This is a genomic window from Rhizobium terrae, from assembly GCF_003425685.1.
Classification (GTDB): domain Bacteria; phylum Pseudomonadota; class Alphaproteobacteria; order Rhizobiales; family Rhizobiaceae; genus Neorhizobium; species Neorhizobium terrae.
Window position 1 is genome coordinate 1 of record NZ_QJKM01000027.1, and the last position, 48,612, is coordinate 48,612.

The 48,612-nt window shown below is 63.0% G+C and carries 50 protein-coding genes, 1 tRNA gene and 1 pseudogene; 28 read left to right on the forward strand and 24 right to left on the reverse strand.

The window, feature by feature from the left end:
- Window positions 1–507 precede the first annotated feature (507 nt).
- Together DMO26_RS30655 and ubiG are read left to right on the forward strand one after the other, a co-directional pair.
- Entirely contained in the window at window positions 508–894 is a 387-nt protein-coding gene (locus DMO26_RS30655) for a hypothetical protein (RefSeq protein ID WP_117196104.1), read from the forward strand.
- A gap of 52 nt (window positions 895–946) precedes the next feature.
- Window positions 947–1,693 (forward strand): bifunctional 2-polyprenyl-6-hydroxyphenol methylase/3-demethylubiquinol 3-O-methyltransferase UbiG, encoded by a 747-nt coding sequence (gene ubiG / locus DMO26_RS30660; RefSeq protein WP_117196152.1) that lies wholly within the window; start codon window positions 947–949, stop codon window positions 1,691–1,693.
- A gap of 208 nt (window positions 1,694–1,901) precedes the next feature.
- Here the strand turns inward: ubiG and DMO26_RS30670 are convergent, their stop codons facing one another.
- From DMO26_RS30670 to DMO26_RS30685, 4 genes are read right to left on the reverse strand one after another with little or no spacing between them, the layout of a single operon-like run.
- Complete coding sequence (locus DMO26_RS30670) at window positions 1,902–2,330, reverse strand: DUF1178 family protein (protein WP_117196106.1); 429 nt, start codon at window positions 2,328–2,330, stop codon at window positions 1,902–1,904.
- Complete coding sequence (locus tag DMO26_RS30675) at window positions 2,327–3,181, reverse strand: carbon-nitrogen hydrolase family protein (protein ID WP_117196107.1); 855 nt, start codon at window positions 3,179–3,181, stop codon at window positions 2,327–2,329. Before DMO26_RS30675 ends, DMO26_RS30670 begins: the two co-directional genes overlap by 4 nt.
- A gap of 10 nt (window positions 3,182–3,191) precedes the next feature.
- Entirely contained in the window at window positions 3,192–3,449 is a 258-nt protein-coding gene (gene grxC, locus DMO26_RS30680) for a glutaredoxin 3 (protein WP_117196108.1), read from the reverse strand.
- A gap of 58 nt (window positions 3,450–3,507) precedes the next feature.
- Window positions 3,508–4,284, reverse strand: a complete 777-nt coding sequence (locus DMO26_RS30685; protein WP_117196109.1) for a ComF family protein — start codon at window positions 4,282–4,284, stop codon at window positions 3,508–3,510.
- A 58-nt stretch (window positions 4,285–4,342) separates the two neighbouring features.
- Between DMO26_RS30685 and DMO26_RS30690 the strand changes: the two genes are divergently transcribed.
- A complete protein-coding gene (locus tag DMO26_RS30690; RefSeq protein ID WP_117196110.1) occupies window positions 4,343–5,242 on the forward strand; it encodes a methyltransferase domain-containing protein in 900 nt (299 codons plus the stop codon).
- On the opposite strand, the gene DMO26_RS30695 is transcribed toward DMO26_RS30690, so the two are convergent.
- The 6 genes and pseudogenes from DMO26_RS30695 to DMO26_RS30720 all read right to left on the reverse strand — a co-directional run bounded on the left by DMO26_RS30695 (window position 5,234) and on the right by DMO26_RS30720 (window position 9,548).
- Window positions 5,234–5,407 carry a Flp family type IVb pilin gene (locus DMO26_RS30695; RefSeq protein ID WP_117196111.1) on the reverse strand — a complete coding sequence of 58 codons (174 nt, stop codon included), beginning with the start codon at window positions 5,405–5,407 and terminating at the stop codon, window positions 5,234–5,236. The genes DMO26_RS30690 and DMO26_RS30695 overlap by 9 nt on opposite strands.
- A gap of 63 nt (window positions 5,408–5,470) precedes the next feature.
- Window positions 5,471–5,791 (reverse strand): hypothetical protein, encoded by a 321-nt coding sequence (locus DMO26_RS30700; protein ID WP_117196112.1) that lies wholly within the window; start codon window positions 5,789–5,791, stop codon window positions 5,471–5,473.
- A gap of 119 nt (window positions 5,792–5,910) precedes the next feature.
- The gene (gene mutT, locus DMO26_RS30705) at window positions 5,911–6,324 is read right to left on the reverse strand and encodes an 8-oxo-dGTP diphosphatase MutT (RefSeq protein WP_117196113.1); all 414 of its coding nucleotides are present in this window, start codon (window positions 6,322–6,324) and stop codon (window positions 5,911–5,913) included.
- A 12-nt stretch (window positions 6,325–6,336) separates the two neighbouring features.
- Window positions 6,337–7,151, reverse strand: a pseudogene (locus DMO26_RS30710) (GNAT family N-acetyltransferase).
- The gene (gene argJ / locus DMO26_RS30715) at window positions 7,120–8,361 is read right to left on the reverse strand and encodes a bifunctional glutamate N-acetyltransferase/amino-acid acetyltransferase ArgJ (protein WP_117196115.1); all 1,242 of its coding nucleotides are present in this window, start codon (window positions 8,359–8,361) and stop codon (window positions 7,120–7,122) included. The pseudogene DMO26_RS30710 and the gene argJ overlap by 32 nt, the downstream one beginning before the upstream one ends.
- 308 nt (window positions 8,362–8,669) lie before the next feature.
- The gene (locus tag DMO26_RS30720; RefSeq protein ID WP_117196116.1) at window positions 8,670–9,548 is read right to left on the reverse strand and encodes a peptidylprolyl isomerase; all 879 of its coding nucleotides are present in this window, start codon (window positions 9,546–9,548) and stop codon (window positions 8,670–8,672) included.
- Between the two features lie 249 nt (window positions 9,549–9,797).
- Here DMO26_RS30720 and secA point away from each other — a divergent pair, with 249 nt between their 5' ends.
- On the forward strand, window positions 9,798–12,509 hold the full coding sequence (secA, locus tag DMO26_RS30725; protein ID WP_117196117.1) for a preprotein translocase subunit SecA: 2,712 nt from the start codon (window positions 9,798–9,800) through the stop codon (window positions 12,507–12,509).
- A gap of 69 nt (window positions 12,510–12,578) precedes the next feature.
- Here the strand turns inward: secA and DMO26_RS30730 are convergent, their stop codons facing one another.
- Window positions 12,579–13,484, reverse strand: coding sequence for a LysR family transcriptional regulator (locus tag DMO26_RS30730; protein ID WP_117196118.1), 906 nt, complete (start codon window positions 13,482–13,484; stop codon window positions 12,579–12,581).
- Window positions 13,485–13,613: 129 nt separating this feature from the next.
- On the opposite strand from DMO26_RS30730, the gene DMO26_RS30735 reads away from it, so the two are divergent.
- From DMO26_RS30735 to DMO26_RS30745, 3 genes are all read left to right on the forward strand, one after another.
- Entirely contained in the window at window positions 13,614–15,071 is a 1,458-nt protein-coding gene (locus tag DMO26_RS30735; protein ID WP_117196119.1) for an MFS transporter, read from the forward strand.
- A gap of 120 nt (window positions 15,072–15,191) precedes the next feature.
- Window positions 15,192–16,613, forward strand: a complete 1,422-nt coding sequence (locus DMO26_RS30740; protein ID WP_319025422.1) for a lipopolysaccharide biosynthesis protein — start codon at window positions 15,192–15,194, stop codon at window positions 16,611–16,613.
- A 1-nt stretch (window position 16,614) separates the two neighbouring features.
- Window positions 16,615–17,892, forward strand: coding sequence for a GNAT family N-acetyltransferase (locus DMO26_RS30745; protein ID WP_117196121.1), 1,278 nt, complete (start codon window positions 16,615–16,617; stop codon window positions 17,890–17,892).
- 44 nt (window positions 17,893–17,936) lie between these two features.
- Here the strand turns inward: DMO26_RS30745 and DMO26_RS30750 are convergent, their stop codons facing one another.
- On the reverse strand, window positions 17,937–19,571 hold the full coding sequence (locus DMO26_RS30750) for an AMP-binding protein (RefSeq protein ID WP_117196122.1): 1,635 nt from the start codon (window positions 19,569–19,571) through the stop codon (window positions 17,937–17,939).
- Between the two features lie 291 nt (window positions 19,572–19,862).
- Here DMO26_RS30750 and DMO26_RS30755 point away from each other — a divergent pair.
- A tRNA-Leu gene (locus tag DMO26_RS30755) sits at window positions 19,863–19,947 on the forward strand.
- Window positions 19,948–19,985: 38 nt separating this feature from the next.
- On the opposite strand, the gene DMO26_RS30760 is transcribed toward DMO26_RS30755, so the two are convergent.
- Window positions 19,986–20,720, reverse strand: coding sequence for a glycosyltransferase family 2 protein (locus DMO26_RS30760; protein ID WP_226951477.1), 735 nt, complete (start codon window positions 20,718–20,720; stop codon window positions 19,986–19,988).
- A 318-nt stretch (window positions 20,721–21,038) separates the two neighbouring features.
- On the opposite strand from DMO26_RS30760, the gene DMO26_RS30765 reads away from it, so the two are divergent.
- Window positions 21,039–21,554 (forward strand): disulfide bond formation protein B, encoded by a 516-nt coding sequence (locus DMO26_RS30765; protein ID WP_117196123.1) that lies wholly within the window; start codon window positions 21,039–21,041, stop codon window positions 21,552–21,554.
- Window positions 21,555–21,587: 33 nt separating this feature from the next.
- On the opposite strand, the gene DMO26_RS30770 is transcribed toward DMO26_RS30765, so the two are convergent.
- Both DMO26_RS30770 and DMO26_RS30775 read right to left on the reverse strand, forming a co-directional pair.
- The gene (locus DMO26_RS30770; protein ID WP_117196124.1) at window positions 21,588–22,145 is read right to left on the reverse strand and encodes an HNH endonuclease; all 558 of its coding nucleotides are present in this window, start codon (window positions 22,143–22,145) and stop codon (window positions 21,588–21,590) included.
- A gap of 101 nt (window positions 22,146–22,246) precedes the next feature.
- The gene (locus tag DMO26_RS30775) at window positions 22,247–22,888 is read right to left on the reverse strand and encodes a DNA-3-methyladenine glycosylase family protein (RefSeq protein ID WP_117196125.1); all 642 of its coding nucleotides are present in this window, start codon (window positions 22,886–22,888) and stop codon (window positions 22,247–22,249) included.
- Between the two features lie 218 nt (window positions 22,889–23,106).
- On the opposite strand from DMO26_RS30775, the gene gluQRS reads away from it, so the two are divergent.
- Complete coding sequence (gluQRS, locus tag DMO26_RS30780; protein WP_117196126.1) at window positions 23,107–23,988, forward strand: tRNA glutamyl-Q(34) synthetase GluQRS; 882 nt, start codon at window positions 23,107–23,109, stop codon at window positions 23,986–23,988.
- Here the strand turns inward: gluQRS and DMO26_RS30785 are convergent.
- Complete coding sequence (locus tag DMO26_RS30785) at window positions 23,917–24,885, reverse strand: YihY/virulence factor BrkB family protein (RefSeq protein ID WP_226951478.1); 969 nt, start codon at window positions 24,883–24,885, stop codon at window positions 23,917–23,919. The two genes, gluQRS and DMO26_RS30785, sit on opposite strands and share 72 nt — an antisense overlap.
- A 69-nt stretch (window positions 24,886–24,954) precedes the next feature.
- On the opposite strand from DMO26_RS30785, the gene DMO26_RS30790 reads away from it, so the two are divergent.
- From DMO26_RS30790 to DMO26_RS30820, 7 genes are all read left to right on the forward strand, one after another.
- Entirely contained in the window at window positions 24,955–25,788 is an 834-nt protein-coding gene (locus DMO26_RS30790) for an SDR family oxidoreductase (protein ID WP_117196128.1), read from the forward strand.
- Between the two features lie 17 nt (window positions 25,789–25,805).
- Complete coding sequence (locus DMO26_RS30795; protein WP_117196129.1) at window positions 25,806–26,009, forward strand: twin transmembrane helix small protein; 204 nt, start codon at window positions 25,806–25,808, stop codon at window positions 26,007–26,009.
- Between the two features lie 15 nt (window positions 26,010–26,024).
- Complete coding sequence (locus DMO26_RS30800) at window positions 26,025–26,597, forward strand: cob(I)yrinic acid a,c-diamide adenosyltransferase (protein ID WP_117196130.1); 573 nt, start codon at window positions 26,025–26,027, stop codon at window positions 26,595–26,597.
- 25 nt (window positions 26,598–26,622) lie between these two features.
- Window positions 26,623–27,369, forward strand: coding sequence for a rhomboid family intramembrane serine protease (locus tag DMO26_RS30805; protein ID WP_117196131.1), 747 nt, complete (start codon window positions 26,623–26,625; stop codon window positions 27,367–27,369).
- Window positions 27,370–27,509: 140 nt separating this feature from the next.
- On the forward strand, window positions 27,510–28,256 hold the full coding sequence (locus DMO26_RS30810) for an electron transfer flavoprotein subunit beta/FixA family protein (protein ID WP_117196132.1): 747 nt from the start codon (window positions 27,510–27,512) through the stop codon (window positions 28,254–28,256).
- A gap of 27 nt (window positions 28,257–28,283) precedes the next feature.
- Window positions 28,284–29,225 carry an electron transfer flavoprotein subunit alpha/FixB family protein gene (locus DMO26_RS30815; RefSeq protein ID WP_117196133.1) on the forward strand — a complete coding sequence of 314 codons (942 nt, stop codon included), beginning with the start codon at window positions 28,284–28,286 and terminating at the stop codon, window positions 29,223–29,225.
- Between the two features lie 161 nt (window positions 29,226–29,386).
- On the forward strand, window positions 29,387–30,268 hold the full coding sequence (locus DMO26_RS30820; protein ID WP_117196134.1) for a 3-hydroxybutyryl-CoA dehydrogenase: 882 nt from the start codon (window positions 29,387–29,389) through the stop codon (window positions 30,266–30,268).
- A gap of 332 nt (window positions 30,269–30,600) precedes the next feature.
- On the opposite strand, the gene tlpA is transcribed toward DMO26_RS30820, so the two are convergent.
- Window positions 30,601–31,281 (reverse strand): thiol:disulfide interchange protein TlpA, encoded by a 681-nt coding sequence (gene tlpA, locus DMO26_RS30825; protein ID WP_117196135.1) that lies wholly within the window; start codon window positions 31,279–31,281, stop codon window positions 30,601–30,603.
- Window positions 31,282–31,319: 38 nt separating this feature from the next.
- Between tlpA and argH the strand changes: the two genes are divergently transcribed.
- The 4 genes from argH (at window position 31,320) to DMO26_RS30845 (ending at window position 37,114) form a co-directional block, all read left to right on the forward strand.
- Window positions 31,320–32,723: an argininosuccinate lyase gene (argH, locus tag DMO26_RS30830; protein WP_117196136.1), complete on the forward strand. Its 1,404-nt coding sequence runs from the start codon at window positions 31,320–31,322 to the stop codon at window positions 32,721–32,723.
- 86 nt (window positions 32,724–32,809) lie between these two features.
- Window positions 32,810–33,016: an LPS translocon maturation chaperone LptM gene (lptM, locus tag DMO26_RS30835; protein ID WP_117196137.1), complete on the forward strand. Its 207-nt coding sequence runs from the start codon at window positions 32,810–32,812 to the stop codon at window positions 33,014–33,016.
- A gap of 15 nt (window positions 33,017–33,031) precedes the next feature.
- Window positions 33,032–34,300, forward strand: coding sequence for a diaminopimelate decarboxylase (gene lysA / locus DMO26_RS30840; RefSeq protein WP_117196138.1), 1,269 nt, complete (start codon window positions 33,032–33,034; stop codon window positions 34,298–34,300).
- Window positions 34,301–34,435: 135 nt separating this feature from the next.
- Window positions 34,436–37,114, forward strand: coding sequence for a TIGR02302 family protein (locus DMO26_RS30845; RefSeq protein ID WP_117196139.1), 2,679 nt, complete (start codon window positions 34,436–34,438; stop codon window positions 37,112–37,114).
- 117 nt (window positions 37,115–37,231) lie between these two features.
- Here the strand turns inward: DMO26_RS30845 and DMO26_RS30850 are convergent, their stop codons facing one another.
- The 3 genes from DMO26_RS30850 to DMO26_RS30860 all read right to left on the reverse strand — a co-directional run bounded on the left by DMO26_RS30850 (window position 37,232) and on the right by DMO26_RS30860 (window position 38,987).
- On the reverse strand, window positions 37,232–37,609 hold the full coding sequence (locus tag DMO26_RS30850; RefSeq protein ID WP_117196140.1) for a response regulator: 378 nt from the start codon (window positions 37,607–37,609) through the stop codon (window positions 37,232–37,234).
- Between the two features lie 115 nt (window positions 37,610–37,724).
- Window positions 37,725–38,267 carry a hypoxanthine phosphoribosyltransferase gene (hpt, locus tag DMO26_RS30855; RefSeq protein ID WP_117196141.1) on the reverse strand — a complete coding sequence of 181 codons (543 nt, stop codon included), beginning with the start codon at window positions 38,265–38,267 and terminating at the stop codon, window positions 37,725–37,727.
- 63 nt (window positions 38,268–38,330) lie between these two features.
- Complete coding sequence (locus DMO26_RS30860; RefSeq protein WP_117196142.1) at window positions 38,331–38,987, reverse strand: hypothetical protein; 657 nt, start codon at window positions 38,985–38,987, stop codon at window positions 38,331–38,333.
- Between the two features lie 206 nt (window positions 38,988–39,193).
- On the opposite strand from DMO26_RS30860, the gene ftsE reads away from it, so the two are divergent.
- The 4 genes from ftsE to DMO26_RS30880 all read left to right on the forward strand — a co-directional run bounded on the left by ftsE (window position 39,194) and on the right by DMO26_RS30880 (window position 42,590).
- A complete protein-coding gene (gene ftsE, locus DMO26_RS30865) occupies window positions 39,194–39,853 on the forward strand; it encodes a cell division ATP-binding protein FtsE (RefSeq protein ID WP_117196143.1) in 660 nt (219 codons plus the stop codon).
- Window positions 39,854–39,959: 106 nt separating this feature from the next.
- Window positions 39,960–40,910, forward strand: a complete 951-nt coding sequence (locus DMO26_RS30870; protein WP_117196154.1) for a cell division protein FtsX — start codon at window positions 39,960–39,962, stop codon at window positions 40,908–40,910.
- A gap of 64 nt (window positions 40,911–40,974) precedes the next feature.
- Window positions 40,975–41,706: a YdcF family protein gene (locus tag DMO26_RS30875; RefSeq protein WP_117196144.1), complete on the forward strand. Its 732-nt coding sequence runs from the start codon at window positions 40,975–40,977 to the stop codon at window positions 41,704–41,706.
- Between the two features lie 92 nt (window positions 41,707–41,798).
- A complete protein-coding gene (locus tag DMO26_RS30880; protein ID WP_117196145.1) occupies window positions 41,799–42,590 on the forward strand; it encodes a lysophospholipid acyltransferase family protein in 792 nt (263 codons plus the stop codon).
- An 87-nt stretch (window positions 42,591–42,677) separates the two neighbouring features.
- Here the strand turns inward: DMO26_RS30880 and DMO26_RS30885 are convergent, their stop codons facing one another.
- Window positions 42,678–43,211 carry a gamma-glutamylcyclotransferase gene (locus DMO26_RS30885; RefSeq protein ID WP_117196155.1) on the reverse strand — a complete coding sequence of 178 codons (534 nt, stop codon included), beginning with the start codon at window positions 43,209–43,211 and terminating at the stop codon, window positions 42,678–42,680.
- 38 nt (window positions 43,212–43,249) lie between these two features.
- Here DMO26_RS30885 and DMO26_RS30890 point away from each other — a divergent pair, with 38 nt between their 5' ends.
- Window positions 43,250–44,254, forward strand: coding sequence for a DUF2125 domain-containing protein (locus tag DMO26_RS30890; protein WP_117196146.1), 1,005 nt, complete (start codon window positions 43,250–43,252; stop codon window positions 44,252–44,254).
- Between the two features lie 6 nt (window positions 44,255–44,260).
- On the opposite strand, the gene DMO26_RS30895 is transcribed toward DMO26_RS30890, so the two are convergent.
- The 3 genes from DMO26_RS30895 to DMO26_RS30905 all read right to left on the reverse strand — a co-directional run bounded on the left by DMO26_RS30895 (window position 44,261) and on the right by DMO26_RS30905 (window position 47,219).
- The gene (locus tag DMO26_RS30895; RefSeq protein ID WP_117196147.1) at window positions 44,261–45,190 is read right to left on the reverse strand and encodes a prephenate/arogenate dehydrogenase family protein; all 930 of its coding nucleotides are present in this window, start codon (window positions 45,188–45,190) and stop codon (window positions 44,261–44,263) included.
- On the reverse strand, window positions 45,187–46,296 hold the full coding sequence (hisC, locus tag DMO26_RS30900; protein WP_117196148.1) for a histidinol-phosphate transaminase: 1,110 nt from the start codon (window positions 46,294–46,296) through the stop codon (window positions 45,187–45,189). The genes DMO26_RS30895 and hisC overlap by 4 nt, the downstream gene beginning before the upstream one ends.
- A gap of 182 nt (window positions 46,297–46,478) precedes the next feature.
- Window positions 46,479–47,219: a class I SAM-dependent methyltransferase gene (locus tag DMO26_RS30905; RefSeq protein WP_117196149.1), complete on the reverse strand. Its 741-nt coding sequence runs from the start codon at window positions 47,217–47,219 to the stop codon at window positions 46,479–46,481.
- A gap of 80 nt (window positions 47,220–47,299) precedes the next feature.
- On the opposite strand from DMO26_RS30905, the gene gloB reads away from it, so the two are divergent.
- Together gloB and DMO26_RS30915 are read left to right on the forward strand one after the other, a co-directional pair.
- On the forward strand, window positions 47,300–48,070 hold the full coding sequence (gene gloB / locus DMO26_RS30910) for a hydroxyacylglutathione hydrolase (protein ID WP_117196150.1): 771 nt from the start codon (window positions 47,300–47,302) through the stop codon (window positions 48,068–48,070).
- Window positions 48,071–48,490 carry a cupin domain-containing protein gene (locus DMO26_RS30915; RefSeq protein ID WP_117196151.1) on the forward strand — a complete coding sequence of 140 codons (420 nt, stop codon included), beginning with the start codon at window positions 48,071–48,073 and terminating at the stop codon, window positions 48,488–48,490. It begins immediately after the preceding gene.
- Window positions 48,491–48,612: the final 122 nt, after the last annotated feature.

Sequence of the window (48,612 nt, forward strand, 5' to 3'; positions counted from 1 at the left end):
CCCTGCATCCCTCTCGACAATGCAGGATTCACCGAAATCTCAATCGTCATCTATTGCTCCTCTCAAAACAGAGGGGTCACTTCTTTATGCCGTCCGGGGGTCAATTGTGCATGTCGCCCGACATGCATAACCGGCGAGGTGGGGCCGGTGATCCGGCAGGCCGTCCTTATGCAAACGGACTGCCGGGGGCTGCGCAGAAAATGGTCTCCCTCCCGCCTTTAAGGCGGGGCGTGCGTGTGTCGCACACAACCCGGCATGGCATCCGCAAGGACGTAAGCCCATGCCGCCGCAGAGGGACCGGAGTTGCGCGGATAAACACACCGAACGGGGCACGTCGCGTGTCACTGTTAAAATTTCATTCGAGGCACACGACGTGTCCCGGCCGAAACTGAAACCCGCTCACAGCACCAAGGGAGGACTCTGCCGTCCTCCGCCGCGGGTGAGCAAGAGAGACCCGAAGGATCGCCACGGGATGAGTATATCGTGAGACAGGACAAGGAGACGCAAATGCATGGACCGGACTTCGACGATTACGAAAAGCTTCGCGCCGAGCAGCATGAGGAGCTTTGCCGCCTCACCTCATCCCTCGCCCCCGTGATACACGGTCTCTGCCGTTTGCGCGCATGCCGTCGCAAAGGCACCTGCAGCGGCCCCATGGTGCCGTCACCGCATCAGGCGCTCAAGGTGCGCGCCCATCAGGAGATCGGCCTGAGCGGGCGGGCCTGCGCCGATCTTCCGCTCTGCATCGCCAACCAGGCACCCGACTATTACGAGGTCTACCGGACGGCGATGGAGGACGTCCGGGAGCTTCGGGATGAGCATCCGGCCGGGGACCTGCACGCCCTCTTCCGCCGTATTGCGGCAATGCGGCGCTCCGAGCACAACCTCTCTTGACTTCTCCCGCCTCCCGTCCGACTTCAGTCGGTGAAAACGAAGGATGAAGACCATGACCGAAGCCAGCCGTACGACGATTGATCAGAGCGAAGTCGACCGGTTCTCCGCCATGGCCGCCGAGTGGTGGGATCCGACCGGCAAGTTCAGGCCGCTCCACAAGTTCAATCCTGTGCGGCTCACCTATCTCCGCGACCGTATCTGCGAGAATTTCGGCCGTGAGCCGAAGGGCCATCTGCCGCTTTCCGGCCTGCGCATTCTCGATATCGGTTGCGGCGGCGGCCTTCTGTCGGAACCCATCGCCCGTATGGGCGCCACCGTCGTCGGCGCCGATCCTTCGGAAAAGAACATCGGCATCGCCTCCACGCACGCGGCCGAGACCGGCACTTCGGTCGATTACCGCGCCGTCACGGCCGAACAGCTCGCCGAAGCCGGCGAGACCTTCGACGTGGTGCTCAACATGGAAGTCGTGGAACATGTCGCGGACGTGGATTTCTTCATCTCCACCTGCGCGAAAATGGTCCGGCCCGGCGGTCTGATGTTCGTCGCCACCATCAATCGCACCTTCAAGGCCGGCGCGCTTGCCATCTTCGCCGCCGAAAACATCCTGCGCTGGCTGCCGCGCGGCACCCACCAATATGAAAAACTGGTCCGCCCGGAAGAGCTGGAAAAGCCGATTGCCGCATCGGGCATGGAAATCATCCACCGCACCGGCGTCTTCTTCAATCCCCTCCAGGACCGCTGGAACCTCTCCCCCGATATGGACGTCAACTACATGCTGCTCGCCAAGCGGGAGGGGTGAGAAACTTCACGGCCTTCCGATTTCATTCCGGCTGCGGACAAGCAAATCCAGCAAAGTGGGAACCGGTTTTGTGTCCGGAATTGCGTGGCCGCCGAGCGGTGTCCGTTGCTCGAACCCCTGCTGCATGTCAAAAAACGAAAGGCCGGAGCGATCTTCAACCTCTCCGACCTTATCGGGTTCTTTGAAATACCACTCTTCGTAAGCGCGATCAGTTCGCATCCTCGGGCAGCACCGGCATCGGCGCCACCTCGATGCCCTCTTCCAGAAGGTCGCGCACCTCGCCGAGGCTCGCCTGGCCGACGATGCCGCGTGCATCCGCTTCGCCGTAATGGATCTTGCGCGCCTCTTCCGGGAACTTCTCGCCGACATCCTCGGCGCTCGCCTTGATCTCGGCGATCGCCTGCCTGATCTTGGCGATCGCTTCCTGCCGGGCGATGTCCATGACCATCGCCTGTTTCTCCTCCTTTTTGCGGGCGGTCGAAACGGAGGGCGCCATCAGGCTCTTGGAAATGGAAGACGAGCTGCAGACGGGGCAGGTCAGGAAACCGCTTGCCACCTGGGTGTCGAAATCGGCGCTCGCGGAAAACCAGCCCTCGAACGTGTGGGCGTTTTCGCAAGAAAGGGAATATTTGATCAAGCTGCAACACCTCCCGCCACATCGGACACGGTCTCGAGCGTGAACTCGCGGGAATTCTTGAGGTTCGGGATTTTTCCGCGCGCGGCCTTCACCGCCGCAATGTCGATCTCGGCCAGCACGATCGCTTCGCCCGTGCCGCCGGCCGAATTGAGCACCTTGCCCCAGGGATCGACGATCATCGAATGGCCGAAGGTCTCGCGGCCGTCCTCGTGCACGCCGGCCTGGGCGGCGGCGATCAGGAAGGTGCCGTTCTCGATGGCGCGGGCCCTGAGCAGGATTTCCCAGTGCGCCTCGCCCGTCTGGCGGGTGAATGCGGCGGGCACGGTCAGGATCTCGGCGCCGGCAAGCGCCTCGCTCCGGAAAAGCTGCGGAAACCGCACGTCATAGCAGATCGCGAAACCGAGCTTGCCGAACGGCAGATCCGCCACCCGGGCCTCACCGCCCGGCTCGTAGGCGGAGCTTTCGCGCCAGCTTTCGCCATTGTCCAGATCGACATCGAACATATGGATCTTGTCATAGGTGGTGACCAGCCGGCCGCCGGGCGCAAAAAGGAAGGCCCGGTTGGCGATCTTGCCGTCGGGTCTCGCGATCGCCGTCGAGCCGATATGCAGGTGGATGCCGAGTTCGCTGGCAAGGCCGCGGGCGGTCGAAACGATGACGTCGCCGGCCTCGTCGCGCAACACCTCGCGCGCCGCCTTGCGGTCGCGCTGCAGCATGCCCGTCATTTCCGGCGTCTGGATATAGGTCGCGCCCTGAGCGGCGGCCTCGCGGACGAGCCGGGCCATATCGGCGGCGTTCTTCTCCGGGTTGATGCCGGAACACATCTGGATCGCTGCAATCTTGATCGTCATCGTGAAAACCTCAATTGGCCAGCATCGGGTCCAGCTTGCCGGCCCGGTCCAGCGCATGCAGGTCGTCGCAGCCGCCCACATGGGTGCCGTCGATGAAGATCTGCGGGAAGGTCGAGCGGCCGTTCGCCTTGGCGATCATCTCCTCGCGCAGTTCCCTGGAATAGGTGGCGTCATGCTCGATATACTGGACGCCCTTGGTGTCCAGCAAAGCCTTGGCGCGGGCGCAGTAGCCGCAATATTCGCGGGTATAGATTGTCACGTCTGCCATGATCGTCTCCGGCGCAGCCAGGCGGGAAAAAGGCCACGCGAAAAATTGTCATCTTCCGTCATATAGGCCCGGAAACCGCCATTGCAAAGGTCAAAACCGTGACGTCGGCGGCGCCTGCCTTCTTCAGCGCGCGGGTCGCGGAAGAAACGGTCGCCCCGGTCGTATAGACGTCGTCGACCAGCACCAGGCGCTTGCCGAAAACATCCGCTTCATGGCCCGGCGCGATCGCGAAAGCGGCCCGGACATTCTCCTCGCGCGCATTGGCCGAAAGCCCCACCTGACGGCTGGTCCGTTTGACGCGGATGAGTGTCGACGGCAGGAAGGGCCGGCCGGAGGCCTGCGAAAGGTGCCGCCCGAGTTCCGCCGCCTGGTTGAATTTCCGCGAGGCGAAGCGGAAGCGGTGGAGCGGCACCGGCAGGATGCCGTCGCAATCCGCCACATGGCTTTCCGCCGCGCGCAGCATCCAGCCGGCCATCATCGGCGCAAGGTCGGTCCGGTCCCGGTATTTCAGCGAATGGACGAGATTGCGCGCCGCCCCTTCGAAGATCGCCGCCGATCTCAACCGGTCGAAGACGGGCGGGTTGGCGATCGCCTCCGCCGACAGCATGCCCGCGCCCGGATCGTAGGAGAACGGCAGGCCGAGGACCTCGCAATAGGGCCGTTCGATGAAACGCATCTCCCGCCAGCAGGAAGGGCAGAGGCCGCGGTGCCCGCCGGTGCGCACGCCGCAGCCCGGACAGATCGGCGGATAGAAAAGATCGCCGAACGCCTTCGTCCACGCTGCGGCAAACGATGTTACAAACTGGAGGGTACTGGCACGAGGCTCGGCGGTCATGGGTTGACAATACAGGACGGAAGGCGCCTTTGCGACCGGCAGAATGGATGGGAAAACGATGGAAATTCTCTTCGACGAACAGCTGATCGCGGCACGGCGGAAAAGGGCGCTGGCGGCAGGCGACGAGAAGGCCGCCTTTCTGCTGGAGATCGCCGCCCGCGAGCTTGCCGACCGTCTGGCCGTCGTGGAACGCCAATTCGAGACGGCGGTCGAACTGCATGGCGGAACGGGCATCACCGCCCGCGAGGCGCTCGCCACCGGCAAGGTCGATATCATGCGCCGCGTCGAGACCGATCCCGCCTTTGCCCGCACCGGTGAACCCGTCGAGACCGCCACGCTGGAAGACGTTCCTCTGGAGCCGGCCTCCGTCAACCTGGTGCTCTCCCCGCTCGCGCTGCATCTCGTCAACGACACGCCGGGCGCGCTGGTACGCATCCGCCGCGCCCTGAAACCGGACGGGCTTTTCCTCGCCGCGATTCCCGGCGCCGGCACGCTTGCCGAACTGCGCGACGTTCTTCTCTCCGCCGAGGCGGAACTCATCGGCGGCGCCAGCCCGCGCGTCATTCCCTTCGCCGATGTCCGCGACGTCGGCGCCCTGCTCCAGCGCGCGGGCTTCGCGCTGCCGGTCATCGATGCCGAGACTTACACGGTGCGTTACGACTCGCTGTTTCCGCTGATGCGGGATCTTCGCGCCATGGGCATGACCAATCCGCTGACCGGCCGCAGCCGGATACCGGTGACACGGCAATTTTTCGTGAGGGCGGCGGAGATCTATGCGGAGCGTTATTCGGACCCGGACGGCCGCATCCGTGCTACCTTTTCGATCATCTACGTCTCGGGCTGGGCGCCGCACGAAAGCCAGCAGCAGCCGTTGAAGCCGGGCTCGGCGAAGATGCGGCTGGCGGATGCATTGCGCGTTGGCACCGGAACGGCAGACAAACCCGGAAAATCAGGGTGACGGGTTGTCGATCTTGGTACCGATAAAGCCGAACATGTCGTTCAGCGCTCCGGTGAACTGACCAAACCCGGCGATCATCGCCAGCGACAGGACCGCCACGATCAACCCGTATTCGACGGCCGTCGCCCCGCGTTCGTCGCGAAGGAATGAGCGGAGAAAGCGCATGGCGTGCCCTTTGTTTCTGACGAATGGTATGCAACTGCCATAAGGATATCGCATAACCGTTAATCAGCAGTCATCACCCGAGCCGTAGCCTTGGACGATGCAGACCTCGCCCGGCGTTTCCTGCAGCACGCTGCGGCGGATCGTATAATGCTTGACGCCCTTTTCGGCGGGCTTGATCGAGCCGGTGGTGATCAGGTCGAAATCTTCCTGGACATTGGCGAGGCGCCGCTGGTCGTCGCGGCCGGCCAGCATCGGGGTCACGATCAGCGAAAGCGCGATGGCGGCGGTGCCGAACAGCAGCGCGATATTGAGCGCGCCGGTCCTGCCGGAGCCGTATCCCGTCCGCTGCCGGACCGGAACGGTTTTCCAGAATTCGTCGTCCATGCCTCGATAGCCCCATAACGCAGTCACTTGGATAGGGCCGGAGAGTGCCACAACCGGCTAAACGATTTCTTAATGCCAGATAAATTCGATTGTTCTAATTTTATCGGTCCGAGCCGGAATCACAAGAGATCCTGGAGGATCGGGATCAGCGGCTCGTCGGCGGGAGGCATCGGGTAGTCGCGCAGCGCCATCGGCCTGACCCACTTGATCGCCTGGCCTTCACGGCCCGTCGGAATACCCTCGAAACGCCGGCAGACATAAAGCGGCATCAGGAGGTGGAACGTCTCGTAGGTGTGGCTGGCGAAGGTGAGCGGCGCAAGGCAGGGGATCTTCGTGGTAATGCCGAGCTCTTCCTCGAGTTCGCGCACCAGCGTTTCCTCAGGCGTCTCGCCGGGTTCCACCTTGCCGCCGGGAAACTCCCAGAGGCCGGCCAGCGACTTACCTTCCGGACGCTGCGCCAGAAGGATGCGGCCGTCGCTGTCGATCAGCGCACAGGCGGCGACCAGCAGGAGTTTGCGGGGCGTGTCGCTCATGCTCGGCCGTCCTTATCCTTCCTGGCGCCAATATCGGTATTCGTAAGCCTTGCGGAAACCGAACCGCCGATAGAGCCCCAATGCCGGAACATTGTCGGAAACCACCTGCAGCCAGGCCGATCGCGCGCCGCTGATCCGCGCCCAGCGCAGGGCCGCAGTCAGGATCTCCGTGCCGATACCGGTCCGGCGCAGCCTTTCGGCCACAGCGAAAGACATGATGCCGGCAAGATCGTTGTCCTGCACGCAAAGCGCCGTGGCGACGGGACCGGCCTGCGGGCTCTCCTTGATGAAGAAGCCGGATGTCGGCCTGATGGAGCTCAGGATTTCCGCGAGCGCCGGTTTCAGCGCAGGGTCCTCGCCGTCGATCGCAAGGCTCGCATCGGCGAAACGGCCGATGTCGTGGCTCGGCAGGTAGTCGAGCGTATCGGGCAGTTCGAGTTCGGTGAGATCGACAGTCAGGACATCGACGGTTTCGAAAGGCCACCATCCGGTCTGATCCAGGTGCTCAATGAGCGCGGCCGGCGCAAGCGGCGTCTCGCGGATGACCAGGCGGCGGCCGTAATCGTCGAAACGCTTGCGTGCCTTGTCGATCCGCATACCCATGTCCCGATGGTCGGACGGATCGAGCGGCACGATGCAGTTCAGCCGCTTGGAAGGATGACCGCCGGTCAGCCGCACCTGCCAGCTTCCGTCATAAACGACGGAAGCGGCCGGCCAGGCACGAAAACCCACGGCTTCAAGCCGCCGGACAAGCGGAAGATCGTTTCCGGAAGACAAGGCCTGCACCAACTCCGATCAGCTCCGGTAATCGCCGTTGATGGCGACATATTCCTTCGTGAGGTCGCAGGTCCAGACGGTTGCCTTGCCTTGGCCGAGGCCGAGATCGACCCTCACCGGGATATCCTGCTTCTTCATCACGTTCGATGCGGCTTCTTCCGAATAGCCCGGATCGCGCTCGCCATTGACCGCGACCCGCACGTCGCCGAACCAGATCGCTAGGCGGTCGCGGTCTGCAGCTTCGCCTGCCTTGCCGACCGCCATCACGATACGGCCCCAGTTGGCGTCCTCGCCGGCGGCTGCTGTCTTGACGAGCGGCGAATTGGCGATCGACAGCGCGATCGTCTTGGCCGCGGCATCGCTTTCGGCGCCAGTCACGGTGATTTCGAGCATCTTGGTGGCGCCTTCGCCGTCCCGGGCGACCTGGATCGCCAAGTTTTTGAGAAGATCGTTCAGCGCGGCGCGGAAGCCGGCAAGCGCCGGATCGTCGGCATTGTCGATACGTTTCTGGCCATCCACGGCGGCGGCCCCGGTCGCAAACAGCATCAGCGTGTCGGAGGTCGAGGTGTCGCTGTCGACGGTCATCGAATTGAAGCTCGGCTCGACGCCGGCGGACAACAGGCTCTGCAGCACGGCAGGCGCGATATCCGCATCGGTGACCACGAAGGAGAGCATGGTCGCCATGTCGGGTGCGATCATGCCGGCGCCCTTGGCAATGCCGTTGATCGTCACCTTGACGCCGCCGATCTCGGCGGTGCGGGTCGCAACCTTGGGATAGGTGTCGGTCGTCATGATCGCCTTGGCCGCTTCCTGCCAGAAATCGCCAGTGGCGGTCCTGTTCATGTCGGCGAGCACGCCGGCGAACTTCGTCGCGTCGAGCGGTTCGCCGATGACGCCGGTCGAAGCCAGGTAGACTTGCGTTTCCTCGCAACCGACCGCTTCGGCCGCCGATTTCGCGGTCAGCGAGGTCGCAGCCTTGCCCTTGAGGCCGGTAAAGGCGTTTGCATTGCCGGAATTGACGACGACGGCCCGCGCAATCCCGTGCGGCAGATTGGCACGGCAGAAATCGACCGGCGCCGAGGGGCACTTGGAGCGCGTAAAGACGCCTGCGACCGCCGCCGGCTTGTCGAAAACCATGAGCAGCACATCGGTGCGGTTCTTGTACTTGATCCCGGCGGCGGCCGTCGCCATGCGCACGCCGCGCAGCGACGGCATCTCGGGATAGGACTTCGGAGCGAGCGGCGAAACGGAAGCGGACATCGTCAAATACCTGCCGGGAAATGAGAAAGACCGGACCTATCCGGCCGTTGATTTGCTGATTGCTTGTGATTGGATCCTCGGGTCAAGCCCAAGGACGACGAAGGAGAGGGTGTCCCGCCGGCGCCTCAAGATAGGCCCGGCGATTTCAACGGTAGCGATTGGCGCATGCCGGCCCCCACACATTCGTCATCCTCGGGCTTGACCGAAGATCCAATCACAAACGGACCTACTGCCCCTCACCTGCTGCTCCGGCGTTCCAGGTTCGAACCCGGGTGAAGGATCTGCAGATGAGGGAGTATTTACTGCAATTACTGCTGGGCCGGAACCGGGGCGTCGCCGCCGTCCTGCATCTTGCTGACGTCGTCGTAACCCTTCTTGAGCGCCGGATCGACGATATCGATCTTCTGCTCGGCCTTGGCCTTGGTGATCAGCGCCACGTACTTGTCGCGCATGACGAGCTGCTTGACCTGGTCCTGGACCTGTTCGAAAGCCGGGGGCGGGGTGTCGCGCTTGTCTTCGAGCTTGATGACGTGGAAGCCGAACTGCGACTTGACCGGGGTCTTGGTATAGGCGCCCTTCTGCAGGCCGAAAGCGGCTTCCTCGAACTCCGGAACCATCTGGCCGTGGCCGAACCAGCCGAGGTCTCCACCTTCGTCCTTGTTCGAGTCCTGCGATTTTTCCTTGGCAAGCGCCGCGAAATCGCCACCCTTGTCGAGGGCCGTGATGATCGCCTTCGCCTCGTCCTCGGTCTTCACCAGGATATGGCGGGCATGCACTTCTTCCTGCTTCGGAAGGGACGCGATTTCCTTGTCGTAGCGGGCCTTCACTTCCGCATCGCTCGTCGCGTCGATGACATGCTTGCGGAAATAGGCGTTGTGCAGCTCGCGGTCGCCGATATAGGCCATGCGCTTCTTGAAGTCGTCGGTGTCCTTGACGCCTTCCTTGACCGCGCCGGCGGCAAGCAGCTTCACGTCGATCGCGCCGGAAAGGGCGGCAACCTTCTTCTGCTCGTCGGGCAGCTGGGCAAGCTGCGGGTCGAGGTTCTGGACGGCGATATCGAGCTCGGACTGGCGGATTTCCAGGCTGCCGACCTTGGCAACGACCGGATCGTCGGCGGCGAAGGCGGGAGCCTGTGTGAGGATCGCTGCGGCAAGAGCGGCCGTTACGAGGAATTTATGGCGCAACATCGATTTACCTTTCGATAGGGGCACCGGTCCCGGAATGCCTGATTCCGGCCGGAAATCCTTCACAAACACCGGATTGTGGCCATTCTGTATCGGCCATTACCGTTGACATCATTCGACCCCCCTCTTATCTGTCACGCAACCTTGCGTCCAGCAGAGTTTCCGGGCGTGGCGGGTCATTTTGTCGTCATCGGACAGACCGGCGCCCACGCCCGCGAGCCCTTGGAATTGTATTCAGAAAGGACCATTCATATGGTCAGCCTTGGCGGCATTGCCCGCAAATTGTTCGGTTCGGCAAACGATCGCCGCGTGCGTGGCTACCGACCGTCCATAGACGCCATCAATGCGATCGAGGAGAAGACCAAGGCTCTCTCCGATGCCCAGCTTGCCGCCCAGACGGCGGAATTCAAGAAGCTGCTTGCCGAGGGCAAGACGCTCGACGACATCCTGGTGCCGGCCTTCGCCGTGGTTCGCGAAGCCTCCCGCCGCGTTCTCGGCATGCGCCCCTTCGACGTGCAGCTCACCGGCGGCATGATCCTTCACGACGGCGCCATCGCCGAAATGAAGACCGGCGAAGGCAAGACGCTGGTCGCCACACTTCCCGTCTACCTGAATGCGCTCGCCGGCAAGGGCGTGCATGTGGTGACCGTCAACGACTACCTCGCCCAGCGCGACGCCACCACGATGGGCCGTCTCTACGGCTTCCTCGGCTTGACCACGGGCGTCATCATCCATGGTCTCGACGACGACCAGCGCCGCGCCGCCTATGCCTGCGACATCACCTACGCCACCAACAACGAGCTCGGCTTCGACTACCTGCGCGACAACATGAAGTACGAGCGCGCCCAGATGGTGCAGCGCGGACACAATTACGCGATCGTCGACGAAGTGGACTCGATCCTCGTCGACGAGGCGCGCACGCCGCTGATCATCTCCGGCCCGCTCGACGACCGCTCCGAGCTCTACAACACGATCGATGCCTTCATTCCCCAGCTTTCCGCCGAAGACTACGAGATCGACGAGAAACAGCGTTCCGCAAACTTCTCCGAAGTCGGCACCGAGAAGCTCGAAAACCTGCTGCGCGCCGCAGGCCTGCTGAAGGGCGAATCCCTCTACGACGTCGAGAACGTCGCGATCGTCCACCACATCAACAACGCGCTGAAAGCTCACAAGCTCTTCACCCGCGACAAGGACTATATCGTCCGCAACGGCGAGATCGTCATCATCGACGAGTTCACCGGCCGCATGATGCCCGGCCGCCGTTATTCGGAAGGCCAGCACCAGGCGCTCGAAGCCAAGGAGAAGGTACAGATCCAGCCGGAGAACCAGACGCTCTCCTCGATCACCTTCCAGAATTATTTCCGCATGTACGCAAAACTTGCCGGCATGACCGGCACGGCTGCTACGGAAGCGGAGGAATTCGGCAACATCTACAAGCTCGAAGTGGTCGAAGTGCCGACCAACCTGCCGATCCAGCGCATCGACGAGGACGACGAGGTCTACCGGACCTTCGACGAGAAGTTCAAGGCGATCATCGAAGAGATCAAACAGGCTCACGAGCGCGGCCAGCCGGTTCTCGTCGGCACCACCTCGATCGAGAAATCGGAGCTTCTGGCAAATCTTTTGCGCCAGTCTGGGTTCGACAAGTTTCAGGTGCTCAACGCCCGCTACCATGAGCAGGAAGCCTATATCGTCTCCCAGGCGGGTGTACCCGGCGCCGTGACGATCGCCACCAACATGGCAGGCCGCGGCACCGACATCCAGCTCGGCGGCAATGTGGAGATGCGTCTCGAGCGTGAACTCGAAGGCATCGAGGACGAGGCGGAGCGCCACTCCCGGGAAGCTGCGATCCGCGAAGAGATCAAGCAGCTCAAGGAAAAGGCGCTCGCCGCCGGCGGTCTTTACGTCATCGCCACCGAACGCCACGAAAGCCGCCGTATCGACAACCAACTGCGCGGCCGTTCCGGACGTCAGGGCGACCCGGGCAGGTCGAAATTCTACCTGTCGCTTCAGGACGACCTGATGCGCATCTTCGGCTCCGACCGCATGGACGGCATGCTGCAGAAGCTCGGCCTGAAGGAAGGCGAGGCGATCGTCCATCCCTGGATCAACAAGGCGCTCGAACGCGCCCAGAAGAAGGTCGAAGCCCGCAACTTCGACATCCGCAAGAACCTTCTGAAATACGACGATGTCACCAACGACCAGCGCAAGGTGATCTTCGAGCAGCGCATCGAGATGATGGATGCCGAGGACCTTTCGGACGTCGTCGAGGAGATGCGCAACGAGGTGATCGAGGTTCTCGTCACCAAGCATATTCCCGAACGGGCCTATGCGGAACAGTGGAATGCGGCGGGCCTTCGCGAAGACGTCGGCCGCCTGCTCAATCTCGACCTGCCGGTCGAGGACTGGGTGAAGGAAGAGGGCATCGGTGAGACCGATATCCGCGAACGCATCACGGCAGCTGCGGACAAGGCCGCCAGCGATCGCCGCGAACGTTTCGGCGTCGAGATCATGAACTATGTGGAGCGCTCCGTGCTGCTCCAGACGCTCGACCACCTCTGGCGCGAGCACATCGTCAACCTCGACCACCTGCGCTCCGTCATTGGCTTCCGCGGCTACGCCCAGCGTGACCCGCTGCAGGAATACAAGGCCGAGGCCTTTGAGCTCTTCCAGGCGCTGCTCGCCAACCTCCGCGAGGCCGTCACCGCCCAGCTGATGCGCGTCGAGCTGGTGCAAAACCCCGAACCGCCGCAGCCGCCCGCCGTTTATGACGAACAGCATGTCGATCCGATGACCGGCCTCAACGAAGTGAATGGCTTCGACAGCGAGAACTTCGTCGCCGCACCCGAGGATCGCCGTCCGGAAGATCCGTCCACCTGGGGCAAGGTCGGCCGCAACGAGGCCTGCCCCTGCGGCTCGGGCAAGAAATACAAGCACTGCCACGGCGCCTTCGAACAGGTCTGAGCCTGGCGCTGACTGAATGAACAAAACGCCGTGGGTCGATCGATTCCGCGGCGTTTCATTTCGGCCGCGTCACGCGGCTCCCGAAGACTGAACGCAGACATCCCGTACGCAGCCCCGCAGCCAGCGATGCGCCGGATCCGCTTCCATGCGCGGGTGCCAGAACAGCGACACCGTAATCTCCGGCATCGAAACGGGAAGGGCGAAACCGGCCATCCCGGCACGCAGCGCCCGGGTCTGCCGTTCCGGCACGCTGGCGATCAGGTCGGACGAGCGGGCAAGCGCCAGCGCCGCCGAGAAACCACTGACGATGACCGCGATCTCGCGCTCCAGCCCCGACCGGGCCAGCGCCTCGTCGATCGGCCCCTTGTCGAGGCCCCGCCGTGAAACGAGGATATGGCGGCCGGCCGCATAACGGGCCGGCGTCACCTCGCCTTCGCAAAGCGCGTGCCCTGTCCGCACGACACCGACGAAGCGGTCGCGGAACAGGGCCTGCATCCTGAGTTCCGGCCCCGCGCCCGCGCCGGCGACGCCAAGCTCCAGATCGACCGTCCCGTCGCGAAGCGGCGTGTTTTCCTTGTCGAGCTTCTGCACGAAGCGCAGCCGAACGCCGGGCGCCTCGTCGAAGACCCGGGAAAGCAGCGCATTGCCGAAATTTTCCACGAAGCCGTCGCTGGCCCTGATCGTGAACGTCCGGGAGAGCTGCCGGAGATCGATCCCTTCCGCCGGCCGCAGGGCCGCTTCGGCATCCCTGACGAGCATACCGACCTGCTCGCGAAGCTCCAGCGCCCGTGGCGTCGGGACGAGGCCGCGGCCTGCGCGCACCAGCAGGGGATCGCCCGTCGTCTCGCGCAGCCTCGCCAGCGCACGGCTCATGGCTGATGGGCTGAGCCGCAATCGCCTGGCGGCCCGCGCCACGCTGCCTTCGGAAAGCAGGACGTCGAGGGTGACGAGAAGATTGAGATCGGGTCGGGACATGGAGCGAGCATAGCACGCGCACCGCCGCGATGACATGGCGTTCAATGCATCAATTGAATGCAAATGCTGCGCCTTCCGCCATTCCATGTCGCGTGGTCAGTTATCCGGAAACAACTTCGGAGGCCTTCGATGGCAACGGTACGGCAGCAGGATCAAAGCGGGAGTTCAGATATCGGCACGAAAAAGGCCCCGGCCGATGGAGCCACGCGCTCGACCCGCGGAGCGCTCGCCGCCCTGTCCCTCTCCATACTGCTTTCCTCGCTCGGCACCAGCATCGCCAATGTCGGCCTGCCGGCACTCGCGGAAGCCTTCGGCGCGTCATTCCAGGAGGTCCAATGGATCGTGCTCGCCTATCTGCTCGCGATCACCACGCTGATCGTCAGCATGGGACGGCTGGGGGACATGTTCGGCCGCAGGCGGCTTCTGCTCGCCGGCCTTTGGCTGTTCACGGCAGCCTCCGTCATCAGCGGCTTCGCCCCGACGCTGATGATGCTCGTCGTCGCCCGCGGCGTACAGGGGCTCGGCGCCGCCATCATGATGGCGCTTGCCATGGCCCTGATCGGTGAAACCGTTCCGAGGGACAGGACAGGCGGCGCCATGGGATTGCTCGGCACGATGTCGGCGGTCGGCACCGCGCTTGGCCCCTCGCTCGGCGGCCTGCTCATCTCCGGCTTCGGCTGGAGGGCGATATTCCTGGTCAACGTGCCGCTCGGTCTTCTGGCTCTGCTGTTCGTCCGCCGCCACCTGCCTGCCGACGATACGGCGCAAGACAGGAAAAACGCTGGATTCGACCTGATCGGCACCCTGCTGCTTGCCTCGACGCTTGCCGCTTATGCGCTGGCCATGACCCTTGGACGCGGCGGCTTCGGGCCGCTGAACATGGTTCTCCTGGGGTTGGCCGGATTGGGCGCCACCGTCTTTACTGTGGCGGAAGCCCGGATCGCCTCCCCGCTGATCCGCCTGTCAACGATCAGGCAACCTTTCCTCGGCGGGAGCCTTGCCATGGGACTGCTGGTTTCGACGGTGATGATGGCGACGCTGGTGGTCGGCCCCTTCTACCTCTCCCGTGCGCTTGGCCTCAATGCGGCAATGGCCGGCCTCCTGCTGTCGGTCGGGCCGGTCATCTCCATGCTGAGCGGCATTCCGGCCGGGAGGATCATCGACCGATTGGGTGCGCCATCCATGGTCGCCGCCGGCCTACTCGCCATGACGACCGGGTGCGTCGCGCTCTCCTTCCTTCCTGCTGTGCTCGGCATCGGCGGTTACGTCGCGGCGATTGCCATCCTGACACCTGGCTATCAGCTGTTCCAGGCCGCCAACAACACCGCCGTCATGCTGGATGTTTCCCCGGAACAGCGCGGCGCGGTCTCCGGCATGATCAATCTCTCGCGCAATCTGGGCCTGGTCACGGGCGCATCGGTCATGGGTGCCGTGTTTGCGAGCGCCACCGGCACGACGGATATGCTGGCCGCCTCGGCGCAGGCCGTCGGTGCGGGAATGCGCACAACCTTCCTCGTCGCGGCCGGATTGACCGGGCTTGCCCTCGTCATCGCGCTCGCAAGCCGCCGCGCTGCGGATCGCTCCTGACGATGACGGACCTCGGAATGATCGGCAATCGTGAAGGCTTCGGGAGGGGGACGAACCCTTTCTTAACCCTGACGTGGCAACACTTGTCGCCATTGTCCCCGTCGGCTTTACGAGTATTGCGTGCCCATCATGGCGGTCATCGAAACAGCGGAAAGACTGCTTCCGCCTGGTCTGAGGACCCGGCTTGCTCCGCTTACGCGCAAACTCCGGTCGGTCCTCACCGATGACGACGAGACCGCCCGAGCCCAGCGCCGAGCCCTCATCGCCTTCGTCATCCGGGTTCTGAGTGCGGCGATCGCCTTCGTGTCGCAGATCGTGCTCGCCCGGCTGATGGGAGAGTTCGAATACGGCATCTTCGCCTTCGTCTGGGTCCTGGTGGTGCTTGCCGGCAATCTCTCCTGCCTTGGTTTCCATACATCCGTCATCCGCTTCCTGCACCAGCACAAGGCGCGGGGCGAGACAGCCTCCGTGCGCGGCCTCAATCTCGCCGTCCGCCTGATCGCCGTCCTCTCGGCAAGCGCGGTGGCTGGCATCGGTTTCCTGTTCCTGTATCTCTTCGGCGAGACGATCGAACCCTATTATCTCGTGCCGATTGCGCTTGCCTTGTTTACCATGCCGATGATCGCACTCGGCGACGTGCTCGACGGCACCGCCCGCTCGAACGGCTGGACGATCGTCGCGTTGAGCCCGACCTATCTCATCCGCCCGACGCTGATCCTCGTCTTCATGCTCGCGGCGCTGTGGTTCGGTGCTGCGCATACCGCCGTCACCGCCATGCAGGCAGCACTTGCCGCAACCTATGTGACGACGCTCTCGCAGCTTCTCCGGCTGACGCTGCGGCTGCGCAAGCTTTACGGCCCAGGCCCGAGACAGTTTGAAATCGGCTCCTGGTTCCGCGTTTCGCTGCCGCTCTTCCTGGTCGACGGCATCGGCTTCCTGCTGACCAACGCGGATGTCGTCGTCGTCGGCCTCTACCTGCCGCCCGATCAGGTCGGCATCTATTATGCCGCGGCAAAGACGATCGTGCTCGTGCAGTTCGTCTATTTTTCGATCAAGGCCGCCGCCGGCCCGCGCTTCTCGGCGATCATGGCGGAGGAGGACATGACGTCGCTCGCAGCCTTTGCCGGCCAGACCGCCCGCTGGAGCTTCTGGCCCTCGCTTGCCGTGGGACTTTGCGCGCTCGCCGCCGGCGAACTCTTGCTGTCGCTGTTCGGCAGCGCCTTCACCGCCGGCTATTGGCTGATGGCGATCCTGTTTTCCGGCATCCTGGCGAAATCGCTGGTCGGACCGGGTGAGGTGCTGCTGTCGATGGCCGGCCGCCAGAACCTCTGCGTCCTGCTCTATGCCGTGACGCTGTCGGCCAGCATCGGCCTCAACATGGCGCTCATCCCCCGCTTCGGGTTGACGGGTGCCGCCATGGCGACGGCATTCGCGATGATGATCGAGGCGATCCTCCTGCATATCGCCGTCCGCCGCACGCTCGGCATCGTGCTCTTCGCCTTTGCCGATCCGCTGCCCTCCGCTCCTTCAAAGGCTTCCTGACATGGCACAACCTCCGATCAGCGGCGAATTCGAAGGCAGTGGCGGCGGTCGTTTTCCGTTGACGCAACCGTTCCGCGCCGCGCGTCCCGATGCCGATACGCGCCTTTCCATAGGCCGTCCGGGCCGCGAGCTCTGCCTCTATCCGGCGGCCTTCGGCTACGACCTGCAGGAAGAACTGGAATTCCTTTCCAACCGTGCGATGGAGCCGAACATCTTCTTCTCCGCAAGGCTGCTGGCGCCCGCCATGCCGCGCGTCGAGGACAAGCAGGTGCGTCTCGCCCTCATCCGCGACGAGCAGGGGGAGCGCAGCCGCATGCGCCTCTTGATGCCTTTCACGGTGGAAAAGCCGGGCTTCTCCATGGGTGCCTCGATCATCCGCACCTGGGCCAATCCCTTCGGCCCGCTCGGCACACCGCTCGTGGATGCGGAAGACGCGGCGGAAACGATCGACAACCTGCTCGAAGCCCTGACGGCCCGCGAAGCTCGCCTTCCTTCCGTGCTGGTGATGCCCGACGTGCGGCTGAACGGTCCCTTCGCGCAGCTCGCCAAGGCGGTGGCGATCGGCCGCAACCTGCCGGTTTCGGTGACCGATCCGTATCTGCGGCCGATGCTGGAAAGCTCCGCCGACGGCGACACCTATCTGAAACACGCGATCTCGCCCCATCATTTCCGCGAGATGCGCCGCCTCTGGCGCAATCTTTCCGCACGGGGCGGGCTTTCGTATTCCGTCGCCCGCCAACCGGAAGAGGTCCGGCTGCGTATGGAGGAATTCCTGGCGCTGGAAGCCAAGGGCTGGAAGGGCCGCCGCCGCTCGGCGCTGATCAACGACCGTTACCGCTCGGCCTTCGCCCGCGAAGCGATCACCAATCTCGCCGAAGTCGACGCAGTACGCATCCATACCGTCGATTTCGAGGGCCGCGCCATCGCCTCCCTCGTCGTCTTCCTCATGGCCGGCGAGGCCTATACCTGGAAAACCGCCTATGACGAGGGTTTTTCCAAATATTCTCCCGGTAAGCTTCTGATGATGAAGCTGACCGACTGGCATCTGGAAGACGCCAACATCGTACGCACCGACAGCTGCGCGGTGCCGGACCACCCGATCATGAGCCGGTTCTGGGAAGAGCGCGAGGAAATGGGCACGCTGGTGATCGGGCTTGCCCAGAACGGCGACCGCGACGTGCGCCAGGTCGCCGCCCAGCTTCACCTCTACCGCAATACCCGCAACATGGCCCGCATCCTTCGGGAAAAGATCCTGTCGATCGCCGGCCGGTCCGAATAGTCCCCTCCCGCGCAATCTCTGCCGGAAGCCGCAGCACGCCTGCTCTATTCGGCCGCTGCCCTTTCCCTCAGCAGCCGGCGGATCACCTTGCCGGTGGTGGTCAGCGGGATATCGTCGACGAAGGCGATCTCGCGCGGATATTCGTGCATCGAAAGCCGCGTCTTGACCCAGTCGCGGATCTCCGCCGCAAGATCGTCGCTCGGACGATAGCCCGGAGCCAAGGCGATATAGGCCTTGACGATCTCGGTGCGCACCGGATCCGGCTTGCCGACCGCCGCCGCCAGCCGCACCGCCGGATGGCCGGTCAGACAGTCCTCGATCTCGCTCGGCCCGATACGGTATCCGGAAGAGGTGATGATGTCATCGTCCCGGCCGATGAACTCTACATAACCTTCGCTGTCCTGCCGGCCGAGGTCCCCGGTGACCAGCCAGTCGCCGACGAACTTGTTCGCTGTCGCCGCCGCATCGTTCCAGTAACCGAGGAACATCACCGGATCGGGCCTGCGGATCGCAATCTGCCCCATTCTGCCGGCCGGCAGCTCGATGCCCTTTTCGTCGATGATCGCCACATGGTGGCCGGGCACCGCGCGGCCGATCGCTCCGCCTTTGGAAACATCAAGATTGGCCGCCGACCCCAGGACGAAATTGCATTCCGTCTGGCCGAAAAGCTCGTTCACCGTCAGCCCCAGCGCAGACTTCGCCCAATCATAGGTTTCCCGGCCTAGGGCCTCTCCCGCCGAGGTGACCGTGCGCAGCTTGAGATCGTATTTCTCACGCGGATTGGCGACCGAACGCATGAGTCGAAGCGCGGTCGGCGGGATGAAGGCGTTGCGCACGTCCATCTCGGCCATGATGCGAAAGGCCATGTCCGCATCGAATTTCTGAGCCGGCGAAGAGACGACCGGGATGCCGAGCATCAAAGCCGGCATCAATACGTTGAGCAGGCCGCCGGCCCACGCCCAGTCGGAAGGGGTCCAGATGCGATCGCCTGCCTGGGGTGCGAATTCGTGACCCAACTGGAAGCCGGGAATATGACCGGCGAGCACCCGATGACCGTGCAGCGCCGCCTTGGGTGGTCCGGTCGTGCCGGAGGTGAAGATCATCAACGCCGGGTCGTCGGGGCCGGTACCCGTCACCTCGAAGAGGGGCGGATGAGCCGAGACCAGTTCATCGAACGAGAGGCATTCTTCTCCGGTGGCCACACTGCCCGTGACGATCACATGCCTGAGGTCTGGCAGCTTTTCCGAAAGGCCGTCGAGCCGCGTGAGCCCGAAGGCATTGGTGACGATCGCCGCCGCGCCGGACGCCTTCAGGCGGTATTCGAGCGCCTCGGCGCCGAAAAGCAGCGCCAGCGGCAGGGCGATGCCGCCCATCTTGTAGATCGCCACATGCGCGATCACCGTCTCGAAACTCTGCGGCAGGAGAAGCCCGATGCGATCGCCTGGTTTCAGGCCGAGCGACACGAAGGCGTTTGCAAGAGAGGCCGAACGGGCAGCAAGCCCGCCATAGGTCAGCACAAGATGATGGCCGTCCAGGCTGAAATGCTGGAGGCAGACGCGTTCCGGATGCTGCGCCGCCCAGGCATCGCTGACCACCTCGCCCATGTTGAACCGTTCGGGGATTTCCCAGACGAAATCACGATAGAGGTCCTCGTAGGAGGCGCCGGCGGACAGTTTCATGGGCAACGGATCTCATTTTGCTGCACCAGCTAACATCTTCGAAGTTTGAAATACAAGGGGGACAGCCGCGAGGACTTCACAGGCTGAAATGCGCTGCTTCCCCGGAAATGGATTTCAGGAAGACGTTCGGCCGGCGCGGGCACGGTCATCCGCAAGATGCGGCAGGGGTGGACGAGAAACTCCCTCGCCGCAGCTCGAAGCAAGCCTGCACAACGCGGAGCCCTGGAGCAGCCACTTCAGTCTTGCAAGCCGATGCGACGCCGTGATAGAGCCCTTGGCCATACCACCCGTGCCCCGTTGGCGGAATTGGTAGACGCGCCTGACTCAAAATCAGGTTCCGAAAGGAGTGCTGGTTCGATTCCGGCACGGGGCACCATCGCGCTTCCCGATGCCAGTGAGGCTTAGTGAGGCTTATCAGCCCTTTTCCCAGACCGAGGTCGAATTGCGGATGTTCTTCTGGATGCCGCGCTCGCTGCGCCAGTCGCGGCCGATATCGGCGATGACCGGTTTGTTTTCGGGCGAAAAGATATAGTTCCGCCTGGTCGCCACATAGGCCTGCAACAGCGGATTGACGCCGGAATAGAACTGCTTTTCCGGGTCCTTCGTCACATCCATCAGTTCCGCGGCGCGACGGGCGAAATCGCCCCGCAGGATCGAGGGGGACGTGGTGAAATAGGGCGTCTTCCTGGGGGTTGGAATTCTGATGCCGAGAAGCTTGAAATATTCGCGCTTCTGGTGGAGGTGACCCTCCTTGCGGACATCCCAGTTCTTCTCCGCCGTGTGGAACGAGACCTGCGAGACGGCCGGGTCGCCGAAAGGTGCGAACGCTTCCATGCCGATCTCCGTCAGGGCGATCCAGTCGTCTTCCAGATGGACGACGAACTCGGCGGTCGTCGCCGACCACAGCCGCTGCACGGCCGCAGTGAAACCGGGCGTCTCCGGTTCGAAGACCACGCCGTGCGGGAACGTGTTCCTGAAGAGGGCGATGCAGGCTGCATGATCGCTCTCGTCCCCGAAGATCGGGTCGAGGTTCAGGTAGACGGTGGCGATCTCGAAATTGTTCAGCATGCGCTGCGAGAGACTGTTCAGGGTCGGCGACAGGAGATCGGGGCGCCTGGAGGCAACGATGCAGACATCGGTTTTCGGCATTCAATGGATCTCGCGCGTCTTTGGGCGGGTTGCCGTCATGCATCTTCTCCTCGCCCGTGGTGCGTGGCCGCAGCGCAGAAGAAACCGGCCGACCGGATCTGCTGCATAACCGCCTTGATATCCCCCTTCAATAGGCGAAACCAGACCCCTCCGGTATTTCGGCAGCCGGGGGTGGATCGCGCTTTCGGCAGGCACGCCGCAAATCCTCCGCAAACTCACGAAAAAGTGCCGCAATGGCGACGGTTCGTCTCAGGCGTGGTGATTTACAGCGCCGTGGCATCTGCTCTAAGTGAGCCAGGCATCAATCAGGAGAGGCGCATGGCGCTGACAGCTTCCACCCCCCGTTCCCGCGTCGGTTTCGGTTACGCCGTTCTCGTCACCCTCGGCATGGCGGCGACCGTGGGCGGGGCGCTCGCGTTCCAGCACATCGGCGGCTACATTCCCTGCGCGCTCTGCCTTCTGCAGCGCGATCCCTATTATTACGGCATTCCGGTCGGCATCTTGGCGATCATCGCGTCGGCTTTCGGCCTGCCGGCATGGGTGACCCGCGCGCTGCTCGTCGTCATCGGCGTGATGATGCTGGTCGGCGCCGGCATGGGCGTCTATCACTCCGGCGTCGAATGGCATTTTTGGGAAGGTCCTTCGAGCTGCGGCGGCGCCTCCAGCGTGACCACCAATGCCGGCAATCTGCTCGCCGACCTCAACACGGTCCATGGCCCCTCCTGCACGGAAGCCGCACTTCGCGTTCTTGGCCTTTCGTTTGCGGGCTGGAACGTCATCGCCAGCGTGATTCTGGCGGCCATCGCCTTCACAGGTGCTAAAAAGGCCGCGTGACGCGACCTCCGTTACCCCAATGGCTGCAGTCCGTCAGGGCTGCAGTTCCGTATCCCAGTAGAGATAGTCCATCCAGCTTTCGTGCAGATAGTTCGGCGGGAACAGCCGGCCGTTGTTGTGCAGGTCCTGCACCGTCGGCTGGTAGGGCTTCTGGTGCGGGAACATGCCGGCCTGCTTCGGCAGCTTGCTGCCCTTCCTGAGATTGCAGGGCGAACAGGCAGCCACGACATTCTCCCAGGTCGTCTCGCCGCCATGGGCGCGCGGGATGACGTGGTCGAAGGTGAGGTCGTCGTGTTCACCGCAATACTGGCATTCGAACTTGTCGCGCAGGAAGACGTTGAACCGCGTGAAGGCGGGGTTGCGGGTCGGCTGCACGTAGGTCTTGAGGCTGACGACGCTCGGCAGTCTCATCGAAAAGCTTGGCGAGCAGACCGAGTGATCGTATTCCGCGATAATGTTCACTCGGTCGAGGAAGACCGCCTTGATCGCGTCCTGCCAGGACCATAACGACAAGGGATAATAACTCAGCGGCCGGTAGTCAGCGTTCAGAACGAGCGCCGGCAGGGCCTGCGGGGAGACTGCAATCGTCAAGTGACGCTCCTACCCGATTCGGCATCTGTACTTTCTATATTAGGTCCGTTGTTACAGGATTGTGAAGCCCAATAAATGCAGTGGGATACTTGGGGTGGGGCCTAGACCAGAGGTGTGACGTTCCGGCGCATTTTCGCAGCATAATAAGCCCAGAAAAGCCGCGCCGCGACCGAACGCCACGGCTTCCAGATTTCCGCCATCCCCGCCAGGTTTTTTGCCGACGGGCGGGATTCCATGGCGAAAGCGTGGCCGACGGCGGCCTGCAGCGCCACGTCGCCCGCGGGAAAGACATCCGCATGGCCGCCGCAGAACATCAGGTAGACTTGCGCCGTCCATGGGCCGATACCGGGCAGCGCCGTCATCGCCTTGATCGCCTCGGCCGTTTCGAGTTCACCGAGGGACGACAGGTCGAAACGACCTTCCGAAATTGCTGTGGAAAGATTGAGGAGGGTCGCCGCCTTGGCGCGAGACAGGCCGAATGTCGCCACCACGGCCGGATCGAGGGCCACATAGGCGGCGGCGGTGACGGGGCCTGCCGCGGTGATTCGCTTCCAGATCGCCTCCGCGCTCGCCCGCGATACCATCTGCGAAACGATGATCGAGGCAAGGCCGGCAAAGCCAGGTTCGTTCAACCGAAGGGGCACGGGGCCGGATGCCTCGACGACCGCGGCAAGCCGAGGGTCGAGACGGATCAGCGCCTCAAGCCCTGCCTCGATGTCCGATTGATTGCGGATGATGGTCATGTGATTTCCGCCTGTAAGAGGCAATTGCATGCCCGTGTTCGGATCCTCGGGTCAAGCGTAGACGATGACAACGGAGAACTCCGCCGGAGAACTTGGCCATAGATACGCAAAAAACCTTCTGGCCTGCGACGACGGTTGCTATTTGCGTCAACAAGCCGCACACACTCGCCATCCTCGGATTTGCCCCGGGGACCCGGACAGACACAAGCACGATGTGAATGCTCACCATCCAGGTCGATAACCCGGTCTATCGTTTTGCACCAAGCCCGAACGGCTTCCTGCATCTTGGCCATGCCCTGTCCGCGCTTCTCAACCATGACATGGCGACCACGGACCACGGGCGTTTCCTGCTGCGGATCGAAGATATCGACCTTGCCCGCTGCACGCCGGAATTCGAGGCCGCGATCTATCGCGATCTCGCCTGGCTGGGGCTGGACTGGGAAAGGCCGGTGCGGCGACAGTCGGAACATTTCGACGCCTACCGTGCCGCACTGGATCGCCTGACCGACATGGATCTCGTCTATCCGGCCTTTCTGACCCGAAGTGACGTGAAGGCCAGGGTTGCGGCAAAGGAAGCGGAAGGGAAGCTCTGGCCGCGCGACCCGGACGGCTCGCCGCTCTATCCGGAGGACGATCGCCACCGCAGCAAGGCCGAGCGACAATCGCTGATCGGAAGTGGTGTCAAGCATGCTTTCAGGCTCGACATGGCGAAGGCGCTACGCCTGCTCGGCCGCCCCTTGAGCTGGACGGAAACCGGCGACGGACGACGCGGTGACATTCCCGCCGATCCCTCGGCCTGGGGGGATGTGATCCTCTCCCGCTCGGACGCGCCGTCGAGCTACCACCTGTCCGTCGTGGTCGACGATGCCATGCAGGGGATTACCCGTGTGGTGCGCGGGCTCGACCTTTTCGAGGCGACCGCCGTGCACCGCCTGCTGCAGGAGCTTCTGGACCTGCCGGAGCCGGTCTATCACCACCACCGCCTCATTCTCGGGCCGGACGGCAGGAAGCTTTCGAAAAGCGAGGGATCAACGGGGCTCGCGGCGCTTCGCAACCAGGGGCTCGACCCTACCGATGTCCGCCGCCTGGTCGGCCTTTGAGAGGGCCTCGCTGCCTCTGCGGCGCCGGGAAAATACCGAATAGATCCGGTACTTCATCAGCGCAGCGTTGAACTCTGCGCCGAGCATGAAGATCACGCCCACCATGTAGAGGAAGATCAGCACGACCATGATCGACGCCAGCCCGGCATAGGTGGCGGTATAGTTGGCGAAGGTCGAAAGGTAGGCGGCAAAACCGAGCCCGAAACACGTCCAGACGACGATCGTCAGGACGACGCCCGGTATGATGTCGATCAGCCGGCGCCGGCCGGCCGGCAACCATTTGTGGGACGCAAGGAGACCGATCAGCAGCAACAGCGCCGTGCCGTAAAGACCCCAGTTGACTGCCGTGGTCAGATCGCTGATCAACCAAGGGAAATAGAAGCGGGTCTCGGCGAAGCGCAGCGCCACCGGGACGGCAAGCAGCAGGATGCTGATCACCGCCAAGATCACGGTGATAATGATGACATAACCGAGGCTGGCAAGACGCGTGACGTACCAGGGCCGGGTCTCGGTGACGCGATAGGCGCGGTTGAGTGAGATGCGCAGCGCCTCGACCCCGTTCGAGGCGAAATAGGCAGCCGCCAGGACCGAAATCGTCAGCAGCCCGCCACGCGGGATTTCCAGAACCCTCTGGATCTCGGAAGCGATCGGCTCGGCAATGTCGGCGGGCCAGGCATCGAATAGCAGATGCACGGCCGTCTGCGAAAACCCGCCGGCACCGAGGAACCCCGCCAGCGCCGTGCCGAAGATCAGGAAGGGGAACAATGCCAGAAGGCCGGAAAGCGCGACATGGCTCGCCATCGCCCAGCCGTCATCGTCGGAAAAGTGCCAGTAGGCATCCCACAGCACGTTAAAGGCGAGCTTGTACCACCGGAAGGGGCGGTTTTTTTCCGACAAGGGCAACTCCGTTGTGACTTGCGGCGAAATATGGGAGGAACCCATGCTGTTGTACAGGGATCAGATCAAATGGATGACAAAAGAACGATCATCGTGACCGGCTGCTCATCCGGCATCGGCGCCCATTGCGCGCGGTCACTGAAGGCGGACGGCTGGCGGGTTTTCGCGACGGTGCGGAAGGAAGCCGATCTTGCGCCGCTCGAGGCCGACGGCATCGAGGCACTGCTGATGGATTACACCCGGCCGGAGACGATCGCCGCACTGGTAGAAACCGTCCTGTCGCGCACCGGCGGCCGGCTCGACGCCCTTTTCAACAACGGCGCCTACGGGCAGGCCGGCGCAGTGGAAGACCTGCCCACCGATGTCCTGCGCGAACAGTTCGAGACCAATCTCTTCGGCTGGCATGATCTGACGCGGCGGCTGATCCCCGTCATGCGGGCGCAAGGCCATGGCCGCATCGTCAACTGTTCATCGATATTGGGCATCCTGCCCTATCGCTATCGTGGCGCCTATACGGCATCCAAATATGCGCTGGAAGGACTGACGGTCACCATGCGGATGGAGCTCGAAGGCAGCGGGATCGGCGTAAGCCTCATCGAGCCGGGGCCGATCACCTCCCGCTTCACCGCCAATGCCCTCGTCAAGATCCATCAGCACATCGACCTTCAGGGTTCGGTGCATGCCAGACAATACGAGCGGCAACTGAAACGGCTCGACGGGCGAGGCCAGATCAGCCGCCACAAACTCGGCCCGGAAGCGGTTTATGATGTCTTGACGCATGCCTTGACCGCGCCTCGTCCCAGGCCACATTATCTGGTAACGAAGCCCGCCAAGCAGGGCGCTTTCCTGAAAAGAATACTCCCGGCCGCGCTCTTCTATAAGCTGATGCGCCGGCTGGATTGAAAGGCAGCAATCAGACCATGTCCAGTTTCACAACCGTCCTTGCCCTGATCGTCATGGGGCTCGTGGTGCTCGTCCTGATCCGCGGGCTGTTCAACATGATGAAGGGCACCGACGCCAACAAATCCAACAAGCTGATGCAATTGCGTATCCTCTTGCAGGCAATTGCAATCGTCCTCATCATGCTGACACTCTGGATTACGGGCGGCGGTCGCCCGACCTGATTCTGATGATGGCGGATGGTAAAGCTCAACAAGATCTATACGCGGACCGGCGATAACGGCACCACGGGACTGGCCTCCGGTCCCCGCCGCGACAAGCATGATCTGCGGGTCGCGGCCTACGGCACGGTCGACGAGACCAATTCGGCCGTCGGGCTTGCCCGCCTCCACACCTCCGGCATGCGCGAGTTGGACGACATGCTCTTTCGTATCCAGAACGATCTCTTCGATCTCGGCGCCGACCTTTCGACACCCGATACCGGCGAGAAGCTCGAATACGAACCGCTGCGCATCGTCGAGGCGCAGGCGACGCGGCTGGAAACCGAGATCGACGCGCTGAACGCGCATCTCGATCCGCTCCGGTCCTTCGTATTGCCAGGCGGTTCACCCGCCTCCGCCTACCTGCATCTCGCCCGTACCGTATCGCGCCGCGCCGAACGGCTGATCGTCGAGCTCTCGCGCCGCGAAACCGTCGGCCCGGCGGCGCTGAAATACATCAACCGGCTTTCCGACTTCCTGTTCGTGGCGGCGCGCTTCGCCAATGACGGCGGCAGGGCCGATATCCTCTGGATTCCGGGCAAAAATCGCTGACCGACAGCGGGAGAGGCTGAAATACATGTTCATCCCGCTGCACGACGCCAACGATCTCAAGTTCATCCGCGTCCAGTACGTGACCTTCGGCCTGATCGCCGTCAATGTGCTGGTCTGGCTGTTTTCGGCCGTGGCGCCGCCGGACGTGGTCGAGCGGGCTTCGCTCGGTTTCGGCTTCATTCCCGCCGTGATCTTCGACTACGCGGTGCTCGATCCTTCGCTGGTGATCGTGCCGGACGATGTGACCTTCATCACCTATGCCTTCCTGCACATGGATTTCTGGCATCTTGCTTCCAACATGCTGTTTCTGTGGGTATTCGGAGACAACGTCGAGGACGCGCTGGGGCATGTAAGGTTCCTGGCTTTCTATCTCATCTGCGCCGTCGCGGGCGCCGCACTGCACGGGCTCGTCGCGCCCTCGGCGGAAGGCCCGTTGATCGGGGCATCCGGGGCGATCAGCGGCGTGGTGGCCGCCTATTTCCTGCTGCATCCGCGGGTGCGGGTCTGGGTTCTGGTCCTCTTCCGCATTCCGCTGCCGCTGCCGGCTTTCATTCCGCTGGCGCTCTGGCTCATCCAGCAGTTCGCCATGCTGGCACTCGACCTCGATGGCATGGTTTCTTGGGGGGCTCATGTCGGCGGCATCATTGCCGGCGCCGTCCTAGTCGTCTTCATGCGGCGCAGGGACGTCCCGCTCTTCGACAGGAAGATCATGACGCCGAAAGCGGTCGAACGGAAGCCGGACATGACGCAGACGGCTGCGGCAACTGAATAGCACTATGAGAAAACGACAAGCTGAGCCGGGTAAATCCACGTTGTAATCGGGCGAAAAATGCGTATCCATGTCGCCCACTGACAAACGAGGAGCCGGCAAATGTCGCAATTTGCCGTGGATAGAAGTCAAGGAAGGACCCCATGAAGATCCTGGTGCCAGTCAAGCGAGTGGTCGACTACAACGTGAAGATCCGTGTGAAGCCGGATGGCTCGGGCGTCGAACTTGCCAATGTAAAGATGTCGATGAACCCGTTCGACGAGATTTCCGTCGAAGAGGCGCTGCGTCTGAAGGAGGCCGGCAAGGCCGAGGAAGTGGTGGTCGTGTCGATCGGCCCTGCCAAGGCGGAAGAAACGCTGCGTACGGCGCTTGCCATGGGGGCCGACCGGGCGATCCTGGTCGAAACGGACGACGTCGTCGAACCGCTTGCGGTGGCCAAGATCCTGAAGGGCGTCGTGGACGCCGAGCAGCCGGGCCTGATCATCGTCGGCAAGCAGGCGATCGATGACGATTCGAACCAGACCGGCCAGATGCTGGCGGCGCTGCTGGGTTCGGCCCAGGCGACCTTCGCCTCCAAGATCGAACTTGCGGAAGGTTCCGCCAAGGTGACCCGCGAAGTGGACGGCGGACTGCAGACGATCGACGTCAAGCTTCCGGCTGTAGTCACCACCGACCTCCGCCTCAACGAGCCGCGCTACGCCTCGCTGCCGAACATCATGAAGGCGAAGAAGAAGCCGCTCGACAAGAAGACGCCGGGTGATTTCGGCGTCGATACCGCACCGCGCCTCAAGGTGCTGAAGACAGAAGAGCCGGGCGGCCGAAAGGCCGGCATCAAGGTCAAGACGGTCGAGGAACTGGTCGCCAGCCTCAAAACCGCCGGCGTGCTTTGATCCGGAAGAGATAGGGAGATTACGGATATGGCCATTCTTCTTCTGGCAGAACACGACAATGCGAGCCTCAACGACCAGACCGCCAAGGCACTGAGCGCCGCCACCCAGATCGCCAAGGACCTGGGAAGCGACGTGCATGTGCTGGTTGCCGGCTCCGGTGCACAGGCCGCCGCCGATGCGGCCGCCAAGCTTGCGGGCGTCTCGAAGGTCCTGCTCGCCGACGATGCAGGGCTCGCCAACAACCTGGCCGAGCCGCTCGCGGCGCTGATCGTTTCGCTGGCCGGCTCCTATGACGTGATCATCGCGCCTGCCACGGCATCGGCAAAGAACGTCATGCCGCGCGTCGCGGCGCTCCTCGACGTCATGCAGGTATCGGAAATCATCGAAGTGATCTCCGCCGACACGTTCAAGCGGCCGATCTATGCAGGCAACGCCATCCAGACGGTGCAGTCGGCCGACGCCAAGAAGGTGATCACGGTTCGCACGGCATCCTTCCCCGCGGCCGGCGAAGGCGGTTCCGCCTCCGTCGAAAACGTCTCCGCTGCCGCCAACCCAGGTGTTTCGAGCTTCGTTTCCGACGCGCTGTCCTCGTCGGAGCGTCCGGAACTGACCTCCGCGAAGATCATCATCTCCGGCGGCCGCGCCCTCGGTTCCTCGGAGAAGTTCCAGGAAGTGATCCTGCCGGTGGCCGACAAGCTGGGTGCTGCCGTCGGCGCCTCCCGCGCTGCGGTAGACGCGGGTTATGCCCCGAACGACTGGCAGGTCGGCCAGACCGGCAAGGTCGTCGCCCCGGACCTCTATATCGCGGCCGGCATTTCCGGCGCCATCCAGCACCTTGCCGGCATGAAGGACTCGAAGGTCATCGTCGCGATCAACAAGGACGAGGAGGCTCCGATCTTCCAGGTCGCCGATTACGGCATCGTCGGCGATCTGTTCGAAATCCTGCCGCAACTCGAAAAGGCTCTTTGACCTTTTGTTCATTTCGCAACCGCGAAAAGTGCTGGCAAAACGGCAAGTAGCGGAATAACAATCTGCCGGGCTGCATACATGCAGTCCGGCATTTTCATAAAATGGGCGCACGCTGGGGATAGCGTCGACGCCCTCGGGGTCAAAGCCCAGGGAGCGAAACGATGAGTTCGGTCATAAAGAATATCGGCGTCATTGGAGCAGGCCAGATGGGCTGCGGCATTGCACATGTCTCGGCTCTCGCTGGCTACAAGGTGCAGATGTACGATGTTTCAAAGGACCGGATCGAAGCCGCGCTCGCCACCATCAACGGCAATCTCGCCCGCCAGGTTTCCAACGGCAAGCTCTCCGACGAAGAGCGGCAGGCAGCCCTTTCGCTGATTTCCGGCTCCGCCGACCTGAACGACTTCGCGCCCATGGACATGGTGGTCGAAGCGGCAACCGAGGACGAAAGCGTCAAGCGCAAGATCTACGCCCAGGTCTGTCCGATCCTGAAAGCCGAGGCGCTGCTCGCCACCAATACCTCTTCGCTCTCGATCACCCGGCTTGCCTCCGCCACCGACCGGCCGGAAAAGTTCATGGGCATACATTTCATGAACCCCGTGCCGGTGATGAAACTGGTGGAACTGGTGCGGGGCATCGCAACGGATGAGCCGACCTTCAAGACCGCCAAGGACTACGTCGCGTCGCTCGACAAGACTGCCACCGTCGCCGAGGATTTCCCGGCCTTCATCGTCAACCGCATCCTGCTGCCGATGATCAACGAGGCGATCTACACGCTTTACGAAGGTGTCGGCTCGGTCGAGGCGATCGACACGGCGATGAAACTCGGCGCCAACCACCCGATGGGCCCGCTGCAGCTTGCCGATTTCATTGGCCTCGATACCTGCCTGTCGATCATGCAGGTGTTGCATGACGGCCTGGCGGACTCGAAATACCGCCCCTGCCCGCTTCTGGTGAAATACGTCGAAGCCGGCTGGCTCGGCCGCAAATCCGGCCGTGGGTTCTATGACTACCGCGGCGAGACGCCGGTTCCGACGCGGTAAGCGGAAGCTGCTTCGGCCTTGCCTTGTCAGAAAAGGCGTTCAAGGCTATATTGAGGGAGTGAGAGGCGAGCCTTCGCCCGCCCCTCCGGTTTATTTTTTGGAATGTGACCCGCACGCGTGCCTGCCAGCTCGTGCGGGTTTTCCGTAAGATAAACGTGATGCTAAATGGCATGAGCCACATAGTTCACTCTCCAGTTGGATGGCGAGGCCTTCGCCGGGTCGGAGGGCCTATCTCCTCCGATGCGCCTGACAGGGGCGTGTCTGCTTTGGCCATCACAACCATAGGCAGCATAGTGTAGAAATTTACGTCACTTCAATTGGAAAATTGCAGGCTACGATCCCCTCGCCGCCGTGATCAGTGCTTTCGCGTCAGGGCTATCCCAGGCGGCCGGACCGTTCATCGCCGAGATCAGGCAGCCTTTCTTGTCCATCACCAGCGTCACCGGCAAGCCGAATGCGAGGCCTTCCTTTTTCAGCGCGTTGAAGACGCCCATCGAACTGTCTCGGTAATATCCGAGCGCGTCGACGCCATATTCGGCGAGGAAGGCCTTCGGTTTTTCGTCACTGCCGGTGTCGATGTTGACGGCCACGACCTCGAAGTCCCGGCCGCCCATTTCCTTTTGCAGCGCGTTCAATGCCGGCATCTCCTCGCGGCAGGGGCCGCACCAGGTGGCCCAGAGGTTGAGGAGCACCGTCTTGCCGGAGAAATCGGCGGTCTTCAGATCCTTGCCATCCGGTCCCTTGAAGGCGAGAACGAGCGGCCGCGGCGGCTGCGCCGCGACCATGGCGGCGACCTGGCCCCTGGAAAATTGCGAGACCGACTTCGCCGTTTGGACCGCGCCTTCGCAGGCGCCGGAAGATGCGGCCAGCAGACCGTCCACGCTCCCACTCGGGCCATTGCCAGACCCCGTATTCCTCACGTATACCGCCACGGCGCCGGCGAGAACTCCCGCGACGGCGGCGATCACGATCAATCTGGCGGACGGAAGGCCGAAGGGTCTTTTGGTCGTCATCAATCACTCACCGTGAATCACTCTAGGACTTTTGCATCATGGCCGACGGCACGAAGGACGCGACATCCTCAAACCAGATGTGGGGCGGGCGCTTCGCCTCGGGGCCGGATGCGATCATGGAGGAGATAAATGCCTCGATCGGTTTCGACAAGAAGCTCTATGCCCAGGATATCCGCGGCTCAATAGCGCATGCGACCATGCTGGCTGAAAAAGGCATCATTTCGCGCGAAGATAAAGACAAGATCGTGCAAGGCCTGAACACGATCATGTCAGAGATCGAAAGCGGAGAATTCGAGTTCTCCCGCAAGCTCGAAGACATCCACATGAACGTCGAGGCACGGCTTGGCGTCCTGATCGGTCCCGCCGCCGGGCGCCTGCACACCGCCCGTTCCCGCAACGACCAGGTTGCGCTCGATTTCCGCCTCTGGGTAAAGGAAGAGCTCGCCAAGACCGAGCGCATGCTGACCGACCTGATCGCCGCCTTCCTCGACCGCGCGGAAGAGCATGCGGAAACGGTCATGCCCGGTTTCACCCATCTGCAGACCGCCCAGCCGGTCACCTTCGGGCACCATTGCATGGCCTATGTGGAAATGTTCGGCCGCGACCGCGCCCGTGTGCGCCATGCAATCGACCATCTCGACGAAAGCCCGATCGGTGCTGCCGCCCTTGCCGGCACGCCCTATCCGATCGATCGCCACATGACGGCCAAGGCGCTTGGCTTTCGCGAGCCGACCCGCAACTCGATCGACACCGTCTCCGACCGCGACTTCGCGCTGGAATTCCTCTCCGTCGCGGCGATCTGCGCCGTCCACCTGTCGCGGCTTGCGGAAGAGATCGTCATCTGGTCGACGCCGCAATTCGGTTTCGTCCGCCTCTCGGATGCCTTCTCGACGGGCTCCTCGATCATGCCGCAGAAGAAGAACCCGGATGCCGCCGAGCTGGTGCGTGCCAAGACCGGCCGCATCAACGGCTCGCTGGTGGCGCTGCTCACCGTCATGAAGGGCCTGCCGCTCGCCTATTCCAAGGATATGCAGGAAGACAAGGAGCAGGTCTTTGACGCAGCCGAAAACCTGGAACTGGCGATCGCCGCCATGACCGGCATGATGCGCGACATGACCATCCGCGCCGACAGGATGCGCGCCGCCGCCGGCGCCGGCTTCTCGACCGCGACCGACCTCGCCGACTGGCTGGTCCGCGAAGTGGGCCTGCCCTTCCGCGAAGCCCATCACGTCACCGGCCGCGCCGTGGCTTTGGCCGAAGAGAAGGGCTGCGACCTTTCCGAACTGACTCTGGAAGAGCTGCAGGAAATCAACCCTGCGATCACCGACAAGGTGTTCAAGGTGCTCTCCGTCGATGCTTCCGTCGCCAGCCGCCAGAGTTTTGGCGGCACGGCGCCGTCCGAGGTGAAGAAACAGATCGCCTGGTGGCGGGCCCGCAATTAAGGGAGATCGCCCCCCGGAATAGTGACTGCACAAGTGCGCGGAACTTCGCTATGACAGTTCGCGAGCCGTGCCGGAGAAGGAAAAGCATGTCGAAGTCGCTGATGAATATCGCCCGCATCGCCCTGGTCGTAAGCCTTGCAGGCGTCGTCGTTGCGGGCTGCGGCCGCAAGGGCGATCTCGATCGTCCGAGCACGCCGGTGGAGCAGCAGAACATCCGCAAGAGCACCAAGCCGGGCGAGCGAAAAGCCGAGCCGGTTGCCGAGCGCCCTTTCCTTCTCGATCCGCTTCTGTAATCCCCGAGTTTTGTCGTGAACCATTTTCATTATATCGACGGCGTGCTGCACGCCGAAAGCGTGCCAATCCCGGAAATCGCCAGGTCCGTCGGCACGCCCTTCTACGTCTATTCGACTGCCACGTTGGAGCGCCATTACAAGGTCTTCTCGCAGGCTTTTGCCGATGTGGACGCCATGGTCTGCTACGCCATGAAGGCGAATTCCAACCAGGCGGTGCTGAGGACGCTCGGCCGGCTGGGCGCCGGCGTCGACGTCGTTTCCGGCGGCGAGTTGCGCCGTGCGCTGGCGGCAGGCATTCCGGCTAATCGCATCATGTTTTCCGGAGTCGGCAAGACGGTGCAGGAGATGGATCTGGCGCTTTCCGCCGGCATCTACTGTTTTAACGTCGAGTCCGAGCCGGAACTGGAGGTCCTGAACCTGCACGCCGTCAAGATGGCGAAGAAGGCGCATGTCTCCTTCCGCATCAATCCGGATGTCGATGCAGGCACGCATGCCAAGATTTCCACCGGCAAGAAGGAAAACAAGTTCGGCATCGCCTATGAGCGCGCCCGCGCGGTCTATGCCCATGCCGCTACGCTTCCGGGCATCGAGGTGACCGGCATCGACATGCATATCGGCAGCCAGATCACCGAATTGCAGCCGTTTGAAAACGCCTTCCGGCTGCTGCGTGAACTGGTCGATACGTTGCGTTCCGATGGCCACAAGATCGACCACGTCGACATCGGCGGCGGCCTCGGCATCCCATATAAGGACGACAACAATCCGCCGCCGCTTCCCGATGCCTATGCGGAAACGGTGAAGCGCCAGCTGCGGTCGCTGAACTGCAGGATCGTCACCGAGCCCGGCCGTCTGATCGTCGGCAATGCCGGCATCCTGGTGACGGAAGTCATCTATGTGAAGGATGGCGGCGAAAAGAGCTTCGTGATCGTCGACGGCGCGATGAACGATCTGATCCGTCCGACGCTCTACGAGGCCTATCACATGATCCGGCCGGTCGTGGTGCCGCCCGTCGATTCGCCGCGCATCAGGGGCGACGTCGTCGGCCCGGTCTGCGAGACGGGCGACTATCTGGCGCTCGACCGCGAGATGGCGGAGCCCAGGCCCGGCGACCTGATCGCCGTCGCATCGGCAGGCGCTTATGGCGCCGTCCAGGCCGGGACATACAATACCCGCCTGCTGGTTCCCGAGGTTCTGGTCAAAGGCAGCGAGTTCCATGTCGTGCGTCCGCGCGGCACCTATGAGGAGCTTATCGCGCTCGATTCCGTTCCCGCCTGGCTTGCGTGAGGCTTTAACGTCGCGTTCACTTTTGCGGGAAACTGCCTAAAATATGGGGGCGAAATGCCCCCTGCCCTCGTCTTCGCCACAAACACTGCTATCTTGGAAGCTTGATTTGCGCCGCCACGACTGGAGACGGACCGCATGAGCTTCATCCGCAAAGGTGCCTTTGAGTCGCATCCTGTGCTTGCGCGCCGTGTCGCGCTGAAACGCTCCTTCGCACGGATCGTCCTGTTTTTCGAGCGTATCCTGCCGCTGCTCCTGCTGCCGCTCGGCATCGCGGCGCTGTTCCTCTCCGTCGCCTGGTTCGGCATTTTCCGCATCGCGCCGGATTGGGTACGCTGGGTTCTGGTCGGCGGTTTCGCCTTCGCCTTCGTCTATTCGCTCCTGCCGTTTACCCGGCTGCGCTGGCCGGCGGCCGCCGAGGCCGACCGGCTTCTGGAAGTCCGCAACAATCTGCCCCACCAACCGGTCGGTGTGCAGGAGGACGAACCTGCCTTCGAGACACCCTTTTCCCGTGCGCTCTGGAAGGAACACCAGATCCGCATGGCCGAGCGCATCGCGGCCCTCGATGCCGGCCTGCCGCAGCCGGATATCGCAAGGCACGACCGTTTCGCACTCCGCGCCGTCCCCGCGCTTGTCTTCATCGTGGCGCTCGGCTACTCGTTCTCGAACGGTGGCGGCTCGCCGGCCGATGCTTTCCGCGAAGCGCCGCCCGCGCCGAGCGTCAATCCGGACCTGCGCATCGACGCCTGGCTGACGCCGCCTTCCTACACTGGCAGGGCGCCGGTCTTTCTGACGGGCAGAGAGGCGATGCCGGCAAGCGTCCACGCGGTCTCCGTTCCGCAGAATTCCGCCCTTACCGTGCGTGTCACGGGCGGCGAGGGCGGCGAAACGGTCGTCTTCACGCCCAAAGCCGATGGCCAGGCGATTACGCTGATGACCGAAGAGGCGAAGAAGGCAGCCGAAGCGGCGGCAACCCAGCCGCAGCAGAAGGCTGGCCAGCAGCCCGCCCCACCGCAGCAGGCGAACCAGCCTCTGCCGCCGCGCACCTATGCGCTGAATGTCGGTGAAAGCGGCAGCCTGACCACCAACGGACAGACCTGGACCTTCGAGATCATCCCCGATCGTCCGCCGGAGATTGGCTTCGACGGCCAGCCGCGTCCTTCCGTCAACGGGGCGCTGGAGATCGGCTTTACCGGCAAGGACGATTACGGCATCCGCGAGGCCCATGCCCTGATCGAGCCGGTCGGCCAACAGGATCCGCAGGCGACGCCGCTCTATCCGCTGCCGGAGTATCGGTTGGACCTCCCGCGCCAGAAGGGCAACGAGGTCAAGGGCGTGACGAGCCGCAACCTCGTCGAGCATCCGCTGGCCGGCAAGCGGGTCAGGATCACGCTCGTCGCCAAGGATGGCGCCGGACAGACCGGACGCAGCCCGCCGCACGAAATGGTGCTGCCCTCACGCGGCTTTTCCGAGCCACTGGCCGCCGCCGTTGCCGAAGAACGGCAGGTCTTTGCGCTCGATACCCGCCAGATGCCCCGCGCCATCGCGCTCAACGAAGCCTTGGCGCTCAGGCCGGACGAGACCATTCCGAACCTCAGCCATTTCCTGCTGATCCGTTCGGCTCTCGGCCGGATGCAACTGGCCCGCACGGACGAACAGCTCAAGAACACGGCCGATTATCTCTGGGAAATCGCCCTCGGCATCGAGGACGGCGACCTTTCGCAGGCCGAGAAACGGCTGCGGGATGCCCAGCGCAATTTGGCCGAGGCGCTCCGCAACAATGCCTCCGATCAGGAGATCGCCAAGCTGATGAAGGAACTGCGTGAGGCCATGCAGGAGTTCATGAACGAACTGGCCCAACGGATGCAGAACGCGCCGCAGGCGCAGAACAACATGCAGGCGCAGAACGTCATCCGCCAGCGCGATCTGCAGAACATGATGGACCAGATCGAAAACCTCGCCCGCTCCGGCAATCGCGATGCGGCCCAGCAGATGCTCAACGAACTGCAGCGGATGATGAACAATCTGCAGGCCGGCAGGCCGCAGCGCGGCCAGCAGAGCCAGCAGCAGAACAGCCAGATGCGCCAGCAGATCGACAGGCTCGGCGAGATCATGCAGGAACAGCAGCGGCTGATGGACCAGACGTTCAAGCTCGACCAGGCTCTGCGCGACCGCATGCAGCGCGGCGACCCGAACCAGCGGCAGCAGGGGCAGCAAGGCGAACAACAGCAAGGTCAGCAACAGCAGCAGGGTCAGCAAGGGCAGCAGAATACCGACCAGATGACCGCCGAACAGCTTCGCGAAGCGCTGAAGAACCTGCGCGCCCAGCAGGAAGGGCTCGGCAAGAAACTGGAAGAGCTGCAGAAGGGCCTCAAGGAGCTCGGCATGCAGCCCAGCGAAGGGTTCGGCAAGGCGCAGAACGAGATGGGCAATGCCGGCAAGGCGCTCGGCGAAGGCCAGGGCGAACAGGCCGTACAGGGCCAGGGCAATGCGCTCAACGCGCTGCGTCAGGGCGCCCAGAACATGATGCAGCAGATGATGCAGGCCATGCAGCAGGGCCAGGGCCAACAGCAAGGCCAGGGACGCGATGGCCAGGGCGAGAACATGACCTCGCAGGGAGGCCAGAACGGCCGCGATCCTCTCGGCCGTCCGCGCGCGACATCCGGCCCGGATTTCGGCGATCAGGTGAAGGTGCCCGACGAGATCGACGTGCAGCGCGCCCGCGAAATCCTGGAAGCGATCCGCGAAAAGCTCGGCAACGCGCTGTCGGGCGAGGCCGAGCGGCGGTACCTGGAGCGGCTGCTGGAGATCAGGTAGAAGGCTGGAAGCCGGCTTGGACGCCCGCCGCAATGCGTTTTGCCGCCGAATCCAGGCTTTCGGGTATTGTGGCTTGACCCGAGCATCCAGACAAGGCCAGGGGAAGCCTGAAGGCCCTTACGCCGCCCGCGGGCTACCTGCCGACAACGCCGCAGCCACCGCGCGCCGGATATCCGGCAGGGCGAAGGGTTTTTGCACCACGTCGACGATCTTGGCCGAAAGGTCGTCGGCGCGCTCGCGCTGTTCGGCATAACCGGTCATCAGCAGGATCTTGAGGTCCGGAAACCTGGCGGATGCCTTGTGCACCAGTTCGATCCCATCCATGACGGGCATGCGGATATCCGAAAGCAGCAGGTCGAAAGGCCCCTGGTTCAGCTTTTCAAGACCTTCAGCGCCATCGCCGGCCTCATGGGTCTCATGACCATCGAGACGAAGCGCCCGCGCCACGAACATGCGAAGCGAATCCTCGTCCTCGGTAATCAGGATCTTTGCCATAGCGATCATCGCTCCCCGTCTTGTTTCATATCGGGAGCAAATCATCAGAGTTTCGTTGTCGAGGAGTAAATGGCGCCCTCTGCAGGGCAACCATGGTTAACGTCTCGTGATCGGATCACGCATCGCCGGTCACGACACCGACGAACGGCAGCTCGCGAAAAGCGTAGGCGACATCCATCCCGTAGCCGACCACGAAATAGTCGGGGCATTCGAAACCGACATAATCCGCCTCCAGCTCTTCCTTACGCTTGACGCTCTTGTCGAGCAGCACGGCGATCGAGACGTTGCGGGCGCCGCGCTCGTAGAGCATTTCCTTGGCGAATTTCAGCGTGCGGCCGGATTCCAGAATGTCGTCTATCAGCAGGACGTCACGATCCTTCACGTCGCTGTCGATGTCCTTGACGATGCGCACACCCTGCGAAACGGTGCCCGCACCGTAGCTTGAAAGCGTGATGAATTCCACTTCCGGCGCGAGGCCGACGTCGTGCAGCGCCCTCAGGAGATCCGCCGCGAAAATGAACGAGCCTTTGAGGATGGCAATAACCAGCAGGTCCTTGGTAGGACCGGCGGCGATCCTCGCGGCCATGTCGCGATTGCGCTCGGCAATCTGTTCGGCGGTATAGAGCGGCTCAATGGTCTTGCCGCGTACGACGGGCATGAGGTTCTCCTGCGTGTCCGTAAAATCCGGCGATACCACGAACCGCGGAAAAATAGAAAGGCCTCATGCGCCGCGCTCGGTGAAGGAAAGCCGCAGATCCGGCAGTTTTCCACCGGGCTGCGGCACGCGGGCGGAAAAACCATGGCTCTGGCGACCTGCGATGGCGGCAACCGGCGGCGTGATCAAGGTCGTCGTCAGCAGCTCTTCGCCGGCCAGCAGATCGGCACGGATCGCAGGCATCGAAAGCCGCGCATCGCTGCGGTTTTCGACGATGCCGTTGATCAGCAGGACCCGCATCCCGTTGGCATCTTGCGGCGTCATGGTGACATGGGTGATGTCGAGGGCCTGCCCCACGTCCGCCGTCTGCGTTCCGCTGAAGAGAAATGAGAAGCCGCCGGCAACCGTGAAGACCAGCACAAAGACCATTGCCACGACAGCGGAGAAGAAGTCCGCCGAAAGCCGCATCAGGGCCCGCTCGCCGGCCGCCAGCATCCGCTCCAGAAAGGATTTCTTGACGCCGGCCGTCGTAAAGGGCCTGCGGCGATTGTCGTTGTGGGAGGGGCGATGAGCCCGGCGGGAAACATCACCTATCGTGACGAACTGGGCATCGACCACTTCGCCGCGCGGCCGCCGCGTCCGTTGCACCCTGCCGGAAGCGTCCGGCGGCAGGATGTCCATCCGGATGACGGGCTTGCCCTGCGAGGTGCGGAAGGTGCTCATGAGGCCCTCTTCGGCCCGTTTTCCCCTGTCTTCGGGATTGCGGGCATTGAAACGAATCCCGCTCAGTCGTAAATTCAAATGGTTAACACTTCGCAAACATGGCCTGAAATTAGCCCTTTTCCGCGGGTGGTTTACCCTTCGTTTACCCGTGTCGTTAAGAGATAGCGACGCCAGAGAGTTCTCCAGAGTCAGGACTGGGTCATCCGTTGATTCATTTTGAAAATGTCGGTCTGCGCTACGGGATGGGCCCGGAGATCCTCCGGGATATGACCTTCGATATCCCGAAACGCTCCTTCCAGTTCCTGACGGGACCGTCGGGCGCCGGCAAGACGACATTGCTGCGCCTGCTTTTCATGTCGCTGCATCCGACGCGGGGGATCATTCGCATGTTCGGCCGCGACTTGTCGCAGATCCCGCGAGCCGAACTGCCGATGCTGCGCCGGCGTGTCGGCATCGTCTTTCAGGATTTTCGCCTCCTCGAACACCTGACCACCTACGAAAACGTCGCCCTGCCGCTGCGTGTGCGTGGCAAGGAGGAAAGCTCGTATCGCAGTGACGTGATCGAGCTTCTGAAATGGGTGGGTCTCGGCGAGCGCATCAACGTGCTGCCGCCTGTCCTTTCCGGCGGGGAAAAGCAGCGGGCGGCCATCGCCCGCGCCCTGATGGATCGCCCCGAAATCCTGCTTGCGGACGAACCGACCGGCAATGTCGATCCGCCGATGGCGCGGCGACTGCTCAATCTCTTCCTGGAACTCAACCGGCTGGGCACGGCGGTCGTGATCGCCACCCACGATCTCGGGCTGATGGACCAGGTGGATGCCCGGCGGATGATCCTTACCGAAGGGCGGCTCGACATCTATGAATGAGGCAAGCCGTCCGAAAGCCTCCAAGGCTGCGAAATCACCGAAAACGCCGGCGAAGGAACCGAAGGCTCCGTCGCCCGCCGCACAGCAGCCATCGCGCCGGACCGAAATGCGGGTGCGGCCGACCGCGCCGATCCTGCCTCCCTCCAACATTCAGGGCAATGCGCTGATGGTGGTGATCGCCATCATGGCCTTCCTCGCCTGCCTGACGCTCGGCGCCGTCAGCATGGTGCGCGCCACCGCGGCAAGCTGGCAGAGCCAGATTTCCCGCGAGATCACCATCCAGATCAAGCCCGACGACGGGCTCGACATGGATGCGGCGCTCAAGAAGGCGCGTGACCTGGCGCTCACCTTCGTCGGCACGCGCGAGGGCACGATCATGGACGAGGATGCCACGGCGCGCCTGCTCGAACCATGGCTCGGCGCCGGACTGAACCTCGACGATCTGCCCGTGCCGCGTCTCGTCATCGTCACGATAGACGAGAAGAACCCGCCGGATTTTGCCGCCATGCGCGATCTGCTGAAGAGCGAGATCCCGCAGGCATTCCTCGACGACCACCGCACCTGGGTGGACCGGCTCGTCTCCATGGCCCACACCACGGTGCTGATCGGCACCGGAATTCTGGTGCTGGTCTTCACGGCCATGATCCTGACGGTCATCTTCGCAACGCGCGGGGCGCTTTCGGGAAACCGCCATATCGTCGAGGTGCTGCATTTCGTCGGCGCAGAAAGCTCCTTCGTGGCGGGAGAATTCCAGAGGCATTTCCTGAAGATCAGCATCAAAGGTTCGGCCGCCGGCGGGGCACTTGCGGCCGCGCTGTTCGCTGCGGCCAACGTCTGGCAGGCGAATTCGCTGGCGACGCCGGAAAGCGACCAGGCAGCCGCGCTGTTCGGCTCTTTCACGATCGGCATCACCGGTTATCTCGGTATCTTCGCCACCATGGTCGTAATCGCGCTTCTGACCACGCTGACCGCCCGCTTCACCGTCATGCGCACGATCGACGAGATCGACCTCATCCGCTCCGATCCGGCCCGATCCGATGGGCTGTCAGCTTCTTGAACCGGACATCTTACCCCTATAGTCTGGCCCTGTTCTCGCCACGAATCTCCGGCTATGGACAGTCATGACACCGGCCAAGTTGACACCCGAAGATGGATCGGATCGCGATGCGCGAACTGCGTCGGGTGGTCTGTTTTCGCGCAAGGGCTGGCTGCGATGGACGGCACGACGCATGATCATGGCCTCCGTCCTCACTCTCGCGCTGCTGTTTGGCGGTTTCCTTTGGTTCGCCAATGCGGTGACCTCACTGAAGGCGCCGGACGGGGTGAAGGCCGATGCGATCGTCGTCCTGACCGGCGGTTATCTGCGCGTCGAACAGGCGCTCGGGCTTCTGCGTGACGGCGCCGGACAACGGCTCCTGATTTCCGGAGCGCACCCTTCCACCACGCCGACGCAGATCCGCAAGGTCACCCAGGCCTCGCCGGACCTTTTCGCTTGCTGCGTCGATATCGGCTACGACGCGATCGACACGATCGGCAATGCCAACGAGATCACCCGCTGGATCCATGACCATGGCTATCGGTCCGTTCTGGTGGTGACCAACAACTACCACATGCTGCGCAGCCTGCACGAACTGCGCCGCGCCGACCCGAAGACCGAGTTCATCCCCTATCCGGTGATCAATTCCGATCTCACCCGCAAGGCCTGGTTTACCGAACCGGACGTCCTTCGCACCATGCTTTCGGAATACGGCAAGGTCGTGCTGGCGACCGTGCGCGACTGGCTCGGCATCGAACGCGGGACTGGGCTGCGCACCGAAGATGCCCCGAAAGCGGCGGCCAAGCCTCAAGGCTAGAAAGTCCCTCCAGTACCGTCAGTCGCCACAAGGCGCTTTTTTCAGGACGCGATCTCGTGTAGGCAACGCCTGTCCAGAAGGAATTCCTGTTCATGCTGCTCCTGCGTTCGGTTCTTTTCAACACGGCGTTTTATACGAACATCATCGTGCGAATGATCGTGCTGTCGCCGTTCTATTTTCTGTTGCCGCGCAAGGCCGCCTACCGCATTCCCAAGGATTGGGCAGCCTCCAACAACTGGCTGATGGCCAAGATCGTCGGCGCGACGTTCGAAATCGAGGGTATGGAGAATATCCCCGAGGGCGGCTGCATCTTCGCGCCCAAGCACCAATCGGCCTGGGACACGTTCGCACTGCTGCCCTATCAGCGCGACCCGGTCTATATCCTGAAGCGGGAGCTGATGTGGATCCCGCTGTTCGGCTGGTATGTGGCCAAGCAGCGGATGATCCCGGTCAATCGCGGCGCCCGCGGCAAGGTCATGGTCGATGTCATGACCCGCACGAAGGAGGAGATGGCCGCCGGCCGGCAGCTCATCATCTATCCGGAAGGAACCCGCCGGCCACCTGGCGCGGAGCCGCAATATCGTTACGGTATCGCCCGCATCTACCGCGACATCGAAGTGCCCGTCGTGCCGGTCGTCGCCCATTGGGGGCTGTTCTGGGGTCGCCGCAAGCTCGTCAAGCAGCCCGGCCACTTCAAGGTGCGCATCCTGCCGCCCATCGCGCCCGGCATGGATCCGGACGCATTTTATGCGCATCTAGTAGAGACGCTCGAAAGAGAGAGCGACAAGCTCCTCGTCGAGACGGTCGCAGCCAATCCGCATCTGCCCCTGCCGCCGACCGCAGCGAAGCGGCTTGCGGAGCTGAAGGCTCAGACGGCGGCCTGATCGCTGTCGATTCCTTATTGCTCATTGCCCCTCGCCCTACCCCCGAAAGTGCCGGAAGGCGGATGAGGGGCGAGTGCCATCACCGCATCAAGCAGCAGCCACGGCCGCCCCGACGCTCTCCAGCCACAAGTCGCGAATACCCATCTCCTTCAGATGCGCGAGCGTGTTGAAGAGATAGGCATCGTTCGGTCCGGACTGGCCGGCCGATGCACGGACGGTTTCCGCCGCCTCCTCCACCGAAAGCGAACCTGCATACTGGACATGCCGGCGGTCGACGATATAACCGACCGCCCTCACCTGCCGGCCGGCGCCGAGCGAAACGGGCAGGATCTTTTCCAGATAGACATTGGTGACGAGTTCGCGGCGCCTCAGATAATCGAGAACATCCTCCCGGTTCTCCTCGCTCACGCGGAAGGCGACGCCACGGCAGGAGCCGCCGCGATCGAGCCCCAGCACGAGGCCCGGATGGTCCGGCGTGCCGCGATGCACATAGGAGCGCACGCAAAGCGAGCGATGGAAACCGAATGCGCGGGCGGCCAGCCTCTCCTCAAACACGAAACCCGGATTCCACATGAGGGAACCGTAGCCAAACACCCAAAATTCGTCCATATCGCACGCCAAGCCGTCATCGAGAATCGAAGCCACCATTGGAGAACATCATGGCAGCGTCAAGCCGGACAGGCGTCAGCGGAAAACTCTGGCTGCTCGCCTGCGGGGTGGTGATTTTCATCGCGCTTTACACCGCCGGCTGGTTTTATGCCGCATCCGTGCTCCGGCAACAGACGCTGGCCCTCCTGGGCAGCCAGGAACAGCAGGGCATTACCGCGGACTGCGACGAGGCGGAATATCGCGGCTACCCGTTCCGGATCGGGCTGTTCTGCTCCAAAGTCGCCGTCGACGACCGGCAGAATGGCATTTCCGCTACCTTCGGCGCGTTGCGTTCCGCCGCCCAGGTCTACAATCCCAGCCATATCGTCTGGGAACTCGACGCACCCGTCCAAGTTCGCACGAGCCATGGCCTTGCCGTCTCGACGACCTGGCAGAATTTTCAGTCGAGCCTGATCGCCAAGCTTCGCGGCGTCGAACGGACATCTGCGGTGATTGAGAATTCGAGGACCAGCATCGTCTCGTCGGCAACCGGACAGGCCTTCGATATCGGCGCTCAGCACACGGAAGTACACCTCCGTCAGAACGGCAATGATCTCGATGCCGCTGTGACGCTGGAAGGTACGGACGCCACGATGAAGGACATGCCGCAACTCCTGCCGCGCCTGACCGCCAATCTCGACCTGACGCTGATGGGCCGCGCCGGCATGATCGACGGCAGCGATCCGAACGGCCTCGCCCTTTATGGCACGCAGGGCGAGATGCGCACCTTTTCGATGGATATGGGGGAAGGCAAGCTGGTCACCGTGTCCGGCCCCTTCTCCTTCGATGAGGAGGGTTATCTGTCCGGCCGGCTGAAACTCCGGATCGAGCGGATCGATGCCTGGCGCGACAGCCTGAGCAAGGCATTTCCAGATCTTGCGCCGATGCTCGGTACGGCCGGCAATATGCTATCGGCGCTTGGCGGCGGCAAGAACGCGTCGCTCGACCTCAGCATCAAGCGCGGCAAGGTGTTTGCCGGCGGCTTCGTCCAGATCGGCGAAATTCCGCCGATCTGAATTGTCTTATTTCTTCACATCCAGCGCGTGGCGCCCGAAATCCGGCGCATCGACGTCTTGGCCGGCCTGGACGATCGAGCGGCGTATGGCGCGGGTGCGGGTGAAAAGCTCGAACAGCTTGTCGCCTTCACCCCAGCGGATTGCCCGCTGCAGATAGGCGAGGTCTTCGGAAAACCGCGCCAGCATTTCCAGGATCGCGTCCTTGTTATGCAGGCAGACATCCCGCCACATGGTCGGGTCGGACGCGGCAAGACGGGTGAAATCGCGAAAGCCGGAGGCGGAATACTTGATCACTTCCGATTCCGTCACCGTCTCCAGATCGTCCGCCGTGCCTACGATATTGTAGGCGATGATGTGCGGCAGGTGCGAGACGATCGCCAGAACCTTGTCGTGGTGCTGCGGATCCATTTCGTCGATGCGCGAACCGAGTGCCGTCCAGAAGGCCTTCAGCCTGCCGAGAGCGGCCTGATCCGTATCCGGCAGCGGCGTGAAGATGCACCAGCGATCGCGGAACAGGCCGACGAAACCGGCATCCGGGCCGGATTTTTCCGTACCGGCGAGCGGATGGCCCGGGATGAAATGCACGTTCTCCGGCATGTGCGGCGCCATCTGCGCGATGACGGAAGCCTTGGTCGAGCCGACATCGGTGACGATCGTTCCCGGCATCAGACCGCCGGCAATCTGCCTGGCGACCGCTTCCGACGCGCCGACCGGCACCGAGACGATGACGAGATCCGCATCCTTCACGGCCTCCGCCGCGGACGCGACGTACCGGTCGCCGAGTTGCAGTTCCTCGGCCCGTTTCAGGGTCTCCGGGCTGCGGCTCGAGATCACCACCTCGCCGGCGAGGCCAAGTTCCCTGACGTCGCGCGCGATGGACGAGCCGATCAGGCCGATGCCGATCAGCGCGATCCGGTCAAAATGAACGGTTGTCATGCGCCTTTACCCATGAACTCGCCGAGCGCTTCGATGACGCCGCGGTTCGCCTCTTCCGAGCCGACCGTCATACGCAGCGCATTTGGAAAACCATAGCCCCGCACCGCCCGCAGGATATAGCCGCGGCTGGTCAGAAAGGCATCCGCTTCCGGCGCCCGCTTGCCGTCGACATCCGGGAAATGGATGAGCACGAAATTGGTGACCGACGGCGTGACCTTGAGGCCGATCGACGTGAGTGCGTGGGTGAGCTTGTCCAGCCAGAGCATATTGTGCTCGACTGCTTTTTCCACGAACGCCTGGTCGCGGATCGCGGCGGCACCGGCAGCGATGGCGGGCGCGTTCATGTTGAACGGACCGCGCACCCGGTTCAGCGCGTCGAGGATGGCCGCCGGGCCGTACATCCAGCCGATGCGCAGCGCCGCCAGGCCGTAGACCTTCGAGAAGGTGCGGGTCATCACCACGTTCCTGTTGGAAGAAACGAGTTCGAGGCCGGCTTCGTAGTCGTTCTTGCGGACATATTCCGCGTAAGCCGCGTCGAGCACCAGGATGACGTTCTTCGGCAGACCGGCATGCAGGCGCCGGATATCGGCGACGGGCACATAGGTGCCGGTCGGATTGCCGGGATTGGCGATGAAGACCATCTTCGTCTTGCTCGTAACAGCAGAAAGGATCGCATCGACATCGACCGTGCAATCCTTCTCCTTGACCTCGACCGCCGTTGCGCCGGTCCCCATGATCTGGATCTTGTAGACCAGGAAGCCATGCTGCGTGATGATCGCCTCGTCGCCGGCGCCGAGATAGACGTGGCAGAGCAGGCCGAGCAGTTCGTCTGAGCCGTTGCCGCACATGATGTTCGCGACGTTGAGCCCATGCACGGCGGCGATCGCCTCGCGCAGCGCCATGGCCTGGCCGTCCGGATAGAGCTCCAGGTTGCCGGCCGCCTGCCTGAAGGCCTCGATCGCCTTCGGGCTCGGGCCGAGCGGCGTTTCGTTGGAGGAAAGCTTGAAGACGCGCGAGACGCCGGGAGCGTGTTCCTTGCCGGGCACATAGGCGGCGATATCCAGAATGCCTGGACGCGGAACGGGCTCACTCGTGACGATGCTCATCGGATCAACCTTTTCGGAAATGCCTGGAATGGCGGGTGATCCTGAGGCATTAAAGCCGAAAATGATTGTTGTCGAGGGGTGAGGAATGGTCGGGGCAGCCGAGGGGACGATCCGATGGACCGTTTCGAACGACGCCCCCTGAGCCACAAAGGTCCGGGAACCGGCAATGCGCAAGAGCGCCTTCACCCCGTCCGCGTCGTCGGCACGCCCTGCGGTGCCAGCACCGGCACGAAGACACGGCGGGAAGCACGCGCCGCGACCGGCAGCCCCTGATAAAGACGCTTCTGCGCCTCGAGCACGATCACACCGGAAAAGACCGGCCAGAAACGCCGGCCCATCCGCTCGAAACCGTGACGCAGCCTCAGCACCGTGCGGATTTTCGATGGCGGGAAGAACAGCGCCTCGGCGCTGGCACCGGGCGTGAAATTGGTCTCGCGAAGCAGCGACGTGAGCTGGCCGCGCGAATAGGGCCGGCCGGAGCCGAACGGCGTATGTTCCATGCGCGCCCAGACGCCGCGCCGGTTCGGCACGACGATGACGAGCCGTCCGCCGGGCGCCAGCACCCGCCAGAGTTCCTTCAGCGTCTCGCGGGGGTTTTCCGCAAATTCGAGCGAATGCACCATCAGCACGCGATCCACGGAGGAATCCGGCAGGGGCAGTTCCTCGTCGAAGACCAACGCCGTGGAGGAAAGCTCGCCGACGGGCCAGTTCACGGCCCCCTGCCCGGCCGGCATGAAGGCGAAGGTACGCTCCGTATCCGTGCGGAAGCGGTCGAGATAAGGCACGGCGTAGCCGAGCCCCACCAGCCGTTCCTCCGGCAGGCGCGCCCAGAGCGAGGCGAGCGCAATCGCGATGGACTGTTCGGCAAGCCGGCCAAGAGCTGAGTGATAAAACTCGCGGAGATCGACGATATCGACGGACATCTGTCACGCAGGTGGTTGGACTTCAGGTACTCAGTCTCTACATTGTTCCTGAAAGCAATTTCAGCAATAGGGGTGATGTTATGAAACCGCTTGAACTCGAAGTTTTTTCATGTCGAAGCGATAATTACGGCGTTCTCGTCCACGACCCGGAAAGCGGCCTGACCGCGTCGATCGACGCACCGGAGGAACAGCCGATCCTGGATGCCGCCGCTCGCCGCGGCTGGAAGATCACCCATATTTTCACCACTCATCACCATGGCGACCACGTCGAGGCGAACCTCGCGCTCAAGGAAAAATTCGGGCTCGAAATCATCGGGCCGTTCAACGAAGCGGTGGCGATCCCCGGCCTCGACCGGACCATGGCGGATGGCGACGAATTCCAGTTCGGCGAGCATCTCGTGCGGGTCATCGAGACGCCGGGCCATACCGCCGGCCATATCTGCTACCATTTCCCCGACGATAAGATCCTGTTTGCCGCCGACACGCTTTTCGCGCTCGGCTGCGGCCGCATCTTCGAACGCCCCGCCGCCGACATGTGGCATTCGCTGCAGAAACTCGCTGTGCTGCCGGATGAAACGGCCGTCTATTTCGGCCATGAATACACCCTTTCCAATGCCAGGTTCGCCCTCAGCGTCGATCCGGACAATGAACGGCTGCAGGCCCGCTTCAAGGAAATCGAAACGCAGCGTGACGCGGGAAGGTTCACCATCCCGACGACCATGGGGCTTGAAAAGGAGACCAATCCCTTCCTGCGCGCTACCGACCCGTCGATCCGCCGCAACCTGCTGATGGAAAGCAAGACCAACGAAGAGGTCTTTGCCGAAATCCGCAAACGGAAGGACAATTTCTAGGTGGAAGCAAAAGAAATCATCGAGGCCCTCGGCATGCAGCCTCACCCAGAGGGCGGCTGGTACGTCGAGACTTTTCGCGATGGGAATGCCGGCACGCGCGGCCATTCGACGGCGATCTACTATCTCCTGGAGACGGGCCAAAGCTCGCACTGGCACCGGGTGCGGGATGCCGCCGAGGTCTGGCATTTTTATGCCGGCGATCCGCTGCTGTTGCGCATCTCGGACGGCAGGGCGGTCGAGCGGGTGACGCTCGGCACCAACCTTGCCAAGGGCGAAAGGCCGCAGGCGGTGGTGCCGGCGGATGCCTGGCAGGCTGCCGAACCGCTCGGCCGGTTTACGCTGGTCGGCTGCACTGTGGCCCCCGGCTTCGAGTTTTCGAGCTTCGAAATGGCGCCGTCCGGCTGGGAACCCGGCACCTAGCAGGCTGTTGAAGAAGTCTCTCGTTTAGCCTTGAGGACGGCCTCGTCGCCGTTGTGATAGGCGAAAGTGATCTCGATTGCGCCGTCGTCGAGCAATTCGGCGTGACCGTCGCCGGCGACCTC

Bases quoted from the DNA above. Each gene is read 5' to 3' on its own strand.
- DMO26_RS30655 (WP_117196104.1), top strand. From the start codon at position 508: ATGCATGGACCGGACTTCGACGATTACGAAAAGCTTCGCGCCGAGCAG.
- ubiG (WP_117196152.1), top strand. From the start codon at position 947: ATGACCGAAGCCAGCCGTACGACGATTGATCAGAGCGAAGTCGACCGG.
- DMO26_RS30675 (WP_117196107.1), bottom strand. From the start codon at position 3,181: ATGACGATCAAGATTGCAGCGATCCAGATGTGTTCCGGCATCAACCCG.
- grxC (WP_117196108.1), bottom strand. From the start codon at position 3,449: ATGGCAGACGTGACAATCTATACCCGCGAATATTGCGGCTACTGCGCC.
- DMO26_RS30685 (WP_117196109.1), bottom strand. From the start codon at position 4,284: ATGACCGCCGAGCCTCGTGCCAGTACCCTCCAGTTTGTAACATCGTTT.
- DMO26_RS30690 (WP_117196110.1), top strand. From the start codon at position 4,343: ATGGAAATTCTCTTCGACGAACAGCTGATCGCGGCACGGCGGAAAAGG.
- DMO26_RS30695 (WP_117196111.1), bottom strand. From the start codon at position 5,407: ATGCGCTTTCTCCGCTCATTCCTTCGCGACGAACGCGGGGCGACGGCC.
- DMO26_RS30700 (WP_117196112.1), bottom strand. From the start codon at position 5,791: ATGGACGACGAATTCTGGAAAACCGTTCCGGTCCGGCAGCGGACGGGA.
- mutT (WP_117196113.1), bottom strand. From the start codon at position 6,324: ATGAGCGACACGCCCCGCAAACTCCTGCTGGTCGCCGCCTGTGCGCTG.
- argJ (WP_117196115.1), bottom strand. From the start codon at position 8,361: ATGTCCGCTTCCGTTTCGCCGCTCGCTCCGAAGTCCTATCCCGAGATG.
- DMO26_RS30720 (WP_117196116.1), bottom strand. From the start codon at position 9,548: ATGTTGCGCCATAAATTCCTCGTAACGGCCGCTCTTGCCGCAGCGATC.
- secA (WP_117196117.1), top strand. From the start codon at position 9,798: ATGGTCAGCCTTGGCGGCATTGCCCGCAAATTGTTCGGTTCGGCAAAC.
- DMO26_RS30730 (WP_117196118.1), bottom strand. From the start codon at position 13,484: ATGTCCCGACCCGATCTCAATCTTCTCGTCACCCTCGACGTCCTGCTT.
- DMO26_RS30735 (WP_117196119.1), top strand. From the start codon at position 13,614: ATGGCAACGGTACGGCAGCAGGATCAAAGCGGGAGTTCAGATATCGGC.
- DMO26_RS30745 (WP_117196121.1), top strand. From the start codon at position 16,615: ATGGCACAACCTCCGATCAGCGGCGAATTCGAAGGCAGTGGCGGCGGT.
- DMO26_RS30750 (WP_117196122.1), bottom strand. From the start codon at position 19,571: ATGAAACTGTCCGCCGGCGCCTCCTACGAGGACCTCTATCGTGATTTC.
- DMO26_RS30760 (WP_226951477.1), bottom strand. From the start codon at position 20,720: ATGCCGAAAACCGATGTCTGCATCGTTGCCTCCAGGCGCCCCGATCTC.
- DMO26_RS30765 (WP_117196123.1), top strand. From the start codon at position 21,039: ATGGCGCTGACAGCTTCCACCCCCCGTTCCCGCGTCGGTTTCGGTTAC.
- DMO26_RS30775 (WP_117196125.1), bottom strand. From the start codon at position 22,888: ATGACCATCATCCGCAATCAATCGGACATCGAGGCAGGGCTTGAGGCG.
- gluQRS (WP_117196126.1), top strand. From the start codon at position 23,107: ATGCTCACCATCCAGGTCGATAACCCGGTCTATCGTTTTGCACCAAGC.
- DMO26_RS30790 (WP_117196128.1), top strand. From the start codon at position 24,955: ATGGATGACAAAAGAACGATCATCGTGACCGGCTGCTCATCCGGCATC.
- DMO26_RS30795 (WP_117196129.1), top strand. From the start codon at position 25,806: ATGTCCAGTTTCACAACCGTCCTTGCCCTGATCGTCATGGGGCTCGTG.
- DMO26_RS30800 (WP_117196130.1), top strand. From the start codon at position 26,025: ATGGTAAAGCTCAACAAGATCTATACGCGGACCGGCGATAACGGCACC.
- DMO26_RS30805 (WP_117196131.1), top strand. From the start codon at position 26,623: ATGTTCATCCCGCTGCACGACGCCAACGATCTCAAGTTCATCCGCGTC.
- DMO26_RS30810 (WP_117196132.1), top strand. From the start codon at position 27,510: ATGAAGATCCTGGTGCCAGTCAAGCGAGTGGTCGACTACAACGTGAAG.
- DMO26_RS30815 (WP_117196133.1), top strand. From the start codon at position 28,284: ATGGCCATTCTTCTTCTGGCAGAACACGACAATGCGAGCCTCAACGAC.
- DMO26_RS30820 (WP_117196134.1), top strand. From the start codon at position 29,387: ATGAGTTCGGTCATAAAGAATATCGGCGTCATTGGAGCAGGCCAGATG.
- tlpA (WP_117196135.1), bottom strand. From the start codon at position 31,281: ATGACGACCAAAAGACCCTTCGGCCTTCCGTCCGCCAGATTGATCGTG.
- argH (WP_117196136.1), top strand. From the start codon at position 31,320: ATGGCCGACGGCACGAAGGACGCGACATCCTCAAACCAGATGTGGGGC.
- lptM (WP_117196137.1), top strand. From the start codon at position 32,810: ATGTCGAAGTCGCTGATGAATATCGCCCGCATCGCCCTGGTCGTAAGC.
- DMO26_RS30845 (WP_117196139.1), top strand. From the start codon at position 34,436: ATGAGCTTCATCCGCAAAGGTGCCTTTGAGTCGCATCCTGTGCTTGCG.
- DMO26_RS30850 (WP_117196140.1), bottom strand. From the start codon at position 37,609: ATGGCAAAGATCCTGATTACCGAGGACGAGGATTCGCTTCGCATGTTC.
- hpt (WP_117196141.1), bottom strand. From the start codon at position 38,267: ATGCCCGTCGTACGCGGCAAGACCATTGAGCCGCTCTATACCGCCGAA.
- DMO26_RS30860 (WP_117196142.1), bottom strand. From the start codon at position 38,987: ATGAGCACCTTCCGCACCTCGCAGGGCAAGCCCGTCATCCGGATGGAC.
- DMO26_RS30870 (WP_117196154.1), top strand. From the start codon at position 39,960: ATGCGGGTGCGGCCGACCGCGCCGATCCTGCCTCCCTCCAACATTCAG.
- DMO26_RS30875 (WP_117196144.1), top strand. From the start codon at position 40,975: ATGACACCGGCCAAGTTGACACCCGAAGATGGATCGGATCGCGATGCG.
- DMO26_RS30880 (WP_117196145.1), top strand. From the start codon at position 41,799: ATGCTGCTCCTGCGTTCGGTTCTTTTCAACACGGCGTTTTATACGAAC.
- DMO26_RS30890 (WP_117196146.1), top strand. From the start codon at position 43,250: ATGGCAGCGTCAAGCCGGACAGGCGTCAGCGGAAAACTCTGGCTGCTC.
- DMO26_RS30895 (WP_117196147.1), bottom strand. From the start codon at position 45,190: ATGACAACCGTTCATTTTGACCGGATCGCGCTGATCGGCATCGGCCTG.
- hisC (WP_117196148.1), bottom strand. From the start codon at position 46,296: ATGAGCATCGTCACGAGTGAGCCCGTTCCGCGTCCAGGCATTCTGGAT.
- DMO26_RS30905 (WP_117196149.1), bottom strand. From the start codon at position 47,219: ATGTCCGTCGATATCGTCGATCTCCGCGAGTTTTATCACTCAGCTCTT.
- gloB (WP_117196150.1), top strand. From the start codon at position 47,300: ATGAAACCGCTTGAACTCGAAGTTTTTTCATGTCGAAGCGATAATTAC.